Source organism: Streptomyces sp. NPDC058678 (assembly GCF_042714835.1).
Classification (GTDB): Bacteria; Actinomycetota; Actinomycetes; order Streptomycetales; family Streptomycetaceae; genus Streptomyces.
Genome location: NZ_JBHXSG010000010.1, coordinates 1 through 56,051 on the forward strand (window position 1 = coordinate 1; position 56,051 = coordinate 56,051).

At 70.4% G+C, this 56,051-nt stretch carries 50 protein-coding genes and 5 pseudogenes; 32 read left to right on the forward strand and 23 right to left on the reverse strand.

All coding sequences use genetic code 11. From position 1 onward, the window contains the following. Window positions 1-40 precede the first annotated feature (40 nt). Window positions 41-1,387: a DUF2637 domain-containing protein gene (locus ACFWWR_RS12190; RefSeq protein ID WP_383874863.1), complete on the reverse strand. Its 1,347-nt coding sequence runs from the start codon at window positions 1,385-1,387 to the stop codon at window positions 41-43. Between the two features lie 111 nt (window positions 1,388-1,498). On the opposite strand from ACFWWR_RS12190, the gene argG reads away from it, so the two are divergent. After that, window positions 1,499-2,920 carry an argininosuccinate synthase gene (gene argG / locus ACFWWR_RS12195; protein WP_383874862.1) on the forward strand — a complete coding sequence of 474 codons (1,422 nt, stop codon included), beginning with the start codon at window positions 1,499-1,501 and terminating at the stop codon, window positions 2,918-2,920. Between the two features lie 82 nt (window positions 2,921-3,002). Here the strand turns inward: argG and ACFWWR_RS12200 are convergent, their stop codons facing one another. Together ACFWWR_RS12200 and ACFWWR_RS12205 are read right to left on the reverse strand one after the other, a co-directional pair. Continuing rightward, complete coding sequence (locus ACFWWR_RS12200; RefSeq protein WP_384303103.1) at window positions 3,003-3,881, reverse strand: DUF3558 domain-containing protein; 879 nt, start codon at window positions 3,879-3,881, stop codon at window positions 3,003-3,005. A gap of 133 nt (window positions 3,882-4,014) precedes the next feature. Beyond that, a complete protein-coding gene (locus ACFWWR_RS12205; protein WP_383874858.1) occupies window positions 4,015-4,890 on the reverse strand; it encodes a DUF3558 domain-containing protein in 876 nt (291 codons plus the stop codon). A 203-nt stretch (window positions 4,891-5,093) separates the two neighbouring features. Between ACFWWR_RS12205 and ACFWWR_RS12210 the strand changes: the two genes are divergently transcribed. Continuing rightward, window positions 5,094-6,287 (forward strand): RtcB family protein, encoded by a 1,194-nt coding sequence (locus tag ACFWWR_RS12210; RefSeq protein WP_384303105.1) that lies wholly within the window; start codon window positions 5,094-5,096, stop codon window positions 6,285-6,287. A gap of 43 nt (window positions 6,288-6,330) precedes the next feature. On the opposite strand, the gene ACFWWR_RS12215 is transcribed toward ACFWWR_RS12210, so the two are convergent. Genes ACFWWR_RS12215 through ACFWWR_RS12225 form a run of 3 tightly spaced genes read right to left on the reverse strand, consistent with a single transcriptional unit; the run spans window position 6,331 to window position 8,521 of the window. Beyond that, the gene (locus ACFWWR_RS12215) at window positions 6,331-7,587 is read right to left on the reverse strand and encodes a GNAT family N-acetyltransferase (protein WP_384303107.1); all 1,257 of its coding nucleotides are present in this window, start codon (window positions 7,585-7,587) and stop codon (window positions 6,331-6,333) included. 38 nt (window positions 7,588-7,625) lie between these two features. After that, window positions 7,626-7,748 (reverse strand): hypothetical protein, encoded by a 123-nt coding sequence (locus ACFWWR_RS12220; protein ID WP_383874852.1) that lies wholly within the window; start codon window positions 7,746-7,748, stop codon window positions 7,626-7,628. Next, a complete protein-coding gene (locus ACFWWR_RS12225; RefSeq protein ID WP_383874850.1) occupies window positions 7,745-8,521 on the reverse strand; it encodes an SDR family NAD(P)-dependent oxidoreductase in 777 nt (258 codons plus the stop codon). The genes ACFWWR_RS12220 and ACFWWR_RS12225 overlap by 4 nt, the downstream gene beginning before the upstream one ends. A 154-nt stretch (window positions 8,522-8,675) precedes the next feature. On the opposite strand from ACFWWR_RS12225, the gene ACFWWR_RS12230 reads away from it, so the two are divergent. Further along, entirely contained in the window at window positions 8,676-9,110 is a 435-nt protein-coding gene (locus ACFWWR_RS12230; RefSeq protein WP_383874848.1) for an ester cyclase, read from the forward strand. A 12-nt stretch (window positions 9,111-9,122) separates the two neighbouring features. On the opposite strand, the gene ACFWWR_RS12235 is transcribed toward ACFWWR_RS12230, so the two are convergent. Next, complete coding sequence (locus ACFWWR_RS12235) at window positions 9,123-9,458, reverse strand: YnfA family protein (protein WP_217235336.1); 336 nt, start codon at window positions 9,456-9,458, stop codon at window positions 9,123-9,125. A 125-nt stretch (window positions 9,459-9,583) separates the two neighbouring features. Between ACFWWR_RS12235 and ACFWWR_RS12240 the strand changes: the two genes are divergently transcribed. The 3 genes and pseudogenes from ACFWWR_RS12240 to ACFWWR_RS12250 form a co-directional block, all read left to right on the forward strand. Continuing rightward, entirely contained in the window at window positions 9,584-10,060 is a 477-nt protein-coding gene (locus ACFWWR_RS12240) for a hypothetical protein (protein ID WP_383874846.1), read from the forward strand. A gap of 123 nt (window positions 10,061-10,183) precedes the next feature. Further along, window positions 10,184-10,657, forward strand: coding sequence for a MarR family winged helix-turn-helix transcriptional regulator (locus ACFWWR_RS12245; protein WP_383874871.1), 474 nt, complete (start codon window positions 10,184-10,186; stop codon window positions 10,655-10,657). A gap of 83 nt (window positions 10,658-10,740) precedes the next feature. Then, window positions 10,741-10,851 (forward strand): annotated as a pseudogene (locus ACFWWR_RS12250) (zinc-binding dehydrogenase); the annotation flags it as partial. 16 nt (window positions 10,852-10,867) lie between these two features. On the opposite strand, the gene ACFWWR_RS12255 reads toward ACFWWR_RS12250, so the two are convergent. Continuing rightward, complete coding sequence (locus tag ACFWWR_RS12255) at window positions 10,868-11,215, reverse strand: DoxX family protein (protein WP_383874844.1); 348 nt, start codon at window positions 11,213-11,215, stop codon at window positions 10,868-10,870. A gap of 95 nt (window positions 11,216-11,310) precedes the next feature. Here ACFWWR_RS12255 and ACFWWR_RS12260 point away from each other — a divergent pair, with 95 nt between their 5' ends. Continuing rightward, window positions 11,311-11,478, forward strand: coding sequence for a hypothetical protein (locus tag ACFWWR_RS12260; RefSeq protein ID WP_383874842.1), 168 nt, complete (start codon window positions 11,311-11,313; stop codon window positions 11,476-11,478). Window positions 11,479-11,488: 10 nt separating this feature from the next. Here the strand turns inward: ACFWWR_RS12260 and ACFWWR_RS12265 are convergent, their stop codons facing one another. Further along, window positions 11,489-12,292 carry a DUF6597 domain-containing transcriptional factor gene (locus ACFWWR_RS12265; RefSeq protein WP_384303109.1) on the reverse strand — a complete coding sequence of 268 codons (804 nt, stop codon included), beginning with the start codon at window positions 12,290-12,292 and terminating at the stop codon, window positions 11,489-11,491. Between the two features lie 114 nt (window positions 12,293-12,406). Between ACFWWR_RS12265 and ACFWWR_RS12270 the strand changes: the two genes are divergently transcribed. The 7 genes from ACFWWR_RS12270 to ACFWWR_RS12300 all read left to right on the forward strand — a co-directional run bounded on the left by ACFWWR_RS12270 (window position 12,407) and on the right by ACFWWR_RS12300 (window position 18,326). Beyond that, window positions 12,407-13,498 carry an LLM class flavin-dependent oxidoreductase gene (locus ACFWWR_RS12270; RefSeq protein ID WP_384303111.1) on the forward strand — a complete coding sequence of 364 codons (1,092 nt, stop codon included), beginning with the start codon at window positions 12,407-12,409 and terminating at the stop codon, window positions 13,496-13,498. Continuing rightward, entirely contained in the window at window positions 13,495-14,085 is a 591-nt protein-coding gene (locus ACFWWR_RS12275; protein ID WP_384303113.1) for an FMN reductase, read from the forward strand. Before ACFWWR_RS12270 ends, ACFWWR_RS12275 begins: the two co-directional genes overlap by 4 nt. A 129-nt stretch (window positions 14,086-14,214) precedes the next feature. Next, window positions 14,215-14,925, forward strand: a complete 711-nt coding sequence (locus ACFWWR_RS12280) for a response regulator transcription factor (protein WP_383874869.1) — start codon at window positions 14,215-14,217, stop codon at window positions 14,923-14,925. A gap of 3 nt (window positions 14,926-14,928) precedes the next feature. Continuing rightward, window positions 14,929-16,341 carry an ATP-binding protein gene (locus tag ACFWWR_RS12285; protein WP_383874835.1) on the forward strand — a complete coding sequence of 471 codons (1,413 nt, stop codon included), beginning with the start codon at window positions 14,929-14,931 and terminating at the stop codon, window positions 16,339-16,341. A 505-nt stretch (window positions 16,342-16,846) separates the two neighbouring features. Continuing rightward, window positions 16,847-17,338: a DUF5994 family protein gene (locus tag ACFWWR_RS12290; protein WP_384303115.1), complete on the forward strand. Its 492-nt coding sequence runs from the start codon at window positions 16,847-16,849 to the stop codon at window positions 17,336-17,338. A gap of 5 nt (window positions 17,339-17,343) precedes the next feature. Beyond that, on the forward strand, window positions 17,344-17,559 hold the full coding sequence (locus tag ACFWWR_RS12295; protein ID WP_383874832.1) for a hypothetical protein: 216 nt from the start codon (window positions 17,344-17,346) through the stop codon (window positions 17,557-17,559). 128 nt (window positions 17,560-17,687) lie between these two features. Next, window positions 17,688-18,326: a hypothetical protein gene (locus tag ACFWWR_RS12300; protein WP_383874830.1), complete on the forward strand. Its 639-nt coding sequence runs from the start codon at window positions 17,688-17,690 to the stop codon at window positions 18,324-18,326. A gap of 29 nt (window positions 18,327-18,355) precedes the next feature. Here ACFWWR_RS12300 and ACFWWR_RS12305 read toward each other — a convergent pair whose 3' ends face one another. The 3 genes and pseudogenes from ACFWWR_RS12305 to ACFWWR_RS12315 all read right to left on the reverse strand — a co-directional run. Then, the gene (locus ACFWWR_RS12305) at window positions 18,356-18,538 is read right to left on the reverse strand and encodes a hypothetical protein (protein WP_383874828.1); all 183 of its coding nucleotides are present in this window, start codon (window positions 18,536-18,538) and stop codon (window positions 18,356-18,358) included. 165 nt (window positions 18,539-18,703) lie between these two features. Further along, complete coding sequence (locus ACFWWR_RS12310; RefSeq protein ID WP_383874827.1) at window positions 18,704-19,081, reverse strand: ArsR/SmtB family transcription factor; 378 nt, start codon at window positions 19,079-19,081, stop codon at window positions 18,704-18,706. 4 nt (window positions 19,082-19,085) lie between these two features. Continuing rightward, window positions 19,086-19,310, reverse strand: a pseudogene (locus ACFWWR_RS12315) (hypothetical protein); the annotation flags it as partial. Between ACFWWR_RS12315 and ACFWWR_RS12320 the strand changes: the two are divergent. Beyond that, window positions 19,300-19,434: pseudogene (locus ACFWWR_RS12320) on the forward strand (M20 family peptidase); the annotation flags it as partial. The pseudogenes ACFWWR_RS12315 and ACFWWR_RS12320 sit on opposite strands and share 11 nt — an antisense overlap. A gap of 90 nt (window positions 19,435-19,524) precedes the next feature. Here the strand turns inward: ACFWWR_RS12320 and ACFWWR_RS12325 are convergent. Beyond that, a pseudogene (locus ACFWWR_RS12325) lies at window positions 19,525-21,156 on the reverse strand (IS200/IS605 family accessory protein TnpB-related protein). A 619-nt stretch (window positions 21,157-21,775) separates the two neighbouring features. Here ACFWWR_RS12325 and ACFWWR_RS12330 point away from each other — a divergent pair. Continuing rightward, complete coding sequence (locus ACFWWR_RS12330) at window positions 21,776-22,060, forward strand: hypothetical protein (RefSeq protein ID WP_383874825.1); 285 nt, start codon at window positions 21,776-21,778, stop codon at window positions 22,058-22,060. A 45-nt stretch (window positions 22,061-22,105) separates the two neighbouring features. Here ACFWWR_RS12330 and ACFWWR_RS12335 read toward each other — a convergent pair whose 3' ends face one another. Continuing rightward, window positions 22,106-23,419, reverse strand: coding sequence for a cation:proton antiporter (locus ACFWWR_RS12335; protein WP_384303117.1), 1,314 nt, complete (start codon window positions 23,417-23,419; stop codon window positions 22,106-22,108). Between the two features lie 454 nt (window positions 23,420-23,873). Between ACFWWR_RS12335 and ACFWWR_RS12340 the strand changes: the two genes are divergently transcribed. Continuing rightward, a complete protein-coding gene (locus tag ACFWWR_RS12340; protein ID WP_384303119.1) occupies window positions 23,874-25,214 on the forward strand; it encodes a hypothetical protein in 1,341 nt (446 codons plus the stop codon). 77 nt (window positions 25,215-25,291) lie between these two features. Here ACFWWR_RS12340 and ACFWWR_RS12345 read toward each other — a convergent pair whose 3' ends face one another. The 3 genes and pseudogenes from ACFWWR_RS12345 to ACFWWR_RS12355 form a co-directional block, all read right to left on the reverse strand. After that, entirely contained in the window at window positions 25,292-27,652 is a 2,361-nt protein-coding gene (locus ACFWWR_RS12345) for an arylsulfatase (protein WP_384303121.1), read from the reverse strand. Window positions 27,653-28,296: 644 nt separating this feature from the next. Continuing rightward, window positions 28,297-28,488 (reverse strand): hypothetical protein, encoded by a 192-nt coding sequence (locus tag ACFWWR_RS12350; protein ID WP_383874819.1) that lies wholly within the window; start codon window positions 28,486-28,488, stop codon window positions 28,297-28,299. 64 nt (window positions 28,489-28,552) lie between these two features. After that, a pseudogene (locus ACFWWR_RS12355) lies at window positions 28,553-28,654 on the reverse strand (JmjC domain-containing protein); the annotation flags it as partial. A 69-nt stretch (window positions 28,655-28,723) separates the two neighbouring features. Here ACFWWR_RS12355 and ACFWWR_RS12360 point away from each other — a divergent pair. After that, window positions 28,724-29,260 (forward strand): tyrosine-type recombinase/integrase, encoded by a 537-nt coding sequence (locus ACFWWR_RS12360; RefSeq protein WP_384303213.1) that lies wholly within the window; start codon window positions 28,724-28,726, stop codon window positions 29,258-29,260. A gap of 67 nt (window positions 29,261-29,327) precedes the next feature. Here the strand turns inward: ACFWWR_RS12360 and ACFWWR_RS12365 are convergent, their stop codons facing one another. Then, the gene (locus tag ACFWWR_RS12365; RefSeq protein ID WP_003974483.1) at window positions 29,328-29,765 is read right to left on the reverse strand and encodes a hypothetical protein; all 438 of its coding nucleotides are present in this window, start codon (window positions 29,763-29,765) and stop codon (window positions 29,328-29,330) included. A gap of 596 nt (window positions 29,766-30,361) precedes the next feature. Here ACFWWR_RS12365 and hemL point away from each other — a divergent pair. The 7 genes from hemL to ccsB all read left to right on the forward strand — a co-directional run bounded on the left by hemL (window position 30,362) and on the right by ccsB (window position 38,060). Beyond that, the gene (gene hemL / locus ACFWWR_RS12370; RefSeq protein WP_383874817.1) at window positions 30,362-31,678 is read left to right on the forward strand and encodes a glutamate-1-semialdehyde 2,1-aminomutase; all 1,317 of its coding nucleotides are present in this window, start codon (window positions 30,362-30,364) and stop codon (window positions 31,676-31,678) included. Window positions 31,679-31,731: 53 nt separating this feature from the next. Continuing rightward, window positions 31,732-32,379, forward strand: coding sequence for a histidine phosphatase family protein (locus ACFWWR_RS12375; RefSeq protein ID WP_384303215.1), 648 nt, complete (start codon window positions 31,732-31,734; stop codon window positions 32,377-32,379). 110 nt (window positions 32,380-32,489) lie between these two features. Continuing rightward, window positions 32,490-33,794: a hypothetical protein gene (locus tag ACFWWR_RS12380; RefSeq protein WP_384303123.1), complete on the forward strand. Its 1,305-nt coding sequence runs from the start codon at window positions 32,490-32,492 to the stop codon at window positions 33,792-33,794. 66 nt (window positions 33,795-33,860) lie between these two features. After that, a complete protein-coding gene (locus tag ACFWWR_RS12385; protein WP_383874812.1) occupies window positions 33,861-34,469 on the forward strand; it encodes a TlpA family protein disulfide reductase in 609 nt (202 codons plus the stop codon). Window position 34,470: 1 nt separating this feature from the next. Next, complete coding sequence (locus ACFWWR_RS12390) at window positions 34,471-35,244, forward strand: cytochrome c biogenesis CcdA family protein (RefSeq protein WP_383874811.1); 774 nt, start codon at window positions 34,471-34,473, stop codon at window positions 35,242-35,244. Window positions 35,245-35,247: 3 nt separating this feature from the next. Next, complete coding sequence (locus tag ACFWWR_RS12395) at window positions 35,248-36,969, forward strand: cytochrome c biogenesis protein ResB (RefSeq protein WP_383874809.1); 1,722 nt, start codon at window positions 35,248-35,250, stop codon at window positions 36,967-36,969. Beyond that, a complete protein-coding gene (gene ccsB, locus ACFWWR_RS12400) occupies window positions 36,966-38,060 on the forward strand; it encodes a c-type cytochrome biogenesis protein CcsB (RefSeq protein WP_383874807.1) in 1,095 nt (364 codons plus the stop codon). The genes ACFWWR_RS12395 and ccsB overlap by 4 nt, the downstream gene beginning before the upstream one ends. 117 nt (window positions 38,061-38,177) lie before the next feature. Here ccsB and ACFWWR_RS12405 read toward each other — a convergent pair whose 3' ends face one another. The 4 genes from ACFWWR_RS12405 to ACFWWR_RS12420 form a co-directional block, all read right to left on the reverse strand. Further along, complete coding sequence (locus tag ACFWWR_RS12405) at window positions 38,178-39,749, reverse strand: hypothetical protein (protein WP_383874806.1); 1,572 nt, start codon at window positions 39,747-39,749, stop codon at window positions 38,178-38,180. Beyond that, entirely contained in the window at window positions 39,749-41,857 is a 2,109-nt protein-coding gene (locus ACFWWR_RS12410; RefSeq protein WP_383874805.1) for a hypothetical protein, read from the reverse strand. Before ACFWWR_RS12410 ends, ACFWWR_RS12405 begins: the two co-directional genes overlap by 1 nt. Before the next feature lie 100 nt (window positions 41,858-41,957). Continuing rightward, the gene (locus tag ACFWWR_RS12415) at window positions 41,958-42,935 is read right to left on the reverse strand and encodes an isopenicillin N synthase family dioxygenase (RefSeq protein ID WP_384303125.1); all 978 of its coding nucleotides are present in this window, start codon (window positions 42,933-42,935) and stop codon (window positions 41,958-41,960) included. Then, window positions 42,928-43,386: a nucleoside deaminase gene (locus ACFWWR_RS12420; RefSeq protein WP_383874802.1), complete on the reverse strand. Its 459-nt coding sequence runs from the start codon at window positions 43,384-43,386 to the stop codon at window positions 42,928-42,930. The genes ACFWWR_RS12415 and ACFWWR_RS12420 overlap by 8 nt, the downstream gene beginning before the upstream one ends. A gap of 99 nt (window positions 43,387-43,485) precedes the next feature. Between ACFWWR_RS12420 and ACFWWR_RS12425 the strand changes: the two genes are divergently transcribed. From ACFWWR_RS12425 to ACFWWR_RS12455, 7 genes are all read left to right on the forward strand, one after another. Further along, window positions 43,486-44,745 (forward strand): PucR family transcriptional regulator, encoded by a 1,260-nt coding sequence (locus tag ACFWWR_RS12425; RefSeq protein ID WP_384303127.1) that lies wholly within the window; start codon window positions 43,486-43,488, stop codon window positions 44,743-44,745. A 103-nt stretch (window positions 44,746-44,848) separates the two neighbouring features. Then, on the forward strand, window positions 44,849-45,214 hold the full coding sequence (locus ACFWWR_RS12430) for a hypothetical protein (RefSeq protein WP_384303129.1): 366 nt from the start codon (window positions 44,849-44,851) through the stop codon (window positions 45,212-45,214). Between the two features lie 218 nt (window positions 45,215-45,432). Then, the gene (locus ACFWWR_RS12435; protein ID WP_383867784.1) at window positions 45,433-45,945 is read left to right on the forward strand and encodes a hypothetical protein; all 513 of its coding nucleotides are present in this window, start codon (window positions 45,433-45,435) and stop codon (window positions 45,943-45,945) included. A 30-nt stretch (window positions 45,946-45,975) separates the two neighbouring features. Next, window positions 45,976-46,956, forward strand: coding sequence for a hypothetical protein (locus tag ACFWWR_RS12440; RefSeq protein WP_384303131.1), 981 nt, complete (start codon window positions 45,976-45,978; stop codon window positions 46,954-46,956). A gap of 3 nt (window positions 46,957-46,959) precedes the next feature. Continuing rightward, entirely contained in the window at window positions 46,960-47,475 is a 516-nt protein-coding gene (locus ACFWWR_RS12445; RefSeq protein WP_384303133.1) for a hypothetical protein, read from the forward strand. Between the two features lie 203 nt (window positions 47,476-47,678). Beyond that, window positions 47,679-54,479 carry an RHS repeat-associated core domain-containing protein gene (locus ACFWWR_RS12450; RefSeq protein ID WP_384303135.1) on the forward strand — a complete coding sequence of 2,267 codons (6,801 nt, stop codon included), beginning with the start codon at window positions 47,679-47,681 and terminating at the stop codon, window positions 54,477-54,479. A gap of 2 nt (window positions 54,480-54,481) precedes the next feature. Beyond that, window positions 54,482-54,958 carry a hypothetical protein gene (locus ACFWWR_RS12455; protein ID WP_384303137.1) on the forward strand — a complete coding sequence of 159 codons (477 nt, stop codon included), beginning with the start codon at window positions 54,482-54,484 and terminating at the stop codon, window positions 54,956-54,958. Between the two features lie 102 nt (window positions 54,959-55,060). On the opposite strand, the gene ACFWWR_RS12460 is transcribed toward ACFWWR_RS12455, so the two are convergent. Then, window positions 55,061-55,981: a transglutaminase domain-containing protein gene (locus ACFWWR_RS12460; RefSeq protein WP_384303139.1), complete on the reverse strand. Its 921-nt coding sequence runs from the start codon at window positions 55,979-55,981 to the stop codon at window positions 55,061-55,063. Between the last annotated feature and the right edge of the window lie 70 nt (window positions 55,982-56,051).

Consider the following 56,051-nt stretch of genomic DNA (forward strand, 5'->3'; position numbering starts at 1 on the left):
GTGTCAGCACCGGGCGCCCCCTCCGTCGTACACGGGTGGGTCAGGCGATGTGGTCCTCCTCCAGTTCCGCCGCGTGACGGTTCTGGAAGCGCATGACCATGCGCTTGGCCTCGGCGTCCGGGATGGGGGAGCCGTAGGTCGCTTCCACGTCGTAGCTGAACTGGCTCGGCGTCGGGTAACCGCTGCCGCTCATCGACGACTGCTTGAATATCTGGTAGTACGACTCCTCGTCCGGCTCGACGATCGGGGTGCCGCCGCCCTCGCCCAGCTCGCGGCTGCGGCCCGGGCCCACCGGGATGGGGAAGGAACCCGTCTCCTCCGGGGAGGGCTCCTGGACCGGGGGCTCCTCCTGGTACTGGTCCTGGTACTGCTCGGCGTGCTGCTCCTGCGCGTACCACTCGGCGTACTGCTCCGACGGGTCGTACGTCGGGTCGTAGCCGCCCTGGTACGCGGTCTCGTGCGGCGACTGGAACCAGGGGTTCTGGTTGTCGTCGAGGGGCTGGCCGAGCGGCTCTGCCTGCTGTTGCGCCTGCTGTTGCGCCGACTGCTGGGGCTGGGGCTGGGGCTGCGACGGCGGTTGCTGCTGCGGTTGCTCCTGCGATTGCTCCTGCTGTGCCGCGGGGGCCGGGGCCAGGGCGGGCGCCTCCGCCGTGGGTGCGGTCTGCGCCTCCACCGGTGCAGGGGGCAGCAGGGCGGGTTCGATGCCCGCCGCTGCCAGGCCCGCCGGGGCCGTCCTGGCCAGCGGGACGCCGTACTTCGCCAGCCGCAGCGGCATCAGGGACTCCACCGGGGCCTTGCGGCGCCAGGAACGGCCGAAGCGGGAGCGTAGGCGCGCCTGGTAGACGAGACGTTCCTGCTCGAGCTTGATGACCTGCTCGTAGGAGCGGAGCTCCCACAGCTTCATCCGCCGCCACAGGAGGAACGTGGGGACGGGGGACAGGATCCAGCGGGTGAGGCGGACTCCCTCCATGTGCTTGTCGGCCGTGATGTCGGCCATGCGGCCGATCGCGTGCCGGGCCGCCTCGACGCAGACCACGAACAGGATCGGGATCACCCCGTGCATGCCCACGGCCAGCGGGTCAGGCCAGGCCGCCGCGCCGTTGAAGGCGATCGTCGCCGCCGTCAGCAGCCACGCCGTCTGGCGCAGCAGGGGGAACGGGATCCGGACCCAGGTCAGGAGCAGGTCGAGGGAGAGCAGGACGCAGATGCCTGCGTCGATGCCGATCGGGAACACGTAACTGAAGTTCCCGAAGCCCTTCTGGAGAGCGAGTTCACGGACGGCGGCGTACGAGCCGGCGAAGCCGATTCCGGCGATGACGACCGCACCGGCGACGACCACGCCGATCAGAATCCGGTGCATCCGTGTCAGCTGCAGTGGCGCGGCCACCCGTACTCCCCTCCCGATGCGTGTTGTTGCGCGCAACAGGGTGGCACAGATGTGCTTCGTACGCGTGGCCGGTAGGAATCGGCCGCTCTCCTTCGGGTCTAGGATGCATACATGTCGAAGGTACTGAATAAACTTCCAATCGGAGAGCGGATCGGAATCGCGTTCTCCGGCGGTTTGGACACCTCCGTTGCCGTGGCGTGGATGCGTGAGCGTGGCGCCATCCCTTATGCCTATACAGCCGACATCGGGCAGTACGACGAACCGGATCTGGCCGATGTGCCCGAGCGTGGGCGCACCTACGGGGCCGAACAGGCCCGGCTCGTCGACTGCCGTGAGCCCCTCGTCGAGGAAGGCCTGGCCGCCCTCGCGTGCGGTGCCTTCCACATTCGGTCGGCCGGGCAGACGTACTTCAACACGACCCCCCTCGGCCGCGCGGTCACCGGCACCCTGCTGGTCCGCGCGATGCGCGAGGACGACGTCTCCATCTGGGGCGACGGGTCCACCTACAAGGGCAACGACATCGAGCGGTTCTACCGCTACGGCCTGCTCGCCAACCCCAGCCTGCGGATCTACAAGCCGTGGCTCGACCAGGCCTTCGTCGCCGAGCTCGGCGGCCGGCACGAGATGTCAGCCTGGCTGACGCAGCGCGACCTGCCCTACCGGGACTCCGCAGAGAAGGCGTACTCCACCGACGCCAACATCTGGGGCGCCACGCACGAGGCCAAGCGCCTGGAGCACCTCGACACCTCGCTCGAGATCGTGTCCCCGATCATGGGCGTCCCGTTCTGGGACCCCGAGATCGACATCCCGGCCGAGGACGTCACCGTCGAGTTCGAGAACGGCCGCCCCGTACGGATCAACGGCCGCGCCTTCCCCACCGCCGTCGAGCTGGTGCAGGAGGCCAACCTCATCGGCGGCCGGCACGGCCTCGGCATGTCGGACCAGATCGAGAACCGCATCATCGAGGCCAAGAGCCGCGGCATCTACGAGGCCCCCGGCATGGCCCTGCTGCACCTGGCCTACGAGCGGCTGCTCAACGCCATCCACAACGAGGACACCATCGCCATGTACCACGGCGAGGGGCGTCGGCTCGGGCGGCTGCTCTACGAGGGCCGATGGTTCGACCCGCAGGCGCTCATGCTCCGCGAGAGCCTGCAGCGCTGGGTCGGCAACCCCGTCACCGGCAGCGTCACGGTGCGGCTGCGCCGCGGCCAGGACTACTCGCTCCTCGACACCCAGGGCCCCTACCTCAGCTACCACCCCGAGAAGCTGTCGATGGAGCGCAGCCACGACCCGGCGTTCGCCCCGGACGACCGCATCGGCCAGCTGACCATGCGCAACCTCGACATCGCCGACTCGCGCAGCAAGCTCGAGCAGTACGCGGCGCAGGGCCAGCTCGCGGCCTGGGGCGGGCTCATCGGCGAGCTGCCTCCGGGCGGCGCGGACGCCATCGCGGCGGGCAGCTACGAAGGTGCCGTGCCGGTGGACTCCGACGCGCTCGACCAGGCGGCGATCGAGTCGGGTACGGACTGACCTGCGGTCCGTGCCCGACCCGGGCGCGGCACACCGGCCACGGCGACGCCCCGGAGCGGGGGCGTCGAGCCGGTGAGGCCCGTCAGCTCTTCTTCGCGGCCGACTTGGACGGAGACGCCGACGCGGACGGAGACGCCGACTTCGACGCCGACGCGGACGGCGAGGGGCTCGTCTTGCCCGAGCCCCCCGTGCCGGACCCCGTGCCGCCCTCGCCGTTCGCCGACGACACCGCCGCCACCGCCTCCTTGGCGGCCTTCTGGGCGAGCTTCGTCAGGGTGGCCGCGCTCGGGGTCTTCTCACCGGCGAGGCCCGCGCCGTTGTAGTCGACCGTGATGACGACGTTCTCGGCGCGCGTGACGACCGTCTGCTGCCTGAAGGAGCCCTCCTTCTTCTTCAGGTCGTACGTCACCGTCGTCGCCGCGTCACCCGTCCCGCTCACCGGTTGCGACTTGACGCTCTTCGCACCGTCCACCGCCTGGGCGTCCTGGACCTGCTTCTCGTAGTACGTCTGCGCCTGCTCGTCACCCGCGCCACGTGAGACGTCCGACTCGAAGCGGAGCAAAGAGACGTTCAGCCAGCGGAACTGGGAGCCCTTCACGCCGTTGTTGTCGAGGCTGCTCCAGGAGCAGCTGGCACGCGCCGACGTGTCGTCCGAGGTGCCCTGCTTGCCCGACTTCGGCGCCTTCGGCACCAGTTCGCCCAACGTCTTCTTCTCGAACACCGCACACGGCTCCGGAAGCGACTTGTACGTCGCCGCCTGCACCGTCGGCGAAGGGCTCGCGGAAGCCGACGCGGCGATGTCCGCGCTCTTGCCGCCGGTGTCGTCGGATCCGGAGTCCGAGGAGCAGCCGGCGGCGATCAGCATCACGGGGACTGCGGCCGCGCTGACAAGTACGCGGTGGAGGCGCTTCGCCCGCTGGTCTCGCTCGTCACGCTGCTCTGCCTGTGCTGGTCGCTGCATGGTTCCTTCACTCATGACGCTTGTGGTTCCTGCCGTCGGATCTGGTCCGAGGGGCCACGGTACGCGGTGAGGGAGTTGTGCGGTCTCGCTTCGGCCGCTTTGTGCGCGGGCGTGAGGGGGCTGTGAAGGGCCGCTAGCCGGCCAGTGAGTCCGCCAGCTGAACGGCCAGTTTACTGGCCTTGTCCTGCATTTCCTTGCTGTCCGGTGCCACGCCGATCGTCGCCGGCTGCTCCACGTACTCGATCGTCACGATCACGTTCGACGTGCGGAACGCCACAGTCACCGTGCGCTGCTGGGCCGTTGAACCGGAACTGCTCAACGCGTCGTCCAGGAACGCCTCGTCGCCGAGATCGTCGAGCAGACGCGGCTGGAGGTCGCTCGGGGTGGCGGAGACCGTGGAGGAGGGCGAGCCCGAGGAGGAGGGGGCGGACGAGGGGGGGGAGGACGCCGAGGCGGCGTCGGTCGGCGCGGTGGTGCTCGTGTCGCCGGTGCTGCCGGTGTCGCCGGTGTCGCCCGTGTCGCCTGTGTCGACGTCCGACGTGGCGCTGGTGCTCGCCGCCACGGGGAGGTCGGCCGCCTCCTCCTTCGTCGCGAAGACCTGCTGGGCCTGGGTGTCGTCGCTCACCGAGGTGTCGTACGAGACCACTCGCTCGAAGTCGACGAGCAGATGGTCGGTGGCGTCCGGCGACTCCACCTTCCAACGGCAGCCGACCTTGCGGTCGGTGTCGTAGGTGGGCGTGGCCTCGCCCGCGTACGCGCTCTCCCGCTGCTCCTCGTCGGTGAGCTGCTTGATGCCGGGCAGGAGCGAGTCGAGGGTGCCCTGGCTGACCGCGCCGCAGGGTTCCGGGAGGACGCTGTACTTGCCGGGCTCGGCCACGGCGGATGCCGTGCCGGCGTCGCCGGGGTTCGCGTCGTCCGTCGTACCGGTGTCTCCCGAGCTGCCGGTGCAGCCGGCCAGCAGGGCCGCGAGGAGCGCGGCGACGCCGGGTACGTACGCCTTCCGCTGCACGGTCAGGCTCCTCTCGACGGAACTCGGTGCCGGGTTCTTCAGTGTCCCCGCTGGTTAATGGCTTGCCGCACGGGGGCGTGCCCTGCAGACAATGTGTATCGCACGCATGGCCGTGGACGCCGGTCCGTTGTCCTTTACGTCGACCTAGGCGCCGCTTTTGCGTTGTGAGACTTCTATTGTGATGTCGGGGGAATGAGGGCGATATGTCGTACGTGGAGATGCCGGGCGCGAAGGTTCCCATCCGTATGTGGGCCGACCCGGCGACGGTCGAGGAAGGCGCGCTGCAGCAGTTGCGGAACGTGGCGACGCTGCCGTGGATCAAGGGCCTGGCCGTCATGCCCGATGTGCATTACGGGAAGGGTGCGACGGTCGGGTCGGTCATCGCGATGCGGGGGGCTGTGTGTCCCGCGGCGGTGGGGGTGGACATCGGGTGCGGGATGTCTGCCGTCAAGACGTCCCTCACCGAGAATGACCTGCCCGGGGATCTGTCGCGACTTCGGTCGAAGATCGAGCAGGCCATTCCGGTGGGGCGGGGGATGCACGACTCCGCCGTTGAGCCGGGGCGTTTCCACGGTCTGGCCACCGCGGGGTGGGACGACTTCTGGGGGCGGTTCGACGGGGTCGCGGAGGCGGTGAAGTTCCGCGCGGAGCGGGCTGCCCTGCAGATGGGGACGCTCGGCGGAGGCAACCACATGATTGAAGTTTGTATTGATCAGTCGAATTCGATCTGGCTCATGCTGCACTCCGGGTCCCGGAACATCGGCAAGGAGCTGGCCGAGTACCACATCGGCGTCGCTCAGAAGCTCCCGCACAATCAGGGTTTGGTCGACCGCGACCTCGCCGTCTTCGTCGCTGACACTCCGCAGATGGCGGCGTACCGGCACGACCTGTATTGGGCGCAGGAGTACGCCAAGTACAACCGCGCGATCATGATGGGGCTCCTGAAGGATGTGATCCGGAAGGAATTCAAGAAGGCGAAGCCGACCTTTGAGACGGAGGTCAGCTGTCACCACAACTACGTGGCCGAGGAACGCTACGAGGGTATGGAACTGCTGGTCACCCGCAAGGGAGCGATCCGGGCGGGTTCCGGCGAGTACGGGATCATCCCGGGCTCGATGGGCACCAGCTCGTACATCGTGAAGGGACTCGGTAACGAGAAGGCCTTCAACTCGGCCTCGCACGGGGCGGGTCGGCGCATGAGCCGGAATGCGGCGAAGCGGCGCTTCACGGTACGGGACCTGGAGGAGCAGACGCGGGGAGTGGAATGCCGTAAGGACTCTGGCGTGCTCGATGAGATTCCGGGCGCTTACAAGAACATCGACCAGGTGATGGAACAGCAGCGGGACCTGGTCGAGGTCGTGGCGAAACTGAAGCAGGTCATTTGCGTGAAGGGATGACGGTCAGGTGAGAGGGCCCAAGGCGACTCGGGCCCTCATCGCGTCACCGCAGCCGCTTCTCCAGCAACGTCACCGCGTACGGGCTGCCCGACCCGCCCTCCTTTTCGCGCTGTTCGCCCACGACCGTGTAGCCGGCCGACTCGTAGTACGCGCGGAGTTGGGGGTTGGAGGCGAGGCAGTCGAGGCGGGCGTACCGGCGGCCTGTTGCCGTGATGCGGGATTCCGCCTCTGCCAGCATGTGGCGGCCCGTGCCGGGTGGGGACGTGTGCGGGGTGGTCATCAGGCGGTGGATGTAGCCGGCGTCGGGTGGGCGGGGGCCCCAGGCGGCCGGGTCGGTCCACCAGAGTTCCCAGGCGCCGACCGGGGTTTCGTTCGCGTACGCGAGCCAGACCTCGCCCTCTTGCATGCGGGTGCGGAAGTGGGTCTCGTCCTTTTCGCCCGGCTGCCATTGGGAGATGCCGCGGGCGAGTTGCCACAGGGCCGAGGTGTCGCGGAGGCGGACCAGGAGCTTCGCGTCGGCCGGGGTGGCCTTGCGGTGGGTCAGGGTCGGGTGGGTGGTGGGGGCCGGTTCGAGGAGGGCCGTGCGGAGGGTCTCCGAGAGGGCTCGGGCGTCCATGCCCAGGGCCTGGGTGACGTACGCCTCGATCGAGCCGTAGCGGGACTTCATCGCGGCGAGGAACAGGCGCATCACCGACGCCGGGGCCCGGCCGAAGCCCGGCCAGGCCGGGGTGCGGCCGTCGTGGCGTGCCTTCCAGTCGGCCAGCAGGGCCGGTGTCGCCAGTTCCGTGAGGCTGAAGTCCTCCGTGACGGTCGTGTCCGGGACGCCGAGGAGGGCCAGGACCAGGGCCGCCAGCTGGCCCGTGCGGTCCTTGCCCGAGGCGCAGTGGAAGACCACGGGGGCGTCCGCCTCCGCTATGAGCTCCAGGGCTCTGCGGATCTCCTTCGTGCCGTCCTCCGCCACCTCCAGGTAGCGCTCCACCAGGTACGGGCCGGGGTCCACGCCGGGGCCCTGGACCGCCTGGTCGTAGGGGCGGTGCTCGATGCTGAGGTTGTGGTACGTGAAGGAGGGGTGCGACGGGACACGGCCCGTGGCGTCGGCCTCCCAGGGGTGGCGGAGGTCGATGACCGTGCCGATGCCGAGGGACAGGAAGCGGTCCCAGTCGGGGGTGCCGGTGTTCAGCTTGCCGAGGGAGTCGGCGCGGTAGAGGCGGCCCGGACGGACGCGGAGTCCGTCCGGGGTCGGGTAGCCGCCCAGGTCGCGGAAGTTGTGCAGCCGGGAGAACGGTAGGTGTCTGTCCACGGACCGGGACCCTATGTCTCCGCCGGGCCGGGTGCTTCCTATTTCGGCGCGTGCGTCATCGCGTAGATCATCACGAAGGCGACGATGTGGATGCCGAAGAGGAAGTAGGCGAGCCACCACCACATCTGGCGTTCGTCGTGGGGCTCCTTGTCCGCCGTCACGACTCCCGGTGGACCTTCGTGTTCGACGCCTGGGCGCGGGGGCGGACGATCAGGAGGTCGATGTTGACGTGGCTGGGGCGGGTGACCGTCCAGGCGATGGTGTCGGCCACGTCGTCGGCGGTGAGGGGCTCTGCCACGCCCTGGTAGACCTTCTCCGCCTTCTCCTTGTCGCCGGCGAAGCGGGTGAGGGCGAACTCGTCCGTCTTGACCATGCCGGGGGCGATCTCGATGACGCGGATCGGGCGGCCGACGATCTCCAGGCGGAGGGTCTCGGCGAGGACGTGGGCGCCGTGCTTGGCGGCCACGTAGCCCGCGCCGCCCTCGTAGGTGCCGTGGCCGGCGGTCGAGGAGACGACGACGACGGTGCCGTCGCCGCTCGCGTCGAGCTTGGGGAGCAGGGCCTGGGTGAGGTTGAGGGTGCCGATGACGTTCGTCTCGTACATCGAGCGCCAGTCGGCCGGGTCGCCGGTGGCCACGGGGTCGGCGCCGAGGGCTCCGCCCGCGTTGTTGACCAGCACGCCGATCGAGGGGAACGCGGTGGCGAACTCGTCCACCGCGGCGCGGTCGGTGACGTCGAGGGCGTACGCGGTCGCCTGGTGGCCGGCCGCGTTGATCTCCTCCGCCAGTGCCTCGATGCGGTCCTTGCGGCGGGCGGTCAGGACGACGCGGTAGCCGGCCTCGGCGAGCCGGCGTGCCGTGGCGGCGCCGATTCCGCTGCTCGCACCGGTGACGACGGCGATGCGGGAGGCGGCGGACGGTGCGGCGGTGGCCATGGGCTGCTCCTCGGACGTGGTCAGAAAGCTGTTCGGCCAGGATAGGCAGGCCCGGTGGCCGGACGGTCGGGCGTCTCGTCCTCCGGTCTGCTCGGATGGGGGCGCGGTGGGAGAATGAGGTGGGTGATCCTTTGATTTCACCGGAGGTGGATCAATGGGACAGGCACGTGAGGTCATGGACCGGCTCACGGACGCGCTGACCGCGCACCCGGACATCAAGGTCATAGGTGAGCTGTATGCCGACGACGCGGTCGCCTTCACCCCCGACGAGGGGGAGATCCGCGGGCGCGACCAGATCGTCGAGTACTGGCGGCAGATGACGGAGGCGGTCCCCGAGGCCACCTACGAGACGCTGCACTCGTACGAGGTCGGCGACACGGCCATCGACGAGGGCTTCTTCAGCGGGAGGAACACCGGGCCGCTGCAGCTGCCCAACGGGGAGACGCTTCCTCCGACCCAGAAGGAGATCAGGATCCGCGGGGTGGACATCGCCACCGTGGCGGACGGCCGGATCGTCGACTACCGGCTCTACTTCGACGAGATGGACTTCCTGGGGCAGCTCGGTCTGCTGCCCGACGAGCCGTCCTGACGGTTCGTCCGGTCAGTTGCCCCGCGGTGCGTACATGATCACCGCCATGCCCGCGAGGCAGATCAGCGCGCCCGTGACGTCCCAGCGGTCCGGGCGGTAGCCGTCCGCGGCCATGCCCCAGGCCAGGGAACCGGCGACGAAGACACCGCCGTACGCGGCGAGGATGCGGCCGAAGTCGGCGTCCGGCTGGAGCGTGGCGACGAAGCCGTAGGCGCCGAGGGCCAGGACGCCCGCGCCGATCCACAGCCACCCGCGGTGTTCGCGCACGCCCTGCCAGACCAGCCAGGCGCCGCCGATCTCGAAGAGGGCGGCGACGACGAAGAGGGCGGCGGAGCGGAGGACGAGCATGCGGGGCAGCCTGCCATGCGTGTGCGGGGGGCCACGCGTCACCTGATGGGCTGCGCCTGTGGTGCCCTCGCAGGTGGGATACATCCCGTACGACCACGGCTGACTGCCGACTGAGGAGTGGTGGCATGCGGGAGCGGGTTCTGCGGGGTCTTGCGGTGTGGGGCGCCGTCGTGGTGGCGGTGGGCGCGGTGGCTCCGGTCGCCTCGGCCGCGGAGCGTCCCGAGGCCGATCTCGCCTATCACGGGTCCGCGACCATGGCCTCCGGGCTGGTCGACGTGCGGTTCACGCCGCGCAATCACGGGCCGTCCGCCGTGCCGGACGCGACGGTGCGGCTGCGCTGGTCCCAGCCGTTGGCGGTCCGGCAGATGCTGCCGGACGGGTGTGCGCGGTCGGGGCGGCGGGTGGTGCTGTGCCGACTGGGGGCGCTGGCCGCGGACGGGCTGGGTAAGCGGGTCGAGCTGGGGGTCTGGCTGCGGGGGGCGCCGTCGGAGGTGCTGGTGGAGATCGACACGGTGTGGAGCGGCGGGGCGGTGGACCGCAACCGGGACAACGACCGGCGGCGGGTGCTGGTCCTGGACACGGGGGACGAGTACTACTTCTGATCGGTTCTGGACAGGCATCGGCGCTGCTCCGCACAGGCGCCGGCGCCGCATCCGTCCCGGCGGCCGGGTCGTACGATCTCTGCGCGGCGCGGAGGAGAGGTGGACGGGATGGCCGGCGGGGCGATGGCGGGCGAGGCGCGTGCGCGGCTGATGGCGGAGCTGTCCACCGTCTCCCGCCGCTACATGGCGTCGTACGCCCTGTTCAACCAGGCGGTCGCCGACCACCTCGGCCTGCACCCCACCGACCTGCAGTGTCTGAACCTGCTCACGCTGGAGGGCGGGCCGGTCACGACCGGCCGCGTCGCCGAGCTGACCGGGCTGACGACCGGGTCGGCGACGCGGCTGGTGGACCGGCTGGAGCGGTCGGGGTACGTCGTAAGGGGACGGGACGCGGCCGACCGGCGGCGGGTGCTGGTGGCGACCGTGCCGGAGCGGATCGCCGAGTTCGGGCGGGTGTGGGAGCGGCTGGGAGGCGGCTGGTCGGCCCTCTTCGACGACCTCGACGACTCCGAACTCGGGCTGCTCGTCGACCACATGAGGCGTACGACGGAGTTCAGCGCGGCGCAGGTGGCGCGGCTGCGGGCGGGCGAGGTCTGAACGTCTTCGGCGACTGGGGCCGCCCGGGTCGAGGGCCGTGGTGCGGCCGGGGTCGAGGTCGAGGACCCGTACGGCATCGGTAGGGGGTGCTGACCCTCCGGGTGGCCGAGACGTACGCCCTGGACGAGGCCCCGAAGGCGCACGCCCGGCTCGCGGAGGGCGGGGTGCGGGGACGGCTGGTGCTCGTCCCCTGAGCGGAGGCCGGCCGGGTCAGGTCAGGATGCCCAGGGTCGTCGCGGCGACCACCGGGGCGGCGTACACCAGCGGGAACGGGATGTGCGCGTACCACCGCGCCCGCGCCACGGTGACGACCGCCCCGGTGAAGTACAGCACCAGGCCGATCCCGGCCGCGATCCCGATGACCGGCACGAACAGGCCGACCAGCAGACCCATGGCCCCGGCGACCTTCGCCGCCCCGAGCCGGGGCCACCACGAGCTCGGCACCTCGTAGTCGGTCAGCGCCTTGGTGATCCACTCGGCCCGGGTGAGGACGACGACCCCGGAGTAGCCCGCCATGGCGGCGGCGAGCAGGGTGACGACGGTGTGGGCGACGGACATGGCGTGCTCCTCATCGGTCGGGCTGCGGTGCGTTCACCGGGTTGACGGGGAGCGGGGCGGAAGTGTGACAGGGCGGCCGACTTCAGGAACGTGCGGTGTCGGCCGAGGCCCGCGGTGTCGGCGTCCGCGAGGGATCCGGCGAGGATCGGGCCGCCGAGGGCGGACAGGCCCATCACCGGCTCGAACAGGTCGAACGCCTGGCCGATCTGGTCGCGGGGCCGAGTGGCGCCCGGGTGATGGCCGGAGCCGTCACGGGCATGTGAGGTCACAAGGTCAGTGCACGGCTTGGGCGTACGCCGTCGGAGGTACGCCCACCGTGGCCGCGAAGTCGCGCACCAGGTGGGCCTGGTCGGCGTAGCCGAGGTCGGCGGCGAGGGCCGCCCAGTCCACCGCCTTGTCCGTCTCCGCCCGCTCCAGCGCCTCGTGGATGCGGTAGCGGAGGATGACCCACTTGGGGCCGACGCCGACGTAGGCGGCGAACAGGCGCTGCAGCAGTCGTACGGACATGCCCTCGGCGCGGGCGAAGTCGGCGACGCGGCGGATCGTGCGGTCGGTGTGGATGCGGTCGACCAGGGCCGTGGCGAGCTCGGCCTGGGGGTCGGGCCGCGGGTCCAGGCCGAGGAGGAAGGTGTCGAGGGCGGCGACCCGGGCCTTCTCCTCGGCCGGGGTGAGGATCGCCGCGGGGTCCGCGTCCGGGAAGACCTCGGGGGAGCGGATCCGGTGCCCCGTCCAGTCGGTGACGGGGTACTCGGGTGCGAAGGGGCGGAAGCCGCCCGGCCGGAACTTTATGCCGCACACCCGGCCCCGGCCTTCCAGCTTCTGCGCGAAGAGGCCCAGCTGGATGCCCGCGACCTCGACGAAGGGCTCCTGGTCCGCGAACTGCTGGAAGACGATGTTGACCGCCGGATGCGGGACCACATGGGAGACGTACGGCTCGGAGAGGTTCCAGTCGATCAGCCAGTACTGCTCGACGAACCGGCGCAGCGGCTCGGCGGGCTCGACGCGGCGGAAGTCCACGTGCGTGAAGAGCTCCGCGGCGTCGACGATGCCTCGGGTGTCACGGCGTACGGGGGCCATGAACCGATCGTAGGACGGGGCACTGACAGTCGTCGGTCAGCCGGAATACGGCGGAGAGGGCGACCGTTCTCAGGATATAGTTCAACGGTCAACAACTTTGGAGGTTGAGCGACCATGCAGTTCGGGATCTTCAGCGTCGGCGACGTCACGCCGGACCCGACCACGGGCCGTACGCCGAGCGAGCGCGAGCGCATCAAGGCCATGGTCGCCATCGCGCTGAAGGCCGAGGAGGTCGGGCTCGACGTGTTCGCCACCGGCGAGCACCACAACCCGCCGTTCGTGCCGTCGTCCCCGACGACCATGCTCGGGTACGTCGCCGCGCGGACGGAGAAGCTGATCCTCTCCACCGCCACCACCCTCATCACCACCAATGACCCGGTGAAGATCGCCGAGGACTTCGCGATGCTCCAGCACCTCGCGGACGGCCGGGTGGACCTGATGATGGGGCGCGGCAACACCGGCCCGGTCTATCCCTGGTTCGGCCAGGACATCCGGGAGGGCATCAACCTCGCCATCGAGAACTACGCCCTCCTGCACCGGCTGTGGCGCGAGGACGTCGTGAACTGGGACGGGAAGTTCCGCACCCCGCTCCAGGGCTTCACCTCCACGCCCCGCCCGCTGGACGGCGTACCGCCGTTCGTCTGGCACGGGTCGATCCGCTCGCCCGAGATCGCCGAGCAGGCCGCCTACTACGGCGACGGGTTCTTCCACAACAACATCTTCTGGCCGGCCGACCACACCAAGCGGATGGTCGAGCTCTACCGGAGCCGTTACGCCCACTACGGGCACGGCACCCCCGAGCAGGCGATCGTCGGCCTGGGCGGCCACGTCTTCATGCGGCGCAACTCGCGGGACGCGGTGCGCGAGTTCCGGCCCTACTTCGACGTCGCCCCGGTCTACGGGCACGGGCCGTCCCTGGAGGACTTCACCGACCAGACACCGCTGACCGTCGGCTCCCCGCAGCAGGTCATCGAGAAGACCCTGGCCTTCCGCGAGTACGCCGGCGACTACCAGCGCCAGCTGTTCCTGGTCGACCACGCCGGGCTCCCGCTGAAGACCGTGCTCGAACAGCTCGACATGCTCGGCGAGGAGGTCGTGCCGGTGCTGCGCAAGGAGTTCGCCGCGAGGCGTCCGGCCGGGGTGCCTCAGGCGCCGACCCACCAGTCCCTGCTCGCGACCGCAACGAAGGGTGTGAACGTCGAATGAAGCTCGTCGTCGTCTCGGCCGGGCTGAGCGTCCCCTCCTCCACCCGGCTGCTGGGAGACCGGCTGGCCGCGGCCGTGGGCCGGGACCTGTCGGCCGAGGTCCAGGTCGTCGAGCTGCGCGACCTCGCCGTGGAGATCGCGCACCATTTCACCAACGGGTTCCCCGGGCGGAAACTGTCCGCCGCGATCGACGCGGTGACCGGGGCCGACGGGCTGATCGTCGTCACGCCGGTGTTCTCGGCGTCGTACAGCGGGCTGTTCAAGTCGTTCTTCGACGTGATCGACAAGGACGCGCTGGCGGGGACGCCGGTGCTGATCGCCGCGACCGGCGGCACCGCCCGGCACTCGCTCGTCCTGGAGCACGCCCTGCGGCCGCTCTTCGCCCACCTGCGGGCCGTCGTCGTCCCCACCGGGGTGTACGCGGCCTCGGAGGACTGGGGTGCCCAGGGGCTGGACGGGCGGATCGAGCGCGCGGCGGGAGAGCTGGCGGCCCTGATGGCGGGGCTGTCGGCGGCCGGGCCGGTCAAGGACGACTTCGCGGTCGTGCCGTTCGAGGAGCGGCTGGCGGCGCTGCGGACCGCAGGGTGAGAGGACGGTAGGGGCGCGCCCCGGGTTGCGCCCCTACCGGTGAGAGGGCAGTAAGAAGGGCACCCGGTGAGCCGTTCATCACGCCGTACGACTGTGCGGGCTTGGCACACTGAGGACGTGCCCCGAACTGTGCTGCTCGCCGAAGACGACCGCGCCATCCGTCATGCGCTGGAGCGCGCTCTGACCCTGGAGGGGTACCGGGTCACCGCGGTCGCCGATGGTGTCGAGGCGTTGGCCCAGGCCCACAAGAGTCCGCCGGACGTCCTCGTACTGGACGTGATGATGCCCGGGATCGACGGGCTGCAGGTCTGCCGGGTACTGCGCGCCGAGGGGGACCGGACTCCGATCCTGATGCTGACGGCGCTCGTGGAGACCCAGGACCGGATCGCCGGGCTGGACGCGGGCGCCGACGACTACGTCGTGAAGCCCTTCGACGTCGAGGAGGTCTTCGCGCGGCTGCGTGCGCTGCTGCGCCGGACCAGCCCGGTCGCCGCGCTGAGCGGCGCGCCGAAGCCGCCGCAGGCGCCCGAGGTTCCCGAGGGCCGGGTCGAGGCGGCCGGGCTGCGCATGGACGTACAGGCGCGGCGGGCCTGGCGCGGGGGGCGGGAGCTGGAGCTGACCCGCACCGAGTTCGAGCTGCTGGAGCTGCTGGTCCGCAACGCGGGCATCGTCCTCGACCACTCCACCATCTACGACCGGATCTGGGGCTACGACTTCGGGCCGGGCTCCAAGAACCTCGCCGTGTACGTCGGCTACCTGCGCCGCAAGCTCGACGAGCCGGGGGCGCCGCTGCTGATCCACACGGTCCGCGGTGTGGGTTACGTGCTGCGGGAGGACTGAGGAGTGGGCCGCCTCGGGCAGCTGCTGGTGAGACGGCGGCCACCGCTCCTGTCGCTGCGGACCACCTTCGCCGTGTCCTTCGCGGCCGTGACCGCCGCCGTCACCGTGCTGGTCGGCGTGCTGTCCTACAGCGCCGCCGCCCGGCTGGTCAGGGTCGACCAGGAGTCCGTGTTCGACCAGGTCGTGCAGGACCTGCGGGACGAGGTGCGCACGCACCGGATGACACCCGACGACTTCTCCTCCTCCGAGCCGGGCCACGACCTCGTCCGGCCCGCCCGCACCGACGTGCAGGTGCTCGGGCCGGACGGCGCCGTCGTCGACCCCGGCCGGCCGGGGCTGCCGGTCGTCGCCGGCGACCGGCGGATCGCGGCCGACGCGGTTTCCGGGACGATGGTCGAGCACAAGGACGTCGACGTCGGCAACGACGTCTACCGCGTCGCGACCGTCGCGCTCGGCGGCGGCCGGGGCGCGGTGCAGGTCGCGCAGGAGTTCAGCGACACCGAGGACCTGCTGCGGGCCCTGCAACAGCGGACGCTGATCCTGATGGTCGCGGTCGTCATCGCGGCCGGGCTGTTCGGCTGGTGGCTGGCCCGGCGCATCACCCGACGGCTGGTGATCCTCACCTCCGCGGCCGAGGACGTCGCCCGCACCCGCCGGCTCGGCATCCAGGTGCCCGTCGCCGGCTACGACGAGGTCGGCCGCCTCGGCCGCGCCTTCGACCGCATGCTCGGGCGGCTCGCCCAGTCCGAGGAGGACCAGCGCCGGCTCGTTCAGGACGCCGGACACGAACTGCGTACGCCGCTGACCTCCCTGCGTACGAACATCTCGTTGCTGCGCAGGATCGACGAGCTGCCCCCTGACACCCGGGACGAGCTGGTCGCGGATCTCGGTCAGGAAGCCCGCGAACTCACCGACCTGGTCAACGAGTTGGTCGACCTCGCGGCCGGGCAGTCCGACACCGAACCGCCCCAGCGGGTCGACCTCGCCGACATCGCCGAGGACGTCGCCGGGCTCGCCCGCCGCCGCACCGGACGGGAGGTCGTCGTCCGCGCGAGCGGTGACACGACGACCGACGGCCGCCCGGGGATGCTCCAGCGTGCGCTGTCCAACCTCGTCGAGAACGCGGCCAAGTTCGACCGCGACGGCACCGCGCCCATCGAGATCAAGGTCAGCGGTCCGGCCCGGCCCGGAACCGTCCGGGTCGAGATCCTCGACCGGGGGCCCGGCATCGCCGACGCCGACCTGGTCCGCGTCTTCGACCGCTTCTACCGCGCCGCCGACGCACGTTCCCTGCCGGGCTCCGGCCTCGGCCTGTCCATCGTGCGGGAGGTGGCACTCGCGCACGGGGGAGCACCCTTCGCCGTGCGGCGCGAGGGGGGCGGGACGGTGATCGGGTTCACGGTGGGCGGGGGCTGAGGTGGCAGACGGGCATCCGCGCGGGCCGCGCGGGGGTGCGGACGGCATCGCGGACGGTCGGCCCGGGCCGGTGTCCGAGTCGTCCGGCACGGGTCGGCGGTCGCGTCGCCGGTGCCGCGCTCTCCGGGCGCGACCGCATCGCGGTGGCCGGTGCCGGGGGCGACGCCTTGATCCTCGTACGGGTCCTCGTACGGGACGACGTGCTGCGGGAGGGCGGGTCCCACGTACGACCGTTCGGAGTCGCGGAGTTGATCGACGTCTCCGTGCGCGGGTGCCCGCGGGCCGGACTTCGGTCGGTGACTTGGCCGGTCCGCCCGTTCGGTCCGCCCGTTCGCTTCGGTCGCCGGTCCTTCGCCGGTCCTTCGCCGGCCCGGTCGGCCGGCGGGCCCGAGGAGTACGCTGGGATGACCGAGGATATTCCGTGCACCGGCCTCCACGCCTGTGTCGTTTTCGGTGATCGAAGACGCCGGGCCGGTCGTGATCGGCCTGGGGCAGGGTCTGCGCCATGGCTGCGACCATCACCCGCTCGTCGACACTCGAGGACCGGGCCTCGGCCCCCACACTTCGCCTTTCCCTGGCTCCAGTCGGCTCCGCGCCGGCGCTCCTGGACGGCGCCTGGTGGCCCCGCACCCGGGACCTCGCGGCCGAACTCCCCTCCCTGACAGCCGTACTCGACCCGCTGTGGGGGCGGATCACCCGCCTGACCGTGAATCCCACCCACTGGTCGAGCGTCCCGCGCAAGGTGTCCGTAGCCGGCCGCGTGGTGAAGGTGGGCTGGTTCCACGGCGAGCAGGACCCGCACGAACTGCTGCTGCTCTCCTACCGCGTGGGCCGCTGGAACCTGCTGGTGATCCCGCCGCAGACGACTCCCGCCGCGGCCGCCCGGCTGATGGCCGCCGCGAGCGACCCACGGCGCACGTCGACCGCCAGCCGGTTGATGGAGGAGGAGTACCCGGCGCCACTTCCGCATCAGAATCAGCCGACAACAGGGAGGTGATGGCCATGGAGGTCATCGTGACCGTGGTCGTGATCCTGGCGATGACCGCCGTGGGCGTGTACCTCATCCGACGGCTCAACGCCCAGCACGACGAGCGCATCGCCGCCTTCCACTACGGCTCACCCCGCCCCGCTCTCCGGGTGCCGGTGCCGACCCGTCCGTGGAAGACGCGCCGCGTCCGCAAGGGACAGCAGGAGGCCGACGCTCCCGATGGGTCGTAGGCCCGACGAGGACGCCCCCCCCGGAGAGGAGCCATGACCCTTCCCCGACTGAACGTGCACCGGCACGACCGAACCGCCCTTGTCGGCCGCAACACCCGTGCCCTCGTCACCCAGGGCGGTGGTGCGCTGTGACGATCGCCAACACGCCGTCGCCCTCGCACGGGGTTCGCCTGCGCCGGCTGAGCCGCTGGCAGGCCGAGACCCTGCGGGAGGACCTGGCCGACCTGTACGTGGAGTCCTCGAGGGCGCGGCCCCGCAGGGAGTACGACGGCCGGGAGGGATTCCTGCGCCGGCTGACCGGCGACATGCGCCGGCCCGGGTTCGCCCTGCTGGTCGGAGAGGACACGGCCTTCGTCGGGTGCGTCTACGGATTCCCCGTACGGCGCGAGGGGGCGTGGTGGCGGGGATTCGTCGGAGCCCTTCCCCGGAGCGTGGAACAACTCACCGAGTCCGGACACGTCTTCGCGATCGCCGAGACCCTGGTCCACCCCCGCACGATGGACCGGAACCTCGCCCGCCGGCTCCATGAACGCCTGCTCGCCGACCACCACGCCACCCTCGGGGCGACGCTGGTCGACCGGACCGACTCCACGGCCTTCGACGCCTTCCTGTCCTGGGGTTGGCAGGACATCGGCCACGTCCGCCGACCGTCGCACCCGGCGAGCCCGCGCCCGTCGGCCCCGGAGGTACTCCGCGCCCTGGTCCTTCCCCTCGGCCCGCACACCGCCACCGGCCGGCCGGACGGATCGTCTACTTCGCCGGGCTGAAGGGCGGGGCCGGTGCCGTGGCGTCAGGCTCAAGCGTGCCGGCTGCGGCCCCTGAGCAGGGCCGACCCCGCGCCCAGGGAGACGACCGCCATGCCGATGCTGGTCGCGATGCCCTTCGCGCTGTCGTCGATCAGGGGGGCGGCCAGGGCGACGGTGAGGTTGAAGAGGAACAGGAACCACAGGACGGGGCGGGAGGAGAGCAGCGCCTTCATGGGAGGTGCCTTTCGGGGAGAGGGTGGATCTCCCCGACGGGGAGCCGTTGACCTTGTGAGATCACCGATCCCGTCATCGGGCCGCCGTCACGAGGGAGTGCTCTCCCCAACCGGTGGTGGAGCCCGCTCCACCTCTGTGCGACTCCCGCACCGCCACATCGCCGCTCAGCCGGCGACCTTCAGCATCTGTGCCATCGCGGTGACCACCGACGGCTCCACCCGGTAGTAGACCCAGGTGCCGCGTCGCTCGGAGGTGAGGAGACCGGCCTCCTTGAGCTTCTTCAGGTGGTGGGAGACGGTCGGCTGGGAGACGCCGACGTCGGAGATGTCGCACACGCATGCCTCGCCGCCCTCGTGCGAGGCCACGAGCGAGAACAGCCGGAGCCGGACCGGGTCACCGAGCGCCTTGAACATCCGTGCCGTCCGCTCGGCCTCGTCGGCGGTCAGGGGCCGTTCGGTCAACGGCGGGCAGCAGGGCACGGCGGCCTCCGGGGCGGCCGCCGAGGCGGGCTCCAGCAGAGGCAGCACCTTCAAATTCGACATGCGTCTATGTTGACATACATCGAACCACTCGGGGCAGCGTCGGCGCGTGGAACTCACCGAGGCCGGAGGCCAGGTCCCGGCCCAGCCAGTAGCGGCGCGGTTCGGCGAGCATGACGTCGACGCTGACGGCGAGGATGCCGGGGATGGCAAGTTCGTCGTCGATGAAGAGCGCCAGGGCGGAGCGGTCGGTGACCAGACCCGGGGCGAGGACGGACATGTCGCCGGCCAACTTCGTGGCCGTGCTCGGGTTGCCGGTGCTGTGCGGCATGGGCGCGGTCGGCGACGGCGCTCACGCCCGGGGCGAGTTCATCCATCCCGACACGGTGCCCGCGCAGACGGCACTGGTCGCCTGACTGCTCGGACGGCTCACGCGGCCGCTGCGCGGCTGAACCCGGCGACGACGCCCGTCGGGCTCGTCCGGAGGGCGGGGTCCGAAACCGTTCCTAGAGACTGAGCGGGAGTGAGTCCTGTTGCCAGGTCTCATGCTCGGCCGAACGCCCCGGACGGTGTTGGGCGTTCTGGTTTCCCGCGTTCGCTCCGCGTCCGGGCGGCACGGATCGTGTCCGTGGTCCGGGGATGCGGGGGCGGGTTCCCTCACGCCCAAGGTCACCTGGTCGGGCCTGGACGGTCCGATGCCCCACACGATCACTCCGGTCGTGTGGGGGCGGTGCCGTCCGTCGCCGGATCGGGTGTCCCTGGGCGCGCCTTCCGATCGCCACGGCAGCAGCATCGTGGCGAGTGGTGGTGCGGGTCGTGGTGGTGAGGGGTTTCTCCCAGTGCTGGGCGCCCCAGCGGCTGGTGTAGGCCGGGTCCACGGTAATGACCGCGATACCTGTGGCGTCGGCCATCGAGGACAGCCGGGCGCGGAGCTTCCCGGTAGGCATGCCGGAAATCAACTGCCGGAAGCGCTTCCGGCGGCCGTGCTTCTCCCGGGTCTTCTCCGCGCCGAAGTCCAGGTCCTCGACAGCGATCGCCTTCACACCACAGGTGCGGGCCCAGTGCAGGAGACGGGTCAGGGCGTGGCGGACCTGGGCTTCACGGTGCTCGGCGGTGCCGGACAGGTCGTAGCAGAAACGGCGCGGGCTGCCGGTCGGGTTGCCGTGGATGTCCAGGCGCCAGCAGGCCAGGTGGTCGGCGTTCATGTCTACACCGATCACCCCGTGGGCGAGCGCCGCTTCGATCGGGAGGGTCGAGGAGGGCGGAATCTGCCAGGAGGCGGTCAGGTACCAGCGGTCCCGGCCGGTATCGAGGTGGATGCGGTAGGCGATCGCCCGGTCGGCCTCGACGCGGTCCGCCCACTCGGTGCCCCGGTGCGCGAACATGACCCGGCCGGCCAGGACGTACCGCCCGTGCGTCGCGTTCGCCAGATACGCCAGCGGGGCCGGGAGTTTGATGCTCACCTCGCCGTCCGGGCTGATACGGATCGTCTCGTTGCCGTAGCGCTTGCCGGACTCCCCGTCCGCCTGACAGAACCAGCGCTCCGCCTCCCAACGCCCACGCCACGCGGACTCGGTGAGCTGGGCCTCCTCCAGGTGGTGGCGGGTGCGGGCCAGGCGCTTGCCGCCGCGCGCGACGTGCACGATGCCAGCCTCACGATCGGCGCGCGCGGCAGCCAGCCGGTCCTCCAGTCCCCGCAGCCGCCTCGACTTCGCATGCCACTCCCGCGCCGACCGGTAACCCCCGGCCGCCTTCTTCGTCCCCTTCTGTCCGACCGGCTGGGACAGTCGGTGCTCGATGGTGCGGATACCGGCTTCCAGGTTCTGCAGGTGCGCCGACTGGCCACGGCGGGCCAGCGCCCACTGGCCATGCGTGGCCTTGGTGATACCGCCCGCCCACCGCGACGACGAGAGGGGCGTCAGCTCCCGCTTACGCACCGCCCACCTCTCACCGGAATGCTCCAGGCCGTCCCGGCAACGCGCCTTGAGATCCCTCGAAGCCAGCGATCCCAAATGCGCACCCACCAGACGCAGCACCTCCTCATCATCCGGCGTCAGGTGCTTGAGACGGGTCCGGACGGCCACACCACTGGGACCGGACGCGACGAACGACGCCGCCACATTCCGCAGCTCACCCACCCCTGTCACCCCCACCCGATGCCGACCGAAGATCCCGTCGTCATGAGAAACGAGCACCACCCGCGAAGGTCACACATTCGATGAGAGAACGTCAGTTCCCCACCGAAACCCACCCCCACGACCGAGGCGCGCGATACGACACAGCCCAGCAGCACTCGCTCCCGCTCACCAGAACGCTCGTGAACACACTCCAGCGGCAGTAGCTCCAAACCCCGCCCGGCACTCAGGAAACCTCAGCTCACGGCCACACCAGGCAGTACGGCTGATGCCCCGCCTCATGCAAGCGGTGCGAGAAGTCCTGCCACTCGTGCAGCGATTGGGAGGGGCGGGCGACTGACCTGGGGTTTGTCGGTGATAAGTGCGTTGACCTGCGAAAACCCTTCTCCGTAGTTCTCACCGGTCCACGCCGTTTCCCAGGCTCATGTGCCCTGGATGTGCCCTCGCGGGTGTGTCACCGGCCGAGGCTCCGGTCCTGCCATCCTGACCCCGACCCGGGCGCCCCACTGAACACCCACGCCTGGACGCGCCCCTGTGTGCCCTTTACGATCTATATGGCGATATTGCGGAGGGCTTTCCGATGGTACGGCCGGTTTCCTTGGGCGACACGCGGGTGCGCGCAGTGAGCGAGGCGCTGAGACCGTACGCGTGGCGCGGTCTCACCCCCGAAATGGTCAGCCGTCTCGCGCTCGCCGCGATCAACGGACATGGAGCGGCCGGCGGGGCGCCGGTGACCCGCCGTGACGTGCGGATCGGGGTACTCGTGGATTTCCTCGCGGGCTGCCGGTGGCGCTCGCTGACGGCCGGCGCCGTGAGCCGCCAGTTGGTGACCGCTCTGGACACGTGGCGCCACGAGAGCCAATGGCTTGAGATCGAGTTGCGCTGGCTGCTGGACGGAGACGGCTGAGCCACGCTGCAATGCCGTGCTGCGGAGTGGCTCAGGGGCGCTGCCTCACGTCTCGGGCTTGTCCAGGGGACCGAGCCTGCGGCGCACGGGGCTCTCGGGTACGGGTGTGCCCTCGCGCAGGTCGCGGGTGGCGGTCGCGGTTTTCTCGTGCCAGCGGCCGTACCGCTCGGCGAGGGCCACGGCCGAGACGCCGTGCAGGAGGACGCTGAGGCCGACGGTGATCGCGACGACCCTGCCCAGCAGTTCCACTCCGGGGACGTGTTCCTCCACCACGAGTAGCGCCAGTACGACAGAGGCGAGGCCGCGCGGCCCGAACCACCCGATGTACGCCACCGTAGGGGGCCGCAGTCCGCTCCCGGCGAGCGAGAGGGCCACCGGCAGCATCCTGACGACGGTGAGGCTGAGCACCGCGTACAGGATGATCCGCCAGCTCAGGTGCTCCAGGGCAGGACCGAGCAGCACCGCTCCGAAGACCAGAAGGCTGATCGACGCCAGGAGTCCGCCCAGATTCTCGGCGAACTCGGCCGTGCGGTCCGGGTCTTCCTTCTCGACGTCGGTCCTGTAATGGCGCAGGGCGAACCCGAAGGCGAATCCGGCGACCCAGGCGGCGATGAAGCCGCTGCCGTCCGTCACGACGGCGAGTTCGTACGACGCGACCGCGACAGCCAGCAGGTAGACCTGCCGCCACTCCCGCGTGACCCATCCCCTGGCCCGGAACCATTGCAGCAGCCGGCCGCCGAGGCCGCCGACCAGCAGACCCAGCGCGGTGCTCAGCACCAGGGCGCGCCAGAAGACACCCGCCACGCCCTCTTGCGCATAGTGCGTGCCCGGGATGGCTGCCAGGAACAGGACGAAGAAGGGCAGCACCATGCCGTCGTTCAGGCCGCTTTCGACGTTCAGCCCGTGACGTACGAGCGCCGGGACGCGGGGATGGGAGATGGCGGTCTTTCCGAGGGCGGCGTCGGTGGGGGCGAGGATGGCGGCGACGAGTGCGAGTTCCCACACCGTCAGCCCCGGCAGCAGAGGCCAGGCAAGCAGCCAGCCTGCCCCGATACTCAGCGGCAGTCCGATGCCCAGCAGACGGCCGGGCAGAAAGCCCCCGGCCTGCAGGTCCCGTCTGCGGACCGTCATGGCGTCGGTGAACAGGACGAGCGTCAGGGCGGCTTCGAGAAGCGCGATGATCGGGGCGGGGTCGCGCTCCAGGTCGACTAGGCCGAGCACGGCCGGACCGAGGAGGATCCCCGAGCCGACGAACACGATCGCCGACGACAGCGGCGTCGAGGACAGCCGACGCGAGCACAGTGCGTACGCGGCGGTGACGCCCGCCATCGCCGCGCCGGCCCAGGCGCCACCGCTCATGTTCCGGCCCTCCGGATCCACCCGCCGAACGTCCCGGCAGATTGTCGACTCCTGCGCCCCTGCGGCAGCGCCGCCCTTCCGCGTGTACGCGCCGATGGCCTCCTTCTACAGGTCGGCGAAGGACTGCCCGCTGAAGTCGACGAGGACACGCCGGGTGGTGCCGCGGGCAGTGGAACGGCGCGGTGCACTCGCTCCGGACCAGCCGGCGGCTGTCACGGCCGAGCAAGGGGCCCTCACCCGCCCGGGGTGACGGCCTGGCCCCTCGTACGGCGCGGGCGCGGAGACGACGCGCTGCGCGTACGAGGCGGCAAGGACCTCATCCGTAGAGCAGGGGGTCACGGCCCCGGGCAGTTGACCATGTTTGGCCCGAACGGCTCACCCGGGCGGGCCGTCCCGCCGTGGAGCGGCGGAAATGGAGGCAGGCCGATCCCCTCACAGGAGCCCTGGAGCACCCATGACCAGCCCGCACGAGCCGTCCGAGCCCGCTGCCGCCCCGGAAGGGGGCGCGGGTGATGCGGCGGGAAGTGAGCCCAAGCACGGCTCGGCGGCCGTGCGGATCACGCGGAACACCGTCTCGGCGGTGCTCATCGTGCTCACCTGCATCCTGGTGCCGGTCGCGCTGCTCACGGTGTGGGTGCACGACATCGCGCTGGACACCGACCGGTACGTGGAAACGGTCTCGCCGCTGGCCTCGGACCCGGCGATCGAGGACGCGGCGGTGAAGCGCATCACTCATGCCGCCGATGTACGGGTGGACGGCAGCCGGGCCGCCGCGGACATCGCCGCGTGGCTGCAGTCGCAGGGGCTGCCGCCCCGCGCCGCGCAGGCCGTGAAGGGGCTGGGCCCGCAGCTCGACTCCGCGGTCAACGACACGGTCCAGAAGGTGGCCACCCGTTTCGTGCAGAGCGATCGCTTCGAGCGGATCTGGACGAACGCCAACCGGGACGCCCACGCCGCGGTCGTGCACGCGCTCACCGGCGAGGGACGTGGCGCCGTGGGCGTGGACGGCGGGACGGTCACCCTCGACGTCGGCGAGGCCGTCGACCAGGTCAAAGGGGCGCTCGTGGACGCCGGGCTGTCCCCGGCCGCCAAGATCCCCGAGGTCGACAAGCAGATGGTGCTCTTCCAGTCCGACCAACTGGAGAAGATCCGCAAGGGCGCCCATCTGCTGGACGTGATCGGGAACTGGCTGCCCGTGATCGTCGTGGTGATCGGCGCGGCCGGCGTGCTGCTGGCCCACCGGCGCCGCCGGGCCCTGGCCCGTACGGCTCTCGGCGCGGCCTTCGCCTGCCTGGTCGTGGCCGTCGTCCTGGTCATCGCCCGCCGCTACTACCTGGATCATCTCCCGCCCCAGGTCCAGTCGGAGGCCGCCGCGGCAGCCGTCTTCGACACCCTGCTGCACTTCCTGAGGGTCAGCCTGCGCACGGCGATCGTGCTCGGTGTGGTCATCGCGCTCGGCGCCTACCTGATCGGCCCCGGACGACTGCCGCGCGCCATCCGGGGCACGTCCGAGCGCGCCGCGGACTCCACGGCACAGTGGGCGTACGGCCACCAGGTCCGCACCGGCCGGGTGGGGACCTGGACCCAGGCCCACCGCCGGTGGATCGCCCTGGCCGCCCTGCTGATCGTGGCCCTGGTCTTCGCGCTCTGGAACCACCCGACGGCTCTGACCATCCTGCTGCTGGTCGTCATCCTGCTGGCCGTGCTCGCACTGCTCGCGCTCCTCGCCGCCACCGGCCGCGCCACCATCGACGCCGAGCGGGTGGCACCATCGCGTTGGGAGGCCGGCGAGTGACGTTCCGCCACCCGAGCCACCGCCCTTCGAGGCGCGCCCAGGACAGAGCGGATCCGCAGCCCACGCGTGGGAGACGGCTACTGGCGGGCCATGTGCATGCGCATCTCGCTCGGGGCATCGACGATCAGGTCGCCGGACAGGTCGACGGTGACGGTGTGCAGGGTGCCGGTGAACCGGAAGGGTGCCCGGTAGTCGGGGGTGACGGCCGATCCCGGGTTGGCGCCGCAGGCCATACCACCCGGGTTGAAGGCGACCGGGGTGGTGACCGGCATGTCGGTCTCGCCGACCAGGCGGCCGTCGATGTACAGCTGGGCCCGGCCGGATGCGCCCTTGCCGTGGGCGATGTCCGGGTCGCCGGTGGGCTCGAACTCGAAGCGCAGCGTGTGCCGTCCTTCGGGCACCTTCTCGCTCGAGGCCACGTGATGCACGGCCCGTTGGACGTAGTTGTGGGCGTAGTGCAGGTGCCCGTCCTTCACATAGAGGGACCATCCGCCGGCGTTGGTGCCTTGACAGAGCAGGACGCCCGCCGCGCCGCCGGGCGGGATCTCGACGTCTGCGGTGACGCTGTGCGGACGGTTGAGGACCCGGGGCGCGACCGCGGCCGGAAGGACCTGGGTGCCGGGGCGGAAGGTGTAGCCGCTGCGGGCCTGGGTGATCTGCGGGCGCTCCAGCATCAGGCGCTCAAGGGCGCTGCCGTCGATTGGCAGCACGTTGTACTTGCCGGCCTCCACGTACCACAGGGCGATCATCTCGATCAGCTTGCTGCGGTTCTCTTCGGCGAGGTTCCTGGTTTCGGCGACGTCCTCGTCGACGCGGTAGAGCTCCCAGTGATGGGCGTCGAGGTCGTCGAGGTCCGCCATGGTGATCGGGGTGCCGAACGGCCGCGCGGCCTCGGCGAAGGAGGCGCCGGGCCAGGGGCAGACCGCCCGCCATCCGTCGTGGTCGATCGCCCGGTGCCCGAACATCTCGTAGTACTGGGTGCGGTGGCGACTCGCGGCGGAGGCATCGTCGAAGGTGTGAGCGAAGCTGACCCCGTGCAGGGGCGACTGGGTGACGCCCCGGATGCTCGCGGGCGGCTCGATCCCGAGCACGTCCAAAACGGTGGGGACCATGTCGATGATGTGCGCGAACTGGTCGCGGACCTCACCGCGCGCCCGGATACCGTCGGGCCAGTGGACGAGGAAGGGATCACTGACGCCGCCGCGGTAGGTCTCCCGCTTCCACCGCCGGAAGGGGGTGTTGCCCGCCCAAGTCCAGCCCCACGGGTAGTGGTTGAACGTGCTGGGGCCGCCGAGCTCGTCGATCCGGGCCAGACTCTCCTCCAGCGTCTCGGGCGCGTTGTTGAAGAACTGCATCTCGTTGGTGGTGCCGGTCACCCCGCCCTCGGCGCTCGCCCCGTTGTCGGAGACCACCATGATCAGCGTGTTGTCGAACTCGCCGGTCTCCTTCAGGAAGTCCAGCAGCCGCCCGATGTGGTGGTCGGTGTGGGAGAGGAACCCGGCGTAGACCTCCATCATCCGCGCGGCCAGGCGCCGCGCGTCCGGCGTGAGCGACTCCCACGCGGGCACGTCCGGATCGTGCGGGGACAGCTGCGCGTCCGCGGGCACTACGCCGAGCTGCTTCTGCCGGTCGAAGGTGCGCTCGCGGTAGACGTCCCAGCCGTCGTCGAACCGCCCCCGATAACGGTCCGCCCACTCCTTCGGCACATGGTGCGGGGCATGCGTCGCACCAGGGCTCAGGTTCAGGAAGAACGGCTTGTCCGGGGCGACCTGCTTGGCGTCGGCGATGAACGACATCGCCCGCTCGACCAGGTCCTCCGTCAGGTGGTAGCCCTCCTCCGGCGCGGCCGGCGGCTCGACCTGGTGGTTGTCGTACACCAGGTCCGGATACCACTGGCTGGAATCGCCGCCAAGGAACCCGTAGAACCGCTCGAAGCCCCGCCCCAGCGGCCACCGGTCGTAGGGCCCCGCGGCCGACTCCTGCTCCGAGGGCATCAGGTGCCACTTGCCGACCATGTACGTGTTGTAACCGTGCTGCAGCAGTGTCTCCGACAGGAACCCGTTCTCGAACGGGATCTGCCCGTTGTAGCCGGGATAGCCGGTCGCCAGCTCCGTGATCGCCGCCATCCCGTTCGCATGATGGTTGCGGCCCGTCGCGATGCACGAACGCGACGGTGAGCACAGCGCGGTGGTGTGCATGTTGCTGTACAGCAGCCCGCCCGCGGCCAGCGCATCCAGGTTCGGCGTCTCGATCGGGCTCCCGTAGCAGCCGAGCTGCCCGTACCCGGTGTCGTCCAACACGATCAGCATCACGTTCGGTGCACCCGGCACCGCCCGCACCGGCTGCGGCCACGCCGGGCTCGACTCGTCCGTCGTCCGCCCCACCACCCCCGGGAACGCCTGCCCCGGCCTGTACTCATTCCACGATGCCTGCGACATTCCGGCCTCCGTCCCACCAGCCGGCGCGAGCACCGGTGATGTGTGTGCATGCGGCTGTCACAACAGAGCCCTGTCGCCGACATACGATCCCGATCGGATGGCCGGGCAAAAGGCCCTGTCGTCGGCCGTGGCCTGGGGTGCGACCCGCCCACTTCCACGCTAGGTCGCCACCGTCACCACGGCGACCGGGGGCGCGGTATCCGGTCCTCACTGTGGCCGAGGCCCAGTACCACGGCGTGCTCGGGCACAGTGGCGGGCGCCGCCCTTCGTGCGGTTCGCTGCCCGCTGGCCGCGCAGCAATGCCTTTGTGTCCGAAAGCAGGGCTTCCAGCGTATCCAGGCGGGCGGTGTCGGCCTGGAGCGCGTCGAAGGCGAACGACGCAGTCGGGAGTCGCCCGCATACGGGGCAGTACCGGTGTTCTCCGAAGGCCGCGTAGTGTTCTGGCAACCCGTGCTGGCACGCCCTCGCCGCGGTCGGCGGCCTGTCCTCCAAGGCAGCCGGCCGGCGGCTTGTCGCGGTCACCGTGGCGGGGTTACGACCGCCGGGCTAGGACTGGGCCGGGACGTTCGGCGTTTGGCCGCCAGGTGCTGGCCGTCGGCGGGCCGGCGAATGGCGCGTGGGACTTCGCCCCTCACTGGGAGCGGTCACGTCAATTCCGCGGCCAGGGCCGTGAGCGGGACGACGAGTTCGGGATGGTCGCCGCGGGAGGCCGACCGCAGCAGCTCGGTGATGACGGTGATCTGTGCGATGCGTCCGGGCGCTGTCTCGAGTACGGGAAAGGTGTCCCGGACACGCTGGGCGAACGCGGGGACGAGCAGCGAGTAGGCCAGCAGCATGGCTGCGTCGGACGTGCCCGTCGAGCAGGGCGGCGGCCTGGCGGTGCGAGCCAGGCCAGGAGTGGGCTCCGGTGGTGGTCTGGATGCCGAAGGTGAGGTGAAGGGAGTGCTCGCCTTCGGAGGCGGCCACCGAGTGCCACCAGCCGCGAGGGAGGTACAGCATGTCAATCGTCAGGTGCGGCTCGTCGGCACGAAGCCGGTCTTCTCCCTGCCGAAGGGCAACAAGATCCGTTCAGTGCCCCTGCCCACCCAGCTTGCCGCCGCCCTCAAGGCCCACATGAAGGAGTTCCCGCCGGTCGCCATCACCCTGCCCTGGGCAAAGCCCGACGGTGAGCCGAAGACCGTACGCCTGCTCTTCGTCGACGAGAAGAGTCGGGCCTACAACCGCAGCGTCTTCAACATGGGCGACTGGAAGCGTGCCTTGGCCGCCGCCGGTGTGATCCCTCCGCGAGAGCGCGGCGCGCGCTACCTCCAGGCGGTCCCGGAAGACGGCATGCACGCCCTCCGGCACGCCTACGCGTCCGTGCTCCTGGACGCGGGGGAGAGCATGAAGGCGCTCTCCGAGTACCTCGGCCACTCGGACCCGGGCTTCGCGCTGCGGACGTACACGCACTTGCTGCCATCCAGCGAAACCCGCACCCGCAAGGCGATCGACGACGCCTTCACGGAAACGGAAGCCGAGGCGGAGGACGGCGGCGGCCCGCCCGCCGCACCGGGCACATCAGTGCCCCCAGCGAAACCAATGTGCCCTCAACGTGCCCTGGCCGCCTGACGGCCCCTCTCCGGCACTGAAAAGGGCGAGGCCCGAAGACCCCGCCCGCTACCACCAAAACCTCAACTCACGGCCACACCAGGCAGTACGGCTGATGCCCCGCCTCATGCAAGCGGTGCGAGAAGTCCTGCCACTCGTGCAGCAGTTGGTACACGTTGAACGCGTCCCGGGGCCCGCCCCGGTCCGGCACGGTCGACCAGATGAACGCGGCCGCGCCCACCGCCTCCTCGCCGATGCCGCGGAGGGGGTCGACGACCGTCATGGGGAGCTTGACCACCGCGTAGTCGGGGTGCAGGACGACGAGTTCCAGCGGCGGGACCTTGTGGAGGGGGACGCCCTCTATGCCGGTCAGGACCATCGCGGCCATGGTCTCCGGCTTGATCTTGGTGAACATGCCGTTCATGCCGAGCTCGTCGCCGCCGAGTTCCTCGGGGCGCATCGAGATCGGGACGCGGGCTGCGGTCGCGCCGTCCGGCGCGCCGAAGTACTTGTACGTCACCCCCACCCGACCACCATTCCTGCTCCCCGCCCTCAGCCGGTCGACCCTCCGGTCGGCCCGCTCCGGCTCCTCACCCGATCCACCGGGTACACCCGGTACAACGTGTCCCTGCCGGGCTTCGTTCGATTCCTCCGCGTCGCGTCGGTGCTTTCCCCGCCGGGCACGTCGAGGACCCAGGCCGTCAGTCCCCTCGCCCAGTCCGCCACCGCGATGCATATCTCCACCCGACTGCTTTTCTAGGACGCGTGGCCCCCGCCGCGCAACCCGATCATCGTGTCAGTGACCTCCCCCACGGCCGCCCGCCGAAACGTGCGTTGAAACACCTGTCCGCAGGATCTTCGCAGCCCCTGAACAGGGCGCACCACAACATCGTCCCTGTGAGCTGTGTGTATCAGGTCCCAGTCTCGCAGATGACGGAGGGCCGGGACCGGTTGCCGGGTCGGCAGCCGCCTCGGCAGGGCATCCGCACCCGCTTCACCGGTGCATCCGACCCCGCCTCGGCAGCGGCCCCGCTGCCGTCGGTGCCCCCTGGCCTACCCTGAGGAGGTCACTGGCAAAACCGGAGTCCGAGCAGTCGGAGAAGGTCGGAGAAGTCGCAGGACATGAGCGAATTGCCCTATTCATACGATGCGCCTGTCTCGCAGGCCCTGTTCGACCGCGCCGCCGCCGTCACGCCCGGCGGCGTGAACTCCCCGGTGCGCGCCTTCCGTGCCGTGGGCGGAACACCCCGGTTCATGGTGTCCGGCAGCGGCCCGTACCTCAAGGACGCCGACGGGCGCGAGTACGTCGACCTGGTCTGTTCCTGGGGGCCCATGATCCTCGGGCACTCCCACCCCGAGGTCATCGCCGCCGTGCAGGACGCGGTCTCGCGCGGCACCTCCTTCGGCACGCCCGGTGAGGGCGAGGTCACGCTCGCCGAGGAGATGGTCGACCGGATCGAGCCGCTGGAGCAGGTGCGGCTGGTGTCCAGCGGGACCGAGGCCACCATGTCGGCCATCCGGCTCGCCCGCGGGTTCACCCGGCGCACCAAGGTGATCAAGTTCGCCGGGTGTTACCACGGTCACGTCGACTCGCTGCTCGCCGCCGCCGGGTCCGGGGTCGCCACCTTCGCCCTCCCCGACACCCCCGGCGTCACCGGCGCCCAGGCCGGCGACACCATCGTCCTGCCCTACAACGACCTCGACGCCGTGCAGGCCGCGTTCCAGGCCCACCCCGGCGAGATCGCCTGCGTGATCACCGAGGCCTCGCCGGGCAACATGGGCGTCGTACCGCCGATGCCCGGCTTCAACCAGGGGCTGAAGGACGCGTGCGCGCAGAACGGCGCGCTGTACATCTCCGACGAGGTCATGACCGGCTTCCGGACCAGCAGGGCCGGCTGGTACGGCATCGACGGCGTCCGGCCCGACCTGATGACCTTCGGCAAGGTGATGGGGGGCGGGTTCCCGGCCGCCGCCTTCGGTGGCCGCGCCGATGTCATGGGGCACCTCGCGCCCGCCGGGCCCGTCTACCAGGCCGGCACCCTCTCCGGTAACCCCGTCGCCACCGCCGCCGGTCTCGCCCAGCTGCGGCTCCTCGACGACGCGGCCTACGCCAAGGTCAACGACGTGTCGGCGCAGATCCAGGCGCTGGTCTCCGGGGCCCTCACCAAGGAGGGCGTCGCGCACACCGTGCAGAACGCCTCCAACATGTTCTCCGTCTTCTTCACGGACCGCCCGGTCCGCGACTACGAGGACGCCAAGGCGCAGGAGTCGTACCGCTTCACCGCCTTCTTCCACTCCCTGCTGGCGGGCGGCGTCTACCTGCCGCCGTCGTCCTTCGAGTCCTGGTTCGTGTCCACGGCCCACGACGAGCGGGCGGTCCAGCTGATCGCCGACGCCCTTCCGGCGGCGGCCCGAGCGGCTGCGGAGGCCACCGCGTGAGCAACAACACCTCTGAGAGTCCCGAGTCCAGGGACATCACCGTCGTCCACCTGATGCGGCACGGTGAGGTCGCCAACCCGGACGGCGTCCTCTACGGCCGTCTCGGCGGCTACCACCTCTCCGAGCTCGGCCGGCAGATGGCCGACCGGGTCGCCGAGCACCTCGCCGGCCGGGACGTGACGCACGTCGTGGCCTCCCCGCTGGAGCGGGCGCAGGAGACGGCGATGCCGATCGCCAAGGCGCACGGCCTGGACATCGCCACCGACGAGCGGCTCATCGAGGCCGAGAACGTCTTCCAGGGCAAGACCTTCGGGGTCGGGGACGGCGCGCTGCGGCGGCCGGAGAACTGGAAGCACCTGGTCAACCCGTTCAAGCCGTCCTGGGGTGAGTCGTACGTCGACCAGGTCATCCGCATGATGGGTGCCCTCGACGCGGCGAAGGACCGGGCGCGGGGCCACGAGGCCGTGCTCGTCAGTCACCAGCTGCCGATCTGGATCGTGCGGTCGTACGTCGAGAAGCGGCGGCTGTGGCACGACCCGCGCAAGCGGCAGTGCACGCTCGCGTCCCTGACGACCTTCACGTACCGGGGCGACAGGATCGTGTCCGTCGGCTACACCGAGCCGGCCCGCGACCTCGTCCCGGCCCATCTCCTCGCCGGGGCCAGGCCGGTGAAGGGGCAGGGCAAGGCCTTCGGCGCGTAGGGCACTTCTGTATGCCTCTGTTACGAAATCCGTAAGTATCGGAGGAACCTCCCCGTTCGTCGCCACCTCTGACTGGGTGACCACCAGAGAACGTGACGAACGGGGATGCAATGCGCACTCTCACCCGCAGGGGAGCACTCGGACTCGGCACGGGCGCCGCGGCCGCCGCAGGACTGGCGGGGTGCGGCACGCTCACCTCGTCAGACGGGTCGAGCCATGCCGGTGGTTCCGGTTCCGGTTCCGGGGGCGGCCGTTCCGGCAGCCCGAAGCCCACCGCCCGCCCCCTCGGTGACGGCTCCACCTCCTTCACCGGCAAGCAGCCCCACCAGCCCGCGAAGCCGGAGCCGTTGGAGCCGGGGCAGACCCCGCCGCAGTTCGTGGTCTTCTCCTGGGACGGGGCCGGCGAGGTCGGCAACGGTCTCTTCCCGCGCTTCCTGGACCTCGCCAAGGAGCACGAGGCGAGCATGACCTTCTTCCTCTCCGGGCTGTATCTCCTGCCCGAGTCGAAGAAGCGCCTGTACGACCCGCCGAACAACCCGCGTGGCGCCTCCGACATCGGCTACCTCACCGACGAGCACGTCAGGGCGACCCTGACGAACGTCCGGCGGGCGTGGCTCGAAGGGCACGAGATAGGCACCCACTTCAACGGCCACTTCTGTGCCGGTACCGGCACCGTCGGCAACTGGACGCCCCGGCAGTGGCGCAGCGAGATCGACCAGGCCAAGTCCTTCGTCAAGGAGTGGCGCACCAACACGGGCTGGACCGACCTGCCCGCGCTGCCCTTCGACTACGACAAGGAACTCGTCGGCGGCCGCACGCCCTGCCTGCTCGGCCAGGACAACCTGCTGCCCACCGCCCGCGAACTCGGCTGGCGCTACGACGCCTCCTCGCCCGGCGGCCGTCAGGTCTGGCCGCAGAAGCGGGAGGGGATGTGGGACCTTCCCCTGCAGGCGGTACCTTTCCCCGGCCGCCGGTTCGAGGTCCTGTCGATGGACTACAACATGCTCGCCAACCAGTCCGTCAACTCCACCAACGCGCCCTCCTACAACTACCCGGCCTGGCGCGAGCAGTCCGCCGGCGCCTACATCGGGGGGTTCAAGCGGGCGTACGAGACGAACCGGGCCCCCTTCTTCGTCGGCAACCACTTCGAGCACTGGAACGGCGGCATCTACATGGACGCCGTCGAGGAGGCCCTGAAGCACATCGCGCGGGAGAAGGAGAAGGGCGAGGACGTACGCCTGGTCTCCTTCCGGCAGTTCGTCGACTGGATGGACGTGCAGAAGCCCGACGTGCTCGCCAAGCTGCGTACGCTCGACGTCGGGCAGCAGCCGGTCGGTGGCTGGAGCGAGTTCCTCAAGGACACCGCCTCGACCGCCTCGGAGACCGCCTCAGGGGCCTCCTCGAACGCTGCCTGAAATGCGGGTTTCCGCCCGCAAGGGGGGTGCGCAAGATCCCCAGAACGGGCATGCGAAACTTTTCACATGAGTGCCGCCAGCCGTAGTCGCACCCGTCGTCGTGCCGTCCTGCTCACCGCCGTCGCCGCGGCAGCCGCGCTGACCCTTTCCGCGTGCGGCTCCGGCGGTACGTCCGGCGGAGGCGGCGACACCAACTTCGTCACCGGCAACAAGGGCATCGACACCGTCGCGCAGGGCAAGCGGACCGCGGCTCCCGACCTCTCCGGCGCCACCATCGACGGCAAGCAGCTCGACGTCGCCGACTACAAGGGCAAGGTCGTCGTCCTCAACATCTGGGGCTCCTGGTGCGGGCCGTGCCGTGCGGAGGCCAAGTACTTCGCCAAGATCTCCAAGGAGTACGCGGGCAAGGGCGTCCAGTTCGTCGGTATCAACACCCGCGACGCCAGCACCGGACTCGCGCTCTCCTTCGAGAAGGACTTCGGCATCACCTACCCGAGCCTGTACGACCCCACGGGCAAGCTGATGCTCCGCTTCAAGAAGGGCACCCTCAACCCGCAGCTGATCCCCTCCACGCTCGTTCTCGACAAGGACGGCAAGATCGCCGCGCGGGCACTGCTGGCCCTCGGTGAGGAAAATCTGCTCAGCATGATCAAGCCCGTCCTCGCGGAGAAGTGACGTGAGCGCGCTGGTGACCCTCGCCGAGGCGACGGGCCGCAACGAGACCGTGTTCAGCGGGGCCCTGCTGGTCGCCCTGCCCATCGCCCTGCTCGGCGGACTCGTCTCCTTCTTCTCACCGTGTGTCCTGCCCCTCGTCCCCGGCTACCTCTCCTACGTCACCGGCGTCACCGGCACCGACCTGGCCGAGGCCCGGCGCGGCCGGATGGTCGCCGGCGCCTCGCTGTTCGTGCTCGGCTTCACCGCCGTGTTCGTGTCCGGCGGGGCCCTGTTCGGGTACTTCGGCGAGACGCTGCAGGAGCAGAAGGGCATCCTGTCCAAGGTGCTCGGCGTGCTCATGATCCTCATGGGCGTCTTCTTCATGGGCCTGATGCCCTGGCTCACCCAGCGCGAGTTCCGCTTCCACAGGAAGCCGACCGCCGGGCTGGTCGGCGCCCCGGTCCTCGGCGCCCTCTTCGGCATCGGCTGGGCGCCCTGCATCGGACCCACCCTCGCCTCCGTGCAGGCACTCTCCTTCAACCAGGCGAGCGCCGGCCGCGGGGCGATACTGACGGTCGCGTACTGCGTGGGCCTCGGCGTACCGTTCGTGCTCGCCGCGGTCGCCTTCCGCAAGGCGCTCGGTGCCTTCGGCTGGGTCAAGCGCCACTACGTCTGGGTGATGCGCCTGGGCGGCACCATGATGATCGTGACCGGTCTGCTGCTGCTGACCGGCGCGTGGGACCAGATCGTCTCCGAGATGCAGACCTGGTCCGACGGCTTCACTGTGGGGATCTGATCGATGAGCAAGACGACAACCGGCGCGCCGGCCGACGCGACCGCGGACGACCAGGACCTCGGCACCGCCGGATCCCAGCTGTCCACCGCGCCCAAAGAGGAGCTGCCCGACCTGCCCTCCCTGGGCGTCATCGGCTGGGCCCGCTGGTTCTGGCGGCAGCTCACCTCCATGCGGGTCGCGCTGCTGCTGCTCCTGCTGCTGTCGCTCGGCGCCATCCCCGGCTCGCTGATCCCGCAGTCCGGCACCGACGAGACGAAGGTCGCCGACTTCCGCAGCGCTAACCCCACCCTCGGCGACGTCTACGACAAGCTCGGCCTCTTCCACGTCTACAGCTCGGTGTGGTTCTCCGCGATCTACATCCTGCTGTTCGTCTCCCTCATCGGCTGCATCGTCCCGCGCACCTGGCAGTTCGTGGGCCAGCTGCGCGGCCGTCCGCCGGGTGCCCCCCGGCGCATGACCCGGCTGCCCGCCTACACCACCTGGCGCACCGGGGCCGAGCCCGAGCAGGTCCGCGAGGCCGCGCTCACCCTGCTGAAGAAGCGCCGCTTCCGCGCCCACCTCGCCGGGGACGCCGTCGCCGCCGAGAAGGGCTATCTGCGTGAGGTGGGCAACCTCGCCTTCCACATCGCCCTCATCGTGCTGCTCACCGCCTTCGCCTGGGGGCAGCTCTTCAAGATGGAGGGCAACAAGCTGGTCGTGGAGGGCGACGGGTTCTCCAACACCATCACGCAGTACGACGACTTCAAGTCCGGCAACCTCTTCAGCCAGGACGACCTGGACCCCTTCAGCTTCATCCTCGACGACTTCACGGGCACCTACGAGACGAGCGGCCCGAACAAGGGCACCCCGCGCACCTACCAGGCGACCCTCGACTACAGCGTCGGCGCCTACGGCAAGGACGAGAAGACCACCGTCAAGGTCAACGAGCCGCTGGAGATCGGCGACTCGAAGGTCTACCTCACCGCCCACGGCTACGCGCCCGTCATCACCGTCCGCGACGGCAAGGGCAACGTGGTCTACAGCCAGGCCGTCCCGCTCCTGCCGCTCGACTCCAACGTCACCTCCTCCGGTGCGATCAAGGTCATGGACGGTTACCGCAACGCCGAGGGCGAGAAGGAACAGCTCGGCTTCCAGGCCTTCTTCCTGCCCTCCTATGTGCCGGGCAACGAGGTGGCCTCGCAGTTCCCGGCGCTCACCAACCCGGTGCTGAACCTGGAGGCCTACCACGGTGACCTCGGCGTCGACGCGGGCATCCCGCAGAGCGTGTACCAGCTCGACAAGAGCCACCTGAAGGAGTTCAAGAACTCCAAGGGCGAGCAGCTCAGGGAGAACCTGAAGCCCGGCGAGACCATGAAGCTCCCGGGTGGCGCCGGCTCGGTCACCTACGAGGGCACCAAGGAGTGGGCCAACTTCCAGATCACCCGGCAGCCCGGCAGCGGCTGGGCGCTCGGTGGCGCGATCACCGCGATCTTCGGTCTGGCCGGCTCCCTGTTCATCCAGCGCCGCCGCGTGTGGGTGCGGGCCGTCAAGGGCGCCGACGGTGTCACCGTCGTCGAGATGGCCGGCCTCGGCCGCAGCGAGTCCGCCAAGGTGCCCGAGGAACTCGGCGACCTCGCCGGGGTCCTGTACGACCAGGCACCGGGCGCGCCCGAAGCAGAAGACTCCTCCGACGACACCCCCACCCCCGACCCCCAAGTCGTACCTGCCGAAAGGCCTGAGAAGTGACTCTCGCCGCCGCAACCGACCTCGCCGCCGCGACCAACGAAAGCCTCGCGAACCTCAGCAACACGCTGATCTACTCCGCGATGGCCGTCTACACCCTGGCCTTCTTCGCCTACATCACCGAATGGATCTTCGGCGGCCGCAGCAAGATCGGCCGCACCGCCGCCGCGCTCACCTCCCAAACGGAGGCGAAGGCACCGGAGGTCACCGTGCAGAAGGGCGGCTCGACCGCCGTGCTGGAGCGGCCGAAGGTGGTCGTGCGGGCCGCGGCCGGTGCGCGGGACGTGCCCGACGGGCCAGGCGCGCATGGTGGCGATGCGCAGGGTGACCTCTACGGGCGTATCGCGGTGTCCCTCACGGTGCTCGCGTTCCTCATCGAGCTGGGCGGGGTCGTCGCCCGCGCGGCCTCGGTGGAGCGGGCCCCCTGGGGCAACATGTACGAGTTCAACATCACCTTCTCGACGGTCGCCGTCGGCGTGTACCTCACGCTGCTCGCCCTCAAGAAGAACGTGCGCTGGCTCGGCCTGTTCCTGATCACGACGGTCCTCCTCGATCTCGGCATCGCCGTCACTGTCTTGTACACCGCCAGCGACCAGTTGGTTCCCGCCCTCCACTCGTACTGGCTGTACATCCACGTCTCGACCGCGATCCTGTGCGGCGCGGTCTTCTACGTGGGCGCCGTCAGCACGATCCTCTACCTGTTCAAGGACTCGTACGAGAACAAGCTGGCGAGCGGCGGCAAGCCCGGCCAGTTCGCCACCTCGTTCCTGGAGCGGCTGCCCGCCTCGGCGTCCCTGGACAAGTTCTCCTACCGCGTCAACGCGGCCGTCTTCCCGCTCTGGACGTTCACGATCATCGCGGGGGCCATCTGGGCGGGCGACGCCTGGGGCCGCTACTGGGGCTGGGACCCCAAGGAGACCTGGGCGTTCATCACCTGGGTCGCCTACGCCTGTTACCTGCACGCCCGCGCCACGGCCGGCTGGAAGGGCCGCAAGGCCGCCTACCTGGCGCTGATCGCGTTCGGCTGCTGGCTGTTCAACTACTACGGCGTCAACATCTTCGTGAGCGGCAAGCACTCCTACGCCGGGGTGTGACCGACTCCCTTACGGCGAAGGCCGGTTCCCTGTGACCTGCGTCACGGGAACCGGCCTTTTCGACGCGTACGCACGCTCCGTCTACAACCGTTCCGCCGCCGAGTCGCTGGGGCCTGCCTAGGACGGCGGCAGGCACTCCTTCGCCGGCGGCTTCCCCTCCGGCCAGGCGATCTTCACGAAGCGGTTGGTGCCCTGCGGGGTCACCTCCACCACCGGTACGGCCTTGTCGTACGGGTTGCCGTGCACGTCCAGGCAGATCCAGCCGCTCGCCCCGCTCACCTTCAGCGAGCCCTTGACCTGCGGCCACTGCAGGCCGACGTCGGCGAGCGGCGGGACCACCTTGCCGTCGGGGGTGGCCTCGCGGATGCCCTTGACGGCCAGCTGCATGGCGTCGTACGCGATGATCAGCTGGCCGTCCGACAGGGTGATCGGGCCGATCGGCCCGACCGGCTCGCGTTTGCCGCTCGCGAGCAGACCGTTCAGGACGCTCGCGCCCTGCGCCGACCCGCCCGTCTTCACCGGGTCCTTCGTCCAGGCGTCCGGGTGGGCGAGGGCGGTGTAGCGCACCGAGAGGTTGTGGGTGAGGGCGCTGCGGTCGAGGTCCTTGTCGCCGGTGAGGTAGGAGCCCTCGTCGCCGGTCAGCAGCGTGAATTTGCGGTCCTGGCAGCCGCGTCCGCCGAGCGCGTTGATGAACTGCCGCAGCTGGGTGTGGCGTCCGGCGAACAGGATCGTGTCGGTGTCCGGTGCCGTGTCGCACACGAGGTGGGTGATCTGGCGGAACGTGTTGGCGGTGGTGCCCTCCTTGCTGCGGTCGTCGGGCGGGGTGAAGGGCTGCGGCTCGTAGGGCGAGCCCTTGATGAGGTCGGCGAACGACTTCTGCAGCGTCGTCGTGTACGGGTCGCCCGGCTTGTCGTACACCAGCAGCGCGTTGCCCGCCGTCACCTTGGCGAAGGAGGCGAGCGCGCGGGCCTCGTCGGTGTTGGTGGGGGAGACCCGGGCCAGTCCGGGGAAGGGGTCGGTGCCGTCCTGACCGTTGGCGAGGTCGTCGGCGGTGATGGAGGAGCCGATCACCGGAATCCCGCGCCGCGTCAGCTCGGCGACGGCCTTCTTGTTGTTCTCGGTGCTCAGCCCGACCCCGGTCACCGCCCGCAGCCGGTCCGGCCCCTTGGTCATGCCCTCCAGCTGGTCGACCGTGTGCTCCCAGTGGGCGCCGGTCGCCCCGGGGTTGGCGAGCACCAGCCGGATCGCCGGGGTCTGCCCGGCCGACTTGTGGTTGGCCTGGTACTGCGCCAGATAGGCGCCCTGCAACTCGTGCAGCACGTCCCCGAGGTTGTCGGCGTCGGTCGCGGTGAAGGGCTCGAGCAGGGCGACCGTGACATAGCTGTCCGCCTTGAGCGACTCGTTCTCCCGGTGGATCGCCCTGACCGTCTCCCGGAGCTGGGGGCGGCCGAAGTAGTAGTCCGTCGCCGACACGCCCACGCACTCGTCGCTGCCCTCGGGCCGCACCACCCCGGCGGCGCAGGACCGGTCGTCGTGCGCGAGCACCCGGACACCGAGGACCAGGCCGGCCACCACCGCGGCGGCGACCAGCAGGGCGAGGTAGCGGCGCAGGGGGATCTCCCACACGCCCTCACGCAACCGTGTGCCGAAGCCCCTGCCCGAACCCCCGCCCGCACCGCTCCCCGCCATCACGCCTCCCCGTCCGCTTCGTCCTCGTCGTCCGGCACGCGCAACGCCCGCCCGGCGAGCGCGTCCTCGGGCCAGTCCCGCGAGGCCCGCCACAGGAGCGCGTTGCCCGCGGGGCGCAGGTTGGACAGCTGCTCCAGCTCGAACCGCAGCCGGTCGCACACCTTCGCGTCGGGCAGCGCGAGCGGGTCGGTCAGCTGCCACACGGCGTGCAGCAGCCGCCGTACCCGCAGGTGCAGTACGGCGTCCGCACCCTCCGGGACGACGTGCGCGGCGTCGGTGCGCCCGAGCGCGACCGCCGCCCGCCGGTCGTCCCGCCCGGCTCCGGCGAAGTCGTGGCCCTCGGCGTCGTGGGCGTGGAAGTAGGGCGCCGAGGCGATGAACCGCAGGGACCGCAGCCAGACGCGGATGTCCAGTACGGGGAAGGTGTCGCGCAGGTACGCCACCGCCGACTCGGCGTCACCGAGGGCGAGTTCGTGGTGCAGCCGGTAGCGGGCGCGGGCCGGATCGTCGTCGTCGGCCGAGTGCGCGTAGTACCGGATCAGCGTCTCGTGCGCCTGCCGCCACTGCCCGTGGTCCGGGTCCCGGTGGTGCAGCCGCAGCAACAGCAGGGTCCGTACGAAGGAGTCCCCGACGAACCTGCCCGGCACCTCCGGCAGCCCCTCCGCCACGAGCCGGGTCTCCAACGCCCGCACGTCCGCCGGGCCGAAGTCGTCCGGCAGGAGCGCCTCGGCGAGTGCGCAGGCCGAGGCGTGGTCGTGGGCGGCGGCCAGCACGGTCAGCTCGTCCAGCCGGTCGGCGGGCACCAGCCGGTCGAGGAGTTCGAGGTAGGTGGGCCGCCCGTCGCGGTCGTCGTCCAGCCGTACGTCCGCGGTCAGCAGCTCCCCGAGGGAGGCGGCACCCGGCAGGTTCTGCGCGGCGGAGTCGGCGAGCCGGACGATTCCCAGCGGGTTGCCGCCGGTCAGCCGGTGGGTGGCGTACGGCAGTCGGGGCGGCACCGGGGCCGCCGCGCAGGCGGCGCCCACCAGGTGCAGGGTGTCGTCCGGGCTGAGCGGCGGCAGCGCCACCAGCAGGGCCCGGGAGGACGGGGCCGCCGGGTCCGGCGTCCAGTCGCTGCGCCGCGCGACCTCCGCCAGGGTCCGCCGTACCGCGTTGCGCAGGACCGGGCGGTCGGTGCCGCGCAGGGCGCCGACGAACACGACCTGGTCGGCGATTCCCTCGGCACGGTCGCGCAGTATGGCGTCCGCGAGGCCGGGCCCGGGGGCTCGGTGCGCGTTGTCGATGAGCACGACCGGCCGCCCCAGCCGCTGCATCCGCGGCAGCATCCCCGCGTACGCGTCGGTCAGGTCGGCGAGCAGCGCCCGTACGAGATACCGCTCGGCGTGCTCCCGGGAGGTGCCGCCGGCCCGGAAGTGCCCGGACAGCAGGATCAGCCCGCGCCGGGCGTCGCGGCCCGCGTTCGGGTAGTCGCGCCACCAGGCGGAGGCCCGTTGCTGGCGCCGGTTGACGAAACTGTCGGAGAAGGACTCCAGGGTCGCCTCGATCGCCGACGCCACCAGCGGCCCGGTGCCGCTCACCGCCGCGACGACGTTGGCGGTGACCCGGCCCGCCATCCGCCCCGCGAACCCGGCGATCCACGACCCGCCCTCGTTCAGCAGCAGGATCCGCTCCACCTCGCGCCGGATCCGCTCGGAGTCGGCGTCGTCCCAGCCGCCCGCCGCGACCGCGACCAGCCCCGACATCAGCCGCGGGAACGTGATCCGCCCGGCCCCGGTCACCGGCTCGGCCAACTGCTCGGCCACGACCAGCAGCGCCTGCGACACCGGCGACCAGGCCTCAAGAGGCCGTCCGCCGGTCGGCCTCGCGAACTGGACGTCCTCGCAGTCGACCGACGCGACCGGCGTGTGCCCCCTGTACGCGTCCCGCAACTCGCCGAGCACCGCGCTCTTGCCGAGCCCGCGCCCGCCGGTCAGCAGCACGAAGGGCAGTTCCTTCGGATGCTCCACGGGAGTGGCCCGGTGCTGATGCGGACGCAGACCCACGAGCCGCGGAGCGAGACCTGCCGGATCGATGTCGAACAGCGCCCCGCGCCCGTGCAACGGTCTGCCCACCGCATCTCTCCCCCCAGAGACTCCAACCTCAGGGTAAAGAGAGGGAGTTGGTGCGGGCCAGACCCCGTGATGTCCGTTGTGTTACGAAACTCTCGATCGGTCAGTCCACGGTGATCGAGTCCAGCTTCGCCCGCAGGTACGTGTGCGAATCCACCGGCTCGTACGCCACCCGCCCCACCGGCGCCGGCAGCGACTCCACCAGGGTGCCCGGCGTGCACTCGCCGAAGTAGACGAGGGACATCAGCTCCTCGGCGGGCGCGTCGGCCGGCGGGGGCAGCACGCGGTGTCGTCCCGAACGCCAGCGGTCGCCGGTCCAACGGGCCAGCAGGTCACCGACGTTGATGGTGAAGGCATCCGGGTCGAAGGGCGCGTCCTCCCAGCCGACACCCCCGTCCGCAGGGTCCGTGTACACCTGCAGTCCGCCCTTGCCGGCCTGCCGGTCGAGGATCGTCACCGTCCCGAAGTCGGTGTGCGGGCCGATGCGGAACTGGCCCGGCTGCGGCTCCCCGACGACCTCCGTCCCCGGATACCAGTTGATGTTGAAGCCGTAGGTCGGATGGTCCATGTGCTTCGAGAAGAAGTCGGCGTCGAGCCCGAGCGCCTCGCCGAGCAGGGAGAGCAGCTCCTTCTCCAGGCCGGCCATCCGCGCCAGGTACTCCTCGCAGAGCTCCCGGAGTTCCGGCACCTCCGCGGGCCAGACGTTGGGCGCCGCCCACTCCGCGTCGACCACGGGGTCCTCGAAGTGCTCGTGCGTCGCGAACGTCAGCGACTCCTTCAGGTCCGGCGGGGTCTGCGTACCCTCCGAATAGCCGTTGGCCTCCGCGCCCGGCCCGAGCCAGCCGCGCCCGCCGACCTTCGCCGCGTACGGCTGCTTCACGCCGACGGGCATCCGGAAGAACGCCCGCGCGGCCTCCCGGATCCCGGACCGCAGGGCCGGGTCCACGCCGTGCCCGGCGACCAGCAGGAATCCGGCGGTCTGGAGGGCCTCGTCGACGGTGCGGGCGATCTCGGCGCGGGTGTCCGGGTCGCCGGACAGCCAGGGGCGCAGATCGATCGTGGGAATGCGGGGCTCACTCACCGATGTCCTCGTTCCACAGTGCCGGGTTGTTCTTGATGAAGTCGCGCATCATCTCGACGCACTCGGCGTCGTCGAGGAGCACGATCTCCACGCCGTGCTCCGCCAGCCAGTCGTGGCCGCCGTGGAAGGTGGCCGCCTCGCCGACGACGACCCGTGAGATGCCGAACTGGCGGACCAGGCCGGAGCAGTACCAGCACGGGGAGAGGGTGGTCACCATCGTCGTACCGCGGTACGACCGCTGCCGTCCCGCGTTCCGGAAGGCGGCCGTCTCCGCGTGCGTCGAGGGGTCGTCGTCCTGGACGCGGCGGTTGTGGCCGCGGCCGAGGAGGGTGCCGTCGGTGCCGTAGAGGGCGGCGCCGATCGGGATGCCGCCCTCGGCGAGCCCGGCGCGGGCCTCCGCGACGGCGGTGGCGAGCCAGGTGCGGGCCGTCGCCTGATCCATAGGGTCCATGGCTTCACTCTCCTGTGGCGGAAACACGAGGGCAACGTGCGGAAAGTACTCTCCGGGCATCCCGCAGCCGGACGAACTGTCAGTGCCCTGGAGGTTCCCGTGCCCGCACTCACCCTCCGTGAAGTCCTGGAGCTGGACCCCGTCCGCGCCGCCGAGCCCGAGCTGCTGGCGGGTGAGGGCGCCCTGGACCGCCCGGTGCGCTGGGTGCACTCCAGCGAGGTGTACGAGGGCGCGAACTTCCTGGACGGCGGGGAGCTGCTGCTGACGAACGGCTTCGGGCTGATGGACGCGGACGAGGAGGTCCGGCGGCGGTACGTGCGCGAGCTGGCGGCCCGGGACGCGGCCGGGCTCGCGGTGGAGGTGGGGCGGTCGCTGCCGTCGATGCCGGCCGAGGTGACCGACGAGGCCCGCCGAGTGGGGCTGCCGCTGCTGGCCCTGCACCGGGTCGTGCCCTTCGTACGGATCACGGAGGCCGCCAACCGGGCGATCGTGGCGCGCGGACTGTCCGGGCGGTCGGTGGTACGGCCGTGGGGCGACGACCATACGGCGGCCCTGCTGGCTGACCTGGCCGACCGGGCGGCACTGAACCAGCCCGAGGTGGAGGCGCGGGCGGCGCTGGCGGGATTCCACCCGGGCCCGGGGGCGCGCCTGCTGGGGGTGTCCCTGCACGGCACGCGGGACGTGAGCACGGTGGACCGTGCGGTACGGCTGCTCGGCGGGGCGGGGGTGCTCCGGGCGGCGTTCCCGGGGGACGTGCTGGCGTTGCTGTCGCTGCCCGGCTCGCGGGCCGGCGACCCCGTACGGGCCGTCCAGGACGCCTTCCGCACGGCCGCCGAGCCCGGCCTGACCGTCGCGGTCGGGCACGCCGTCGCCGCCGGCGGAGGCTGGCTGCGCTGGAGCGACACGCTGCGTGCGGCTCGTACGACGCTGGAGCTGGCACTGACCGTGCCGGCCGCCGAACCGGGCGTACCGGACGGCGTGCTGGTCACGTCCTCGCGCGCCCTCGCCCTGGAACGGGAACTGACCCGGGGCGGTGTGGACGCCAACCGGGAGCGGCTCGCCGGACTGGTCCAGCACGCCCTGGGCCCGCTGCTGGCCTGGGAGGCGGCCCACCCCAGCGACCTCGTCCGCACCCTGGAGGTCCACCTCCGCCACGGCTGCTCGCCCACGCGCACGGCCGCGCTGCTCCACATCGGCCGGCAGTCCCTCTACCAGCGCCTGGAGCGGATCGAGTCCCTCCTCGGCCTGGAGATCGGCGACCCGGACCTGCTGGGTGAGCTGCTGACGGCGGCGTGTGCGCACCGGGTGGTGCGGGGGATGAGCCCGGCGGTGGCGGGCGGGCTGCGGACGGTGGCCTAGGGACTGTGCCGAGTTGAGATCACGGGTTTGGCTGTTTCGCTGTCCCGGCTGGGCCGGGACAGTGGACAGGCCGGCTGACCCGGGGTGATCTCACGGACGACGAGTGGGCTGTGCCGAACCGCTGCTGCCGCTGGGCGAACGCGGTCCCATTCCCGACCTCGGCCGGGTGGGCGTGAACTCCACCGTGGCCCGGGCCCACCGCCACGCCGCCGGGACGACGGTCGTTGCAGAGCTGCTCGAAGCCCTGGACTGCCGGGAGCTGACGGGAGTTGGGCGCTGCACGTGTGCGCAGCGCGCGGACAAGGTCTCCGCGGAGTTCTTCCTGATTGATCCACCTTTTCTCTCTCGTTTTGGAAAAGACCTCGGCATAACCGATGGAACTCGCTTTGCTTCATCATTGTCGGCGATGCGCAGACAAAATGACATAAAGAGAACAATCTTAACCCTTTCGGGTTGGTGCCCCGTGTGACGCTCTTTGGTGGGTCGTGGCAATCCCCTGGGTTGTTTTTGGAGATCGTTCCAGACCTTCACGGGTGTGCTCGCCGCCCCCTGTTACGTTCAGCGCCGCCCGCGGTCACAGCACCTTCACCAGCAGCGCACATCTTGCTCGGCAGGGCGCCGCGGGAGGCAGAACGCAGCACACAGCCCGGTCGATCTGACGGCCGGGAGGGGGAGGGGAACGATCCGATGAAGCGCATACCGGTGCGCGTGAAGGCTTCCGCAGCAGTGTTCGCCGCCACGGCGGCCCTGCTTGTCACCGCCTCGCCCGCCCATGCCGGGACGTTCAACGTCACGTCCAACTGCGATGTCCCGTGGGTCAGTTGCTCGAACGAGCCTGAGCTCTGGGAACTGTACAACTCGAAGGCCTACTCGGTCTCGGGCGGCAGCTACACCACGAGCTGGGCCGAGTTCTGGGGCGACGTCTACGACTACTACGGCACCAGCGAATACCAGGGCTCGACCCTGGAGACCTACCGTTACGCCTTCAACGGCAACGGCTCGGGCGCCGGACAGTACGTCAAGAACAACGCCGGTTCGGCACAGAACTGCTCCGAAGTGAACAACTACCGGGTGTACTACAACTCCGACTACGCCGGACACTCCCAGTACTTCGGTCACCGCGACGCATACGCCGACTGCACCTGGTACGACCTCGATTCCACGCTGAAGAACAACGAGGCCTCCCAGCACTTCGCCTGAGATCACCGCAGCTCGAAAGGTACGCGTCCGATGACCATCCGTAAGGCCGCCGCGTCGATAGCCGGCGCCGTCACCACCGCAGTCCTGGTCACCTCCTGTTCCGCCGGGGGATCCGGCTCCACGGGCAGCGATCCGCAGACCAAGGCGGTCGCCGACGCCGCGTCCAGCGTGGACAGGAGCACGTGGCCGCAGGCCACCCCCACCGCCGGTCTCGCCAAGGGGCTCTCGCTGCCCCTGGAGGCCTACATGGAGACTTACCAGGACACCGTCAGCATCGACAATGCCGAGCGGCACCTGGAAACCCAGTGCATGGCCGACTACGGCTTCGATGTCACCTTCCCGCCGGCCGGGCAGACCCCGCCGCCGAATGCTGACGATTCCAACATGCTTCGCCGCTACGGCATCACCGACCGTGCCATGGCCGAAAAGTACGGCTACGGACTGCCCGACAGCATTCAGCACCAAGAGGGCACCAAGATGCCCAAGCTGACCACGGCGCAGGTCGAAGTCCTCACCGGCCGCACCAGCATCCGTCACAGCCCCACCGGCCCGGCCCCCGAGCGGGCCCCCTCCACCTACCAGGGCAAACAGATCCACAAGGACGGCTGCGCCGGCTGGGCAGACGACCAACTCGGCACCCGCACCATGGACTTCTCGCTGGTCTCCCGGCTCGACGGAGACAGCCTCACACAGTCCCAGCAGACCCCCGCCGTGCAGAACGCCATCGCCGCCTGGTCGACGTGCATGAGCGGCAAGGGCTACACCGTCGACACCCCTTACCACGCCGACGCGATCGTCCCCCACACCGACGGCAGCCCCTCCAAGGCCGAAATCGCCGTCGCTCTCGCCGACATCGACTGCAAGAAGAGCAGCGACCTCGTCCGGATCTGGTTCACCGAGGACTCCAAGATCCAAAAGCAGCAGATCAAGGACCACCAGAGCGAACTCAACGCCCTGCGTACGCGCCGTACCAATGGTGTCAGCGCCGCGCAGAAGGCGCTGAAGGGCTGAGCGATGCCACGCCTGGGACGCGTCCTGGCCGGGGCCGCCGTAGCCGCCGCACTCGTCGGTGCAGTCGTCTACGGTGGCATCCGCCTCGCGGACAGCGCCAACCACGATCTCGCTGCCCCGCCGTCCACTCCAAGCCCGAGCAGCACCTGGCTGCCGGCGCCGTACGGCACACTCAGCCCCTCGCAGTACCACTACGGCGAAGCTGTCGCGCGGGCCGCGGGCAGGGACGTGGTCGCGTATGTGCCGCAGCATCATGCGCACGGCGTGCTGACCGTGCCCTTCACCATCACCAACCACGGCAGCGAGCCGTACGACTACGAGATCACGGTGACCCTCACAGGGGCGATCGATGCCGGGATACCTCAAAGCGCCGACCTCTCCAGTGACGGGATGCTGCCCCCGAACGCCACGATGAGCACGAAGATCAACTTCGAAAGCCGTGACGACGTTCCCGTCCAGGACATCGACGTCCGCATCAGCAACGTGGAGAAACGCCGGGTAGGTGACCACTCGTCATAGACGAGACGCGCCCGCCGCCCCGCGGGAATGCCCAGCTCCACACCCATCGGTGCCTCCGCCCAAGTGGCCGCCGCTTCCTTTCCTCGCGCTGCGCCCCCCACCACCCCCGATCCCAGGATGCTGCGTGCCTCCGGCACCTCGGACCTGAACCAACTCTTCTACCGGCCGCGAGTCCGTGAGACGTACAGCCACCTAGGAGGACCATGTTCCACCGCAGAAGACGCTCCCGGCGGCTCGGCAGGGCCGCTGTCAGGGGATGGCCGACGCTGGGTGTGTCAGGGGTGATGCTGCTCGCGGGTGCCCTCCTGGCGGGCAGCGTGTCCCCAGCGGCCGCCGCCGGCCGGGACGCGGCCGGCACGTCGTCCAAGCCGCTGTCGCTCTCGTCGTCGCCCAAGGACGCCGCGGGCCCCGCGGCCGATGTGATGGTCAACGGCTGGGGCGACGGGGCGGGTTACCACCTGGGCCTCGCCACCGGTGCCGACGGCTACACCTGGCGCGAGCTGGCGGTGCTGCGCCCGGCGGGCATCGACGACGCGTCATGGACCGGCTATCAGTGCGTGTCCGGTGACGGCAGGTACGCGGCCGTCGCGATCCTGCCCGCCGGTTCGGTGAACCTGGCCGCGGCCCGCGACCACGGCGCGTTCGCCTACACCGTGAACCTGCGCAGTGGTGCCGTGAAGCCGGTGGCGGCGGGCGTCGCTCTGAAGTACCACTCGCCGGGCTGCGGCCTCGGGGACACGGCCGAGTTCGTTGTCGACCCGGGCGAGAACCAGCGCCGTACGCAGGTGCTGACGGCCGACATGCCGTCGGGGAAGGTGCGGCACAGCGTGACCGTCGACGGACAGGTCACGAGCGTCGTGCCCACCGCGGACGGGCCGGTCGGTGTGCAGGGCGGTTCCTTGGTGCGGCTGCCCTCCGCGAGCAGGGGCACGGCGATCGCTCGGCCCACCCGGTTGGCCGCGGTCGACGGAATGGCGTACGACCTGCGCCCAGCGGCCGGCGGCGGCGTCGACTTCGCGGTGCAGCGCGGCACCGGCAAGTCGTCACTGATCCTTCGTGAGCGGTCCGGGAAACTGTCCGAGCTGGGCGAAGGCAAGCACGCCGAACTGCGGCTGCTCCAGGGCCGCTCCGGGCACGCACTCGCGATCGGCGCGACCAGGACCGCCGTCAACTCCGGTGTCCGCAAGGTCGCCACGCACGCGCTGCCCAACGGCGCCACCGGCGTCGTGGGTGCCTCGCTGGACGGCGGGGCCGTGATGGGCCTGGGGAGCAAGACCCAGCAGTCCGCGCCACTGATCCTGGCGACCCGGAGCGGGAAGCTCCTGAAGAGGTCCGCGCCGGGGACGTCCCGGCGGCCTTCGACCGCACTGCCCAAGTCGGCACCGGCGGCGAGCGCCGGCTCGTCCGTCACCTCGTCCGCGTACCGCACCGGCCCGACGGCACCGGGGCCCACGACGGCGACCGCGGCCGTCGCCTCCGCCGAGAGCGCCTCGGCCACCACCACGTCGGCCCGGTACGCCACGGCCACCTCGGCCACGGAGACCAGCGCCACCGGCCCGGTGGCGAACGCGACCACCGCCGCCGCCACGGCTCCGAAGTGTTCCGTCGGGCGCAACGAGGAGAACCGTCAGGTCATGCAGCCGGGCACCGCCCAGGTGACCTGGGCCGTGCAGATGGCCGAGCAGGGGCTGCTCACGGGCTCCGCGTACCAGCGCCCCTCGAACTACGCGAACCTGGGCCTGGCCGCCTACTCGCCCAATGACGACTTCTCCCGGGTCTCGCTGGAACACCCGTCGAGTGACACCTGGAACACGGTGCCCCGGTCGGTGTACCAGGCCATCGTGGCGCAGGAGAGCAACTACAGCCAGGCGTCCTGGCACTCGCTGCCCGGCATCCCCGGCAACCCGCTGATCGCCGACTACTACGGGGCCGGCGGGTCCATCAGCACGATGGACTACTCCAAGGCCGACTGCGGCTACGGCCTGGGCCAGGTGACCTCGGGCATGGCCAACGGCGACACCACGTACTCGACGCACGGCCAGTGGAAGATCGCCGTGGACTACCAGGAGAACGTCTCGGCCGGTCTGCAGATCCTGGAGCGCACCTGGAACCAGCTCTACGACGCCGGTATCACCGTCAACGGCGGCGACCCGAAGTATCTGGAGAACTGGTACTTCGCCGCGTGGGCGTACAACTCCGGCATCCAGCCGACCGCCGCGTTCGGCAACACCACCGGCTGCACTCCCGGCCCCAACTGCACCGGCCCGGACGGCACCTGGGGTCTTGGGTGGGCCAACAACCCGCGCAACCCCGACTATCCGCCCACCCGCGCCCCGTATCTGCGCGACTCGTACTCGGACGCCTCGCACCCGGCGAGCTGGCCGTACCAGGAACGCATCATGGGCTGGATGGGCCAGCCGATCCTGCGGTTCGACGAGCCGGCGTACACCAAGCCGGACTACCACGGCGGCAAGAGCTGGCTGCAGATCCCGCCGGTCGACGCCTTCTGCACCAGTGCCAACCAGTGCGACCCGACGGGCAACCAGGACTCCGACTACTGCTCGCTGTCGGACAGCGAGTGCTGGTGGCACCAGCCCGTCACCTTCATCTCCGACTGCTCCACGACCTGCGCCACCAGCAGCTACACGGCAAGCGCCGGCTCGAGCGAGCCCGCGGTGGTCAAGCCCCACCCGCACCCGCCGTCCTGCTCGCTGGACACCACCCACGTGCACGACGAAGGCCACGGCTCGCCGATCATCGTGGACGAGTCACAGAGCCAGCCACCGCTGAACCTGGTCGGCTGCGGATCGTCCAACTGGTCACAGGGCGGCACCTTCAGCTACTCACCCGGCACCAACAGCGCCGGTGACCCGATCGGCTCGCTCGACACGCACCAGCTCGGCGTCGGCTTCGGCGGCCACATCCTGTTCACGCACACCGAGGACGGCTCCGATCCGGACGAGATCAACACCGGTACCTGGACGCCGAGCCTGCCGAAGCTGCAGTACTACAAGATCAAGCTGCACTTCCCGTCCACCGCGGCCAGTGCCACCAACGTCGTCTACACCATCAATCCCGGTGGCGGCGCCAGCCCTTGGAAGATCCGGGTGAACCAGGACTGGGGCTCCGAGGAATGGGTCACCATCGGCACCTTCGCCATGGAGAACGGCGCCACCGTCAAACTCACCAACAAGAGCGACATCACAGGCTCCGGCAACATCAACTACGCGGACTACGACGTCGCGTACGACTCGGTCGCCTTCATCCCCGAGGGCGGCACACCGGGCCAGCCGATCGGCGGTCCGCCCGGCGTCAAGGACGCCCCCAAGGGCAGCAACCCGGCCTGGGTGCAGTGCGGTTGCGTCCGACGCACCGCGGGCGACCCGGTCGACACCAGCACCGGCTACTTCGGGGAGACCTTCACGGACCTGTCGACGCCCGGCCGCGGCATGCCGCTGGACTTCACACGGACCTACGCCTCGGCGCTGGCCAGCCCCGACGGCCCGAACGCCACGCTCGCCGAGAACGGCCCCTTCGGCTGGGGCTGGACCTACTCGTACAACCTCAGCGCGGCCACCGACAGCACCAGCGGTGATGTCACCATCAAGCAGGAGGACGGCTCCCAGGTCACCTTCACCGACGCCTCCGGCACATACACCCCGAGCGCCCCGCGCTACGACGCGACGCTGACCAAGTCCGGCTCCGACTACACGTTCACCCGCAAGTCCAAGGAGATCTTCACCTTCGACACCGCGACCGGCCACCTGGTCTCGGAGACGGATCTCATCGGCAGCAAGGCCACTCCGCCGTACACCACGACCCTGGCCTACGACGGCGACGGGAACCTGCACACCATCACCGACCCGGGCGGCCGCGTCTACACGCTGACCTGGACCGGCAGCCACATCACCGCCCTGACCGACACGGCCGGCCGCAAGGTCACCTACAGCTACGACACGGACGGCGACCTCACCGACGTCTACGGCGTCGGCACCACCCGCTCGCCGAGTCTTCAGGACGACGACCACTACCAGTACACCTACTACACGTCGTCACACCTGATGAAGACGATGCGCAAGCCGGTCCAGTACGGCAGCGGCGCCTCGCCGACCCCGGTGACGTCCATGACGTACGACTCCTCCGAACGTGTGCTGTCCCAGACCGACGCGACGGGCAAGGCCACCACCTTCGCCTACGGTCCGAACCTGGACACGGGCCTGACCGAGGGGCAGACCCTGGTCACCGACCCGTCCGGCAACAAGACCCTGGACACCTACGCCGACGGCATGCTCCAGTCCGAGACCCGCGGCTACGGCACGCAGGACGCCGGAACCTGGTCCTACACCTACGACCCGATCAGCCTCGGCATCACCTCCATCAGCGACCCCGACGGCAACCTGCAGACCTTCGCCTACGACGACCACGGCAACGAGATCTCGGACAGTGACGCCCGCGGCTTCACCACCACCCACGTCTACGACGACAACGACAACCTGATCACCACCGTCGACCCGTCCGGCCTGCGCACCGACTACACCTACGACGAGGCCGACCACATCGCCGCCTCCGGCAGCGGATTCGGACTGCTCACCAGCACCACGCAGCAGCCCGCCGACGGCAGCGCGACGGCACGCACCACCGCCACCTACTACGACGACACCGCCCACCCGGGCGACGCCAACCGCACCGTCGACGCCCGCGGCAACACCACCAGGGCGACCTACGACGACGCCGGCGACGTCACCAGCAGCACCGACCCGGAAGGTGACAAGACCCAGTACGGCTATGACACCGACCGGGGCCTGCTGACCTCCCAGATCTCCCCGGCCGGCACCGCCGCGGGCACCACACCCGGCTGCACTCCCCCCGCCAAGGGCTGCACCACCTACGTCTACGACGCGTGGGGCAACCGCACCAGGACGACCGATCCGCTCGGACACACGACCGAGGCGACCTACGACGCCAACGGCAACCAGACCTCCACCACGGACGCCAACGACAAGAAGACCGTCTACGGCTACGACGCCGCCGACCGGAACACCACCGTCACCCGGCCCGACAGCACTGTCCTGAGAACCGCCTACAACGACGACGGCACCATCGCGAAGACCACCGACGCGGCCGGCGCCGCCACCTCGTACGGCTACGACGCCCAAGGCCGTCGCACCAGCCGGACCGACCCGGATCAGCAGACCACCACGTCGAAGTACGACGCGGCCGGGAACCTGACGACGGTCACCGATCCTCAGGACCGCACCACCACCTACACCTACGACCCGGCCGACAACGTCACCGGCATCGACTACTCCGACCCCGGCACCCCCGACGTCACCGCCATCGACTACGACCCCGCGGGTCACCGCACCCTGATGGCCGACGGCACCGGCACCAGCACGTGGACCTACGACGCTTTCGGCGACCTGACCGCCCAGACCGACGGCGCGGGCAACAGTGTCGGCTACGGCTACGACGCCGGAGGCAACACCACATCCCTCACCTACCCGGGCTCGACCGGGCACACGGTCACCCGCACCTACGACAAAGCCGACCGGCTCACCGGCGTCCAGGACGGGAACGGCAGGACCACGACCTTCGGCTACACCGCCGACAGCGCGTGGAACTCCACCACGTACCCCAACGGCACCACTGCGACGACCGGCTACGACGACGCCGGACGGGCGAAATCCGACACCCTCACCAAGGGCACGACCACACTCGCCTCGCTCACGTACACCCGTGACGACGCGGGCCAGCTCAACGGGCAGACCCCCGCCGGGGTCCCCGGCAACGCGCAGGCGTACGAGTACACGGACCGCGAACAGCTGAAGTCGGCGACCGCCGGCTCAAGCGTCACGTCGTTCGCCTACGACGACGCCGGCAACCCGGTGCAGGTCGGCACCAGCGGGCAGGCGTTCGACGCTGCGAACCGGCTGTGCTGGTCCACCACCGGCACCATGCCCACCGACGCGGACTGCGCCACCACACCCAGTGGCGCCACCACCTACACCTACGACGACCAGGGCAACCGCACCCGAACCACGGACGCGAGCAGCACCACCACCTACACCTACGACCAGGCCGACCGGCTCAGCACAGCGAGCTCCGCTTCGGACAACGCCACCTACACCTACGACGGTGACGGCCTGCGCGCCACCAAGACAACTGACGGCACCACGGCGTCCTTCACCTGGGAGGCGGGGGATGCCCCCAACCTGCTCTCCGACGGTACCGACGACTACGTCTACGGACCCGCCGGCACACCCGTCGAGCAGATCGCCTCTGGCGGCACCCAGTGGTACTTCCACGACCAGCTGGGCTCCACCCGGGCACTCACCGACAGTAGCGGTGCAGTCGACTGCACCTACGACTACACCCCGTACGGAGCGGTCCTCGGCCACACCGGAACCGCCGCGACCCCCCTGCAGTACACCGGCCAGTACACGGACACGGAGACCGGACTCGTCTACCTCCGCGCACGCTACTACGACCCGGCCACGGCCCAGTTCCTCACCGTGGACCCGGCGATCGAGAGCACCCTGGAGGCATACACCTACGTCGTCGGCAACCCGCTCAACCTGATCGACCCCACCGGCCTGTGCTGGTCCGGCTTCGGCGCGGTGTGCAAAGCGGCCTCGGCGACGGATCATTTCATCCACAAGCACGCTGCCGTCATCTCGCACGTCAACGCGATCGCGACCGTGGTCACCGCGGTGGCCGGAACCGTCGGAGCGGCCTGCACCATCCTCAGCGCAGGCGTCTGCGCACCGATCGCCGCCGCCGTGTTCTGGACGGCGCTGACGGTGACCACGGTCACCCAGGCCGCGCTCACCGTGGACAAGTGCCACTACGGTTCGGGGTGGGACTGCACCGAGTCCTCGCTCTACCTCGGAGCCGACCTGGCGACGGTGGGCGGCACAAGCTGGGCGACGGGGAAGCTCCCGGGAATGCGCTCCGCGCCCATCGACCCGCTGATCAGCAACCTGCGGAAGATCTGCGGGGGGTGAGCATGCGAGAGAGTGAGGAAGGCTCGTTGTCACCGAGGGAGCGCCTTGAACCGGACCTGGTCGTCCGGCCCGCCCTGCGATTCGGCCTGCTGCTGGTCGTACCCGGCCTGCTGCTCGTGCTGCCCAGGGTGGCTTTCAGTCACAGTCTCGAAGGCCGGTTGCTGTGGGGCGGCCTGACTGCCGCGATGCTTGCGGTACCGCTGCTGACCCGGCTCATGCAGATCAGGCTGGACCAGGAGGGCGTTGCCGTGCGCTTCCGCGGCCGTACGTCGCGGATCCCCTGGACCGAGCTCGCCTCGGTCTCGGTCACCGCCCGCAGCACAGGACAGTCGAGGAGCGCCGGCCTGCTCGTGCTGGAAGGCAACAAGGGGCAGCGGACGGAGATGCCGCTGCTGCTGGTCCGCCTGTCCGACCGGCAACGGCTGCTGTCCGCCCTGGAGCAACGGACGGCACCGGGCACGCTCCGCAGGGACCTGTAGCGGAGCCGCGGGAGCGCAGGGAGCGGAGGTAGGTGCGTCACCTCCGCTCCCTCGGAGGCGCAGCGGCATGCGACGCCGTAGACGTCTGGGAGACGATCCGCCCTAGCGCAGGGTGACTTCGCTCGTCCCGTTGTACGGCGCCATGCACAGGACCGTCTTCGGGGTGCGCAGGATGTCGTCCTCCGCGAAGAGCCGCCGTGCCGTGTCGAAGGGCACGGCGTCGCAGGCGACCAGGGAGACGCGGTCGTACAGGGCGCGGGAGGTTTCCGACAGGGGCCGGCCCGGCTGCCCGTCCTCGCCCTCTCCCCAGACGTCCCACAGCAGTGTCTCCACCTTGTTCAGGGCCGCGAGGTCGAGCCGGATGTTGCCGGCCACGAACCGCTCCCCGTGGAGCGGGCCCTCCTGCGGCGGATGCAGCCCGAAGGTGTCCGGGTCGGCCCCGCGCTCGCGGATGGCCCGCCACGCCTCGCCCGCGACCAGGAAGCGCTCGCGCGGTACGTCCATCGGGTCGAAGTCGACGTTCAGGTCGTCGAGGAGCGCGGGATCGGCGAGCTGCGCGTCGGCGAGGAGCCAGGTGCCGCGCTTCTCGTCCCAGTACTCGGTGACGACGTGGTCGCAGTGGAAGCCGTCGGCACGGAAGTAGTCGGCGAATCCCGACCGCAGGCGGGCCGGGGCGCCCCGGTGGCGCAGGAACGAGCAGTGCAGCAGCGTGAAGTCGCGGCAGACGCCGACGAACCGGTCGCGGGGCGGGCGCCGCTGGGCGAGCGGGGCGTCGTCGCGTTCGACGACGATGCGCAGGATGTCGTCGACGTAGCGCGTCTCGGCGTCGTTGTGGAGACGATCCTGCGAGATGGCGTACCCGAAGGCCTCGCCCTCGACGCGGTGGATCATCAAGTCCCGTACCACGCGGACCAGTTCGGCGGGGTCGTCCGGCAGGCCGGCGTAGTGGTGAGCGAGGGCGCCGGGGTCGGAGAAGTCGCTCTGCGCGGCGTAGAAGGCGAGGGTGTCCGGGTTCTCGGGCATAGCCGGAACCGTGTCAAAATTCCCGGCGAAATGTCCAGGAGTCCGGGCAGGTAACCTGTGCCGATCACCG

Bases quoted from the DNA above. Each gene is read 5' to 3' on its own strand.
- ACFWWR_RS12295 (WP_383874832.1), top strand. From the start codon at position 17,344: ATGGAGGTCATCGTGACCGTGGTCGTGATCCTGGCGATGACCGCCGTG.
- ACFWWR_RS12445 (WP_384303133.1), top strand. From the start codon at position 46,960: ATGCCACGCCTGGGACGCGTCCTGGCCGGGGCCGCCGTAGCCGCCGCA.
- ACFWWR_RS12230 (WP_383874848.1), top strand. From the start codon at position 8,676: ATGGGACAGGCACGTGAGGTCATGGACCGGCTCACGGACGCGCTGACC.
- ACFWWR_RS12265 (WP_384303109.1), bottom strand. From the start codon at position 12,292: ATGGCCCCCGTACGCCGTGACACCCGAGGCATCGTCGACGCCGCGGAG.
- ACFWWR_RS12420 (WP_383874802.1), bottom strand. From the start codon at position 43,386: ATGGACCCTATGGATCAGGCGACGGCCCGCACCTGGCTCGCCACCGCC.
- hemL (WP_383874817.1), top strand. From the start codon at position 30,362: ATGAGCGAATTGCCCTATTCATACGATGCGCCTGTCTCGCAGGCCCTG.
- ACFWWR_RS12275 (WP_384303113.1), top strand. From the start codon at position 13,495: ATGAAGCTCGTCGTCGTCTCGGCCGGGCTGAGCGTCCCCTCCTCCACC.
- ACFWWR_RS12255 (WP_383874844.1), bottom strand. From the start codon at position 11,215: ATGTCCGTCGCCCACACCGTCGTCACCCTGCTCGCCGCCGCCATGGCG.
- ACFWWR_RS12440 (WP_384303131.1), top strand. From the start codon at position 45,976: ATGACCATCCGTAAGGCCGCCGCGTCGATAGCCGGCGCCGTCACCACC.
- ACFWWR_RS12225 (WP_383874850.1), bottom strand. From the start codon at position 8,521: ATGGCCACCGCCGCACCGTCCGCCGCCTCCCGCATCGCCGTCGTCACC.
- argG (WP_383874862.1), top strand. From the start codon at position 1,499: ATGTCGAAGGTACTGAATAAACTTCCAATCGGAGAGCGGATCGGAATC.
- ACFWWR_RS12235 (WP_217235336.1), bottom strand. From the start codon at position 9,458: ATGCTCGTCCTCCGCTCCGCCGCCCTCTTCGTCGTCGCCGCCCTCTTC.
- ACFWWR_RS12310 (WP_383874827.1), bottom strand. From the start codon at position 19,081: ATGTCGAATTTGAAGGTGCTGCCTCTGCTGGAGCCCGCCTCGGCGGCC.
- ACFWWR_RS12435 (WP_383867784.1), top strand. From the start codon at position 45,433: ATGAAGCGCATACCGGTGCGCGTGAAGGCTTCCGCAGCAGTGTTCGCC.
- ACFWWR_RS12335 (WP_384303117.1), bottom strand. From the start codon at position 23,419: ATGAGCGGTGGCGCCTGGGCCGGCGCGGCGATGGCGGGCGTCACCGCC.
- ACFWWR_RS12405 (WP_383874806.1), bottom strand. From the start codon at position 39,749: ATGGCGGGGAGCGGTGCGGGCGGGGGTTCGGGCAGGGGCTTCGGCACA.
- ACFWWR_RS12210 (WP_384303105.1), top strand. From the start codon at position 5,094: ATGTCGTACGTGGAGATGCCGGGCGCGAAGGTTCCCATCCGTATGTGG.
- ACFWWR_RS12200 (WP_384303103.1), bottom strand. From the start codon at position 3,881: ATGCAGCGACCAGCACAGGCAGAGCAGCGTGACGAGCGAGACCAGCGG.
- ACFWWR_RS12305 (WP_383874828.1), bottom strand. From the start codon at position 18,538: ATGAAGGCGCTGCTCTCCTCCCGCCCCGTCCTGTGGTTCCTGTTCCTC.
- ACFWWR_RS12460 (WP_384303139.1), bottom strand. From the start codon at position 55,981: ATGCCCGAGAACCCGGACACCCTCGCCTTCTACGCCGCGCAGAGCGAC.
- ACFWWR_RS12350 (WP_383874819.1), bottom strand. From the start codon at position 28,488: ATGCTGCTGGCCTACTCGCTGCTCGTCCCCGCGTTCGCCCAGCGTGTC.
- ACFWWR_RS12270 (WP_384303111.1), top strand. From the start codon at position 12,407: ATGCAGTTCGGGATCTTCAGCGTCGGCGACGTCACGCCGGACCCGACC.
- ACFWWR_RS12375 (WP_384303215.1), top strand. From the start codon at position 31,732: ATGCGGCACGGTGAGGTCGCCAACCCGGACGGCGTCCTCTACGGCCGT.
- ACFWWR_RS12245 (WP_383874871.1), top strand. From the start codon at position 10,184: ATGGCGGGCGAGGCGCGTGCGCGGCTGATGGCGGAGCTGTCCACCGTC.
- ACFWWR_RS12395 (WP_383874809.1), top strand. From the start codon at position 35,248: ATGAGCAAGACGACAACCGGCGCGCCGGCCGACGCGACCGCGGACGAC.
- ACFWWR_RS12345 (WP_384303121.1), bottom strand. From the start codon at position 27,652: ATGTCGCAGGCATCGTGGAATGAGTACAGGCCGGGGCAGGCGTTCCCG.
- ACFWWR_RS12385 (WP_383874812.1), top strand. From the start codon at position 33,861: ATGAGTGCCGCCAGCCGTAGTCGCACCCGTCGTCGTGCCGTCCTGCTC.
- ACFWWR_RS12340 (WP_384303119.1), top strand. From the start codon at position 23,874: ATGACCAGCCCGCACGAGCCGTCCGAGCCCGCTGCCGCCCCGGAAGGG.
- ACFWWR_RS12455 (WP_384303137.1), top strand. From the start codon at position 54,482: ATGCGAGAGAGTGAGGAAGGCTCGTTGTCACCGAGGGAGCGCCTTGAA.
- ACFWWR_RS12290 (WP_384303115.1), top strand. From the start codon at position 16,847: ATGGCTGCGACCATCACCCGCTCGTCGACACTCGAGGACCGGGCCTCG.
- ACFWWR_RS12240 (WP_383874846.1), top strand. From the start codon at position 9,584: ATGCGGGAGCGGGTTCTGCGGGGTCTTGCGGTGTGGGGCGCCGTCGTG.
- ACFWWR_RS12380 (WP_384303123.1), top strand. From the start codon at position 32,490: ATGCGCACTCTCACCCGCAGGGGAGCACTCGGACTCGGCACGGGCGCC.
- ACFWWR_RS12450 (WP_384303135.1), top strand. From the start codon at position 47,679: ATGTTCCACCGCAGAAGACGCTCCCGGCGGCTCGGCAGGGCCGCTGTC.